Below are 57,671 nucleotides of genomic sequence, written 5' to 3' on the forward strand. Positions count from 1 at the left end.
CGGGGCGCCCGCCCACGGATCAAACTTCCTCGACGCTGCTCGGCTCACGCCGGGAGAGGTCGATGCCGAGTTCCTCGGCGGCGCGGAACACCTCGTCGTCCGTCTCGCGCATCTCGAGGGCCACGCCGTCGCTGGAGAGCACCTCGACGTTCAGGCACAGCGACTGCAGCTCCTTGAGGAGCACCTTGAAGGACTCCGGGATGCCCGGCTCCGGGATGTTCTCGCCCTTGACGATCGCCTCGTAGACCTTGACGCGTCCGAGGACGTCGTCGGACTTGATCGTCAGCAGCTCCTGCAGCGCGTAGGCGGCGCCGTAGGCCTGCATCGCCCAGCACTCCATCTCACCGAAGCGCTGACCACCGAACTGCGCCTTACCACCCAGCGGCTGCTGCGTGATCATCGAGTACGGGCCGGTGGAACGGGCGTGGATCTTGTCGTCCACCAGGTGGTTGAGCTTGAGGATGTAGATGTAGCCCACCGCGATCGGGTCCGGCAGCGGCTCACCGGAGCGGCCGTCGAACAGCCGCGCCTTGCCGCTGGCACCGATGAGCTGGTTGCCGTCCCGGTTGGGCAGCGTGCTGCTCATCAGGCCGGCGATCTCTTCCTCCTTGGCGCCGTCGAAGACCGGGGTCGCGACGTTGGTGTCCGGCTCGGACTCCCCCGCGTTGATGGCCTTCAGCGCCCGCTTCCACTCGGTGTCGTCACCGTCGATCTTCCAGCCTGTCTTGGCCACCCACCCCAGGTGGGTCTCCAGGACCTGGCCGATGTTCATCCGGCTCGGCACGCCGAGCGGGTTGAGCACGATGTCGACCGGGGTGCCGTCCTCGAGGAACGGCATGTCCTCGACCGGGAGGATCTTCGAGATGACGCCCTTGTTGCCGTGGCGGCCGGCGAGCTTGTCGCCGTCCTGGATCTTCCGCTTCTGAGCCACGTAGACGCGCACCAGCTCGTTGACGCCCGGGGACAGCTCGTCGCCGTCCTCCCGGCTGAACGTGCGCACGCCGATGACCGTGCCGGTCTCGCCGTGCGGCACCTTGAGGCTGGTGTCGCGCACCTCGCGGGCCTTCTCGCCGAAGATCGCGCGGAGCAGGCGCTCCTCCGGGGTCAGCTCGGTCTCACCCTTGGGGGTGACCTTGCCGACCAGGATGTCGCCGGTCACGACCTCGGCGCCGATCCGGATGATCCCCCGCTCGTCGAGGTCGGCGAGCATCTCCTCGCTGACGTTCGGGATGTCGCGGGTGATCTCCTCCGGCCCCAGCTTGGTGTCGCGCGCGTCGACCTCGTGCTCCTCGATGTGGATCGAGGTGAGGACGTCGTTCTGCACCAGCTTCTGGGACAGGATGATGGCGTCTTCGTAGTTGTGACCCTCCCAGGGCATGAACGCCACGAGCAGGTTGCGCCCGAGCGCCATCTCGCCCTCGTCGGTGCACGGACCGTCGGCGATGACCTGCCCCGCCTCGACCCGGTCGCCCTCGAAGATCACCGGCTTCTGGTTGACGCAGGAGCCGGAGTTGGAGCGGCGGAACTTGTGCAGCAGGTAGGTCCGGCGGTGGCCGTCGTCCTGGTGGATCGTGACGTAGTCGGCGCACATGTCCTCGACCACGCCGGCGACCTCGGCCACGACCACGTCACCGGCGTCGACGGCGGCACGGTACTCCATGCCGGTGCCGACGAGCGGGGCCTCGGCCTTGACCAGCGGCACCGCCTGGCGCTGCATGTTGGCGCCCATGAGTGCACGGTTGGCGTCGTCGTGCTCGAGGAACGGGATCATCGCGGTGGCGACCGAGGTCATCTGCCGCGGCGACACGTCCATGTAGTCGACCTGGTCGGCGGGGACGTTGTCGACCTCACCGCCCTTCCGGCGGACGAGGATGCGGTCCTCGGCGAAGTTGCCGTCGCTCTTGAGCGGAGCGTTGGCCTGCGCCTTGACGAACCGGTCCTCCTCGTCGGCGGTCAGGTAGTCGATCTGGTCGGTGACCCGGCCGTCGACGACCTTCCGGTACGGCGTCTCGACGAAGCCGAACGGGTTGACCCGCGCGAACGTCGAGAGCGCGCCGATGAGACCGATGTTGGGACCTTCAGGGGTCTCGATCGGGCACATGCGGCCGTAGTGCGACGGGTGCACGTCGCGGACCTCGAAGCCGGCCCGCTCACGCGACAGACCGCCCGGGCCGAGCGCGCTGAGGCGCCGGCGGTGGGTCAGGCCCGCGAGGGGGTTGGTCTGGTCCATGAACTGCGACAGCTGCGACGTGCCGAAGAACTCCTTGATCGCCGCCACGACGGGACGGATGTTGATCAGGGTCTGCGGCGTGATCGCCTCGACGTCCTGCGTCGTCATGCGCTCGCGGACGACGCGCTCCATCCGGGACAGGCCGACGCGGACCTGGTTCTGGATGAGCTCGCCGACCGTGCGCAGGCGCCGGTTGCCGAAGTGGTCGATGTCGTCGGCCTCGTAGCCCTCTTCGCCCGTGTGCAGGCGGCAGAGGTACTCGACCGTGGCGACGACGTCCTCTTCCGTCAGCACACCCTGGTTGATCGGGAGGTCCAACTCGAGCTTCTTGTTGAACTTGTATCGACCGACCTTGGCGACGTCGTATCGCTTCGGGTTGAAGAAGAGGTTGTCGAGGAGGGTCTGCGCGTTCTCACGCGTCGGCGGCTCGCCGGGGCGGAGCTTGCGGTAGATGTCTAGCAGGGCCTCGTCCTGGCCGGCGATGTGGTCCTTCTCGAGCGTCGTCATCATGAGCTCGGACCAGCCGAACTTCTCACGGATGCGCTCGGCGGACCAACCGATGGCCTTGAGCAGGACGGAGACGGCCTGCCGGCGCTTGCGGTCGATGCGGACACCGACGGTGTCGCGCTTGTCGATGTCGAACTCCAGCCAGGCACCCCGGCTCGGGATGACCTTGACGCTGGTGAGGTCGCGGTCGGAGGTCTTGTCCGGCTGCTTGTCGAAGTACACGCCCGGCGACCGGACGAGCTGGCTCACCACGACGCGCTCGGTGCCGTTGATGATGAAGGTGCCCTTGGGCGTCATCATCGGGAAGTCACCCATGAACACCGTCTGGCTCTTGATCTCGCCAGTGGTGTGGTTGGTGAACTCCGCCGTCACGAACAGCGGCGCGCAGTAGGTGAGGTCCTTCTCCTTGCACTCCTCCATGGGAGCCTTGACCTCGTCGAAGCGGGGCGCGGAGAACGACAGGGACATCGTGCCGGAGAAGTCCTCAATGGGACTGATTTCATCGAGGATCTCCGCCAGCCCGGAACGGGCGTGCGGATCACCGGCCGAGCGGCTCTGCCACTTCTCGTTGCCAACCAACCAGTCGAACGAGTCGGTTTGGATGGCAAGGAGGTTGGGAACCTCAAGGTGTTCGGTGATCCTGCCGAAGGAGACCCGGCGGGGAGCGTATGCGCTCGAACTGGTCTTCGCAGGGCGGGAAGCTGCCAAGATGCGTCCTTCCGAGGACCGGTGGTGCAGACAGGCCGTTTTGCGTGCAGCCTGACGACCCCCGATGCAAAGTGCCCACGAAGAGGCACTCCACGCCAGAGGTGAAGTCAGAAGACAGCGCAAACTAGCAGTGTAGCCGAAAGGCTAACCGCTGTCGAGCGGCCCCGTGCACGATGTTTCAACGATCTTTTTTGAAGATCGCTGTTCCACCGGCCGAGCCGCTCGCGTCGGTCGAGGCCTGGGGCTCATCGGTCGATGTGCGCTGAACCGGACCCAAGAAGGATCGGGGCACATCTGTCGGGCCACCGGCCGCCGCGTCCGCGGAAGGCAGTGCCTGATTAGCGTGCCTGCCACCAGGTCATCGCGTCAAGGGTTCCCACGCGCGTCGGGCCACCGTGACGGAAATCTCGCACTCCGATCACAAGGTGTTGTGGTGGCCACCCCTAGATCTTGGGTCCTTACACACAAAGGGGCGGCCGCCGGTTTCCCGGCGGCCGCCCCACTGTGGTGCAAGTTACTTGAGGGTAACCTTGGCGCCCTCGGCCTCGAGCTTGGCCTTGGCCTTGTCCGCGGTCTCCTTGTTGGCCTTCTCGAGGACGGCCTTCGGCGCGGCCTCGACGAGGTCCTTCGCCTCCTTCAGGCCCAGGCCGGTCAGCTCGCGCACGACCTTGATGACCTGGATCTTCTTGCCGCCGTCGCCCTCGAGGACGACGTCGAACTCCGACTGCTCTTCCTTCTCCTCGACCGGAGCGGCAGCGGCGCCGCCGCCACCCATCATGACCGGCGCGGCAGCGGTGACGTCGAACGTGGTCTCGAACTCCTTCACGAACTCGGAGAGCTCGATCAGGGTCATCTCCTTGAACGCGTCGAGGAGTTCGGCGGTGCTCAGCTTCGCCATGTTGGCGTTCCTTTCGAAAAAAGTGATGTGGAGCGCGCGGGCCTATTCGGCCGCGTCGCTGCCGGCTTCCTGCGCGCTGCCGGAGTCCTGCTTGTCGGCGAGAGCCTGGATGGTGCGGGCGGCCTTGGACAGCGGCGCCTGGAACAGCGACGCGGCCTTGGACAGGCTGCCCTTCATCGCGCCGGCCAGCTTGGCCAGCAGCACCTCACGGGACTCCAGGTCGGCCAGGCGACGGACCTCGTCCGCGCTGATGGCCTTGCCCTCGAAAACGCCGCCCTTGATGACGAGCAGCGGGTGGGCCTTCGCGAACTCACGAAGGCTCTTCGCCGCCTCGACCGGGTCGCCGGAGACGAAAGCGAGCGCGGTAGGACCGGAGAACAAATCGTCGAGCCCGCTGATGCCCGCGTCCGTCGCGGCACGCTTCGCGAGCGTGTTCTTCGCGACGGCGTACGTGGTCTCGCGGCCCAGGCTGCGGCGCAGGGTCTTGAGCTGCGCCACGGTCAGGCCGCGGTACTCGGTCAGCACGGTGGCCGTCGAGCCCCGGAAGCTCTCGGTGAGCTCCGCGACCGCGGTGGCCTTGTCGTCTCGAACCGGCTTGTCCGCCATGTCCCTCCTCTCTCTTGCTACGGTGCTGGCCACGCTCTCGGGCGCACTCGCGGCAACGAAAAACGCCCCGGGCGCAGGGGCGCACGGGGCGGAGCGACATGTGTCGGCAACGCTTGTCCGGCCCTGCGCGGGTCGCCTGCGTTGACACAGGGCCTTCGATGTCCACTCACGCGGACATGACCAGCGGTCTTCGGGTTTCGCTGGAAACTGTACTTGACTCGCCGTGCGCAACCAAATCGCGGCGCGTCTACGGCCTGGTCCGCCGCAGGTGGGCGTAGGCGGCGACGGCGAGCGCGGCCCACACGACGCCCCAGCCGGTGGTGACGGCGACAGCGGTCAGGTCGGCACCGCCGACGGTGTCGCGGGCGGTGGTCATCAGCGGCGGGGCCAGCCACGGCGCCGGCGAGCTCTTCAGGCCGAGCACGACCGCCATGACCACGCCGCCGACGAGGATCGCCAGGCCGCGGGCCGCCTGCCCGGACACCGCGCGGCTGGCCAGGGCGCCGAGGCCGACGGCGGGCAGGAGCAGCAGCAGGTGCGCCCACAGGCCGAGCGCGATGCCCTCCCCCAGCGGCGGGTCGCCGGCCTTCTGCGGTCCGGTGACGCCACCGACGAGCCACGGCAGGATCATCGCGACCAGGATCACCGGCAGGGCGGCGACCAGCGCCGCGGCGACCCCCGCGGCGGTCTCCCGGCCGGCGCCGAGCGCGACCCTGCCGATCCGCCGCTGCACGTCGGGCTCCACGTCGAGCAGGAGCTTCGTCTGCCAGGCCAGGACCCCGAACAGCACGGCCGCGGACACCCCGTAGGCCTCGCCGGCCTGGGACTGCCCGCCGCCGTACAGGATGGACAGCACGACCAGGGCGGCCAGCAGCGGCGCGGCGGCCCGGCCCGTCTGGACGAAGCCCGCGAGCCGCATCCTGACCAGGGCGGTCACCGCTCCTCCCGGACGCCGAGGACGTCGAACCCGTCGGCGCGCAGCCTCGCCACCGCCCGGTCCGCGTGCGTCGCCGCGACGGCGAGCTCGATGATGCGCCTGGCGGCGGGGCGCTCGCCCCGGGGGCCGGTCACGCCCTTCCGGCCCTCTTCGCCCACCCAGCCGTCTTCGCCGACCCGGCCATCTGCTTCGCTCACCCGGCCGTCGCGGACGTGCCAGCGGCGGGCCCCCGGCAGGCGGGCGACCTCGCCGAGGTGGTCGCTGATGAGCACCGACCCGCCGCGGGCCACGACGTCGGCGACGATCGCCGGCACCTGTTCACGGGTCGCGGCGTCGAGGCCCTCCCACGGCTCGTCGAGGACCAGCAGGCCCGGCGGGTCCAGCAGTGCCTGGACGAGGCCCACCTTCTGGGCGGAGCCCTTGGAGAGGCGGCTCAGGCGTACATCGAGAAACCCCACGAAATTGAGGCGCTCGGCCCATTCGTCGATGCCGGCGCTGTCGGCTCCGCGGATCGCCGCCATGTGCGTCAGGTAGGCGCGGGCGGTGAACGGCTGGTCGGCGGGGAACCGCTCCGGGACCCAGCCCACCACCGGCGGCCTTCCGGAGACCGTGCCCCGGCCGGGCCTCAGCACCCCGGCGGCGAGCTGGAGCAGAGTCGACTTGCCGGAACCGTTGGGGCCGAGCACGACCGCGGTCTCGCCGGGACCGAGCTCCAGGTCGACGTGCTGCAGGGTCCACGCCGCATTACGGGCGTACCGGAACCAGACGTCGTGGAACTGCACGCCCCCGAACATAGACGACGGCGGGCACCCTCGGATGCCCGCCGTCGTCGTGCCGCTGTGCTTACTCCGCGGACGCGTCGTCCTCGAGGAGGTTGCGCGTGCGGTTCGGGTCGACCGGGATGCCGGGGCCCATGGTGGTGGTGATGAAGATCTTCTTCAGGTACTTGCCCTTGGCCGCGCTCGGCTTGGCCCGGTTGACCTCGTCGAGGACCGCCGCGTAGTTCTCCACCAGCTGCTGCTCGGAGAAGCTCGCCTTGCCGATGATCAGGTGGAGGTTGGAGTGCTTGTCCACCCGGTAGGTGATCTTGCCGCCCTTGATCTCGTTGACCGCCTTGGTGACGTCCATCGTGACCGTGCCCGTCTTCGGGTTCGGCATCAGGCCGCGCGGGCCCAGGATCCGCGCGATCCGGCCGATCTTGGCCATCTGGTCGGGGGTGGCGATCGCCGCGTCGAAGTCCAGCCAGCCTTCCTGGATCCGGGCGACGAGGTCGTCGGTGCCCACCGCGTCGGCGCCGGCGGCCTCGGCCTCAGCGGCCTTCGGGCCCTGCGCGAAGACGATGACGCGGGCGGTCTTGCCGGTGCCGTGGGGCAGGTTGACCGTGCCACGGACCATCTGGTCGGCCTTGCGGGGGTCGACGCCCAGCCGCATGGCCACCTCGACGGTGGGGTCGAACTTGACGGTGGTGGTCTGCTTGGCCAGCTTCACCGCGGCGATGGGGCTGTACAGCGCGTTGCGGTCGACAAGGTCCGAGACCTTGCGGTAGTTCTTTCCGTGCTGCGACATGTCGCTTTTACTCCTGTGGTGATCGTGCGGGCGCTTTCCGCGCCCTCCCACTTGGTCTTTGGTTGTGCTTGCCGGCGGAGCTTGATCAGTCCTTGACGACGATGCCCATGGAGCGGGCGGTGCCGGCGATGATCTTCTCGGCCTGCTCGATGTCGTTGGCGTTGAGGTCGGCCATCTTCTTCTCGGCGACCTCACGCAGCTGGGCCTTGGTGATCGAGCCGACCTTGTCCTTCTGCGGCACGCCCGACCCCTTCGGCACGCCGGCGGCCTTGAGCAGCAGGCGGGCGGCGGGCGGGGTCTTGAGGATGAACGTGAACGTCCGGTCCTCGTAGACGCTGATCTGCGCGGGGATGATGTCGCCGCGCTGGGACTCCGTCTGGGCGTTGTACGCCTTGACGAACTCCATGATGTTCACACCGTGCTGACCGAGCGCGGGGCCGACCGGCGGCGCCGGAGTGGCCTGGCCGCCCGGCAACTGAAGCGTGAAGGTCTTGACGAGCTTCTTCTTCGGAGGCATGGCTGCTTTCGTCTTCCTGGGCTGGAGTTTCGTGCCTTGTTGTATGACGGCTCGCGGCCGTCTCCACGCACGACTGAGCGCCCGGCACTTGGCCGGACGCTCAAGCGTACCGCAGACGAATTAGATCTTCGTGACCTGGTTGAAGTTGAGCTCGACCGGGGTCTCCCGGCCGAAGATCGAGACCAGGACCTTGAGCTTCTGCTGATCGGCGTTGATCTCGCTGATCGTGGCCTGCAGCGAGGCGAACGCGCCGTCGGTGACGGTGACCGAGTCGCCGACCTCGAAGTCGAGGACCTTGACCTCGGGCTTGCCGGCCTTCTTGCCCTCCTGCTGCACCACCGGCGCGAGCCACTTGAGGACCTCGTCCAGCGACAGCGGCGCCGGCCGGTCGGCCCGGTCGGTCGCGCCGACGAAGCCGGTCACGCCGGGCGTGTTGCGCACGCACGAGTAGGACTCCGCCGTCAGCTCCATCCGGACGAGGATGTAGCCGGGGAAGACCTTGTTCTGCACCTGGGTGCGCTTGCCGTTCTTGATCTCGACCTCTTCACGAGTCGGGACCTCGACCTGGTAGATGAACTCTTCCATGTCGAGGCTCGTGATACGGGTCTCGAGATTCGTCTTGACCTTGTTCTCATACCCGGCGTAGGAGTGCACCACGAACCAGTCACCGGGCGCGAATCGCAGTGCGGCACGCAGCTCGGCGACGGGGTCCTCGGCGTCGGCCGCCGCCCCTGCCGGCTCGGGGGCCGTGCTGGGCGTGGCGGCCGTCATCACCGTCGACGTTTCCTCGTGCTGCTCGTCGTCGGTTGAGGCGGTCTCGTCGAATTCCTGCACGCTGCTCACTTCCGTCTGTCAAGTCTTCGCATCTGCGGCCGGTCCGCTGTGGACTACTCCGCTTTGTTGCCGAAGGCCCAGAGGACGCCCTTGGCGAGCAGGTAGTCGAGGCCACCCACGATCGTCAGCATCACGATCACGAACACGACGACAACCACCGTGTAAGTGGTCAGCTCTTTGCGGGTCGGCCAGATCACCTTACGCAGTTCGGCGACAACCTCGCGGACGAAGTTGATGAGCCGCGCGAAGATGTTGTTCGAGCTGCCCTCTTTGACCTTGGTCTTCTTCTTGTCCGTCTCTTTGACGTCCTTGGACTTGGCCTTCGCGTCCTTGGACTTCGTCAGGACCGTCTTGCCGTCCGCGTCGTCGTCATCGGCGTCCACGTCATCGTCAAGGTCGCCGTCGAGCTCGTCGAGCTCATCGGCGAACTCCTCCTCGATGGCCGCGTCCTCGGCGCTGAGCTCCTCGTCACGGCGATCGTCGGCGGGGTCGGTCCCGCGTCGCCTGCGTTCGGCCACTTTCGCCCTCTTCCGTGATCTCGCGAGTGCTCGGTCCGATGAGTGGCCCGCGGATCCGCCCGACCAGGGCCACCGGCGATGAGCCGGCGGCACTCGGCGGGACCAACCCGTGACCGCTGGAGGTCCGACCCGATCGGCGGATCGGGCACCCCAGACCCAGGTCAGGCCTTCGGCGCAGGGGCGACAGGACTTGAACCTGCAACCTGCGGTTTTGGAGACCGCTGCGCTGCCAATTGCGCCACACCCCTTCGTGGTGATCGCGCCTCCCGGACCCCTCTTCAGAGGGTGCCGAGAGGTTGCTCACCCCACGGGCGACCAGTGTACGGGTTCGGGTGGGATATCCCAACCACCCCCCTCCACCGAGTCGCTCCCTATGCCCTGACCAGGGCTTTTGCGGCACCAAGAATCTTGTCGCCGTTGCACGTGGCGGTGATGTCGATCTGCGCGACACCATCCTCCGCTACCCGCTTCACGACGCCGCTCACCACGATCTCGGTGCCTTTGTCGTCGTCCGGGACCACCACCGGGTTGGCGAACCGGGTGGAGTACTCGACGATCGATGCGGTGCCACCCACCCAGCAGGCAACCGCCTGTCCCGCCAGGGCCATCGTCAGCATGCCGTGCGCGATGACACCCGGCAGCCCGACCGAGGTCGCGACGCGGTCGCTCCAGTGGATCGGGTTGAAGTCGCCGGAGGCCCCCGCATACCGCACCAGATCGGCGCGGGTCACCTGGAACGTCTGCGGCGGGAAAACGGTGCCGACCTGCATCTCAGCCCTCCCCACGGACCACGAGCCGGGTCCAGATCGTCACGACGAGCTCGCCCTCGACGGTCGACACCTCGTGCCTGGTCGTCAGGAACGCGTGCCCGGCGCGGCTGCTGATCTCCTCCACCGCCATCACCGTCACCAGATGGTCGCCGGCGACGATCGGCCGCTCGTAGCGGAACGTCTGCCCGCCGTGCACCACCCGGCTGTAGTCCAACCCGAACGCCTGGTCCTCGACCAGCTGCTGCCCGGCGTTCTGACTCAGGATGATCGCGAACGTGGGCGGGGCGATCACGTCCTTGTAGCCCTTGGCGCGCGCCTCGGCGAGATCCCGGTGCACCGGGTCGCTGGCGCTCACCGCGTCGGCGAACTCCCGGATCTTCTCCCGGGCGACCTCGTATGGCGGGGTCGGCGGAAACACCCGCCCCATGTACGACTGATCCAACGGCATGGTGTGCAACTTACCGCTGGCACGAAAAAGCCCCGGCTGTGGGCCGGGGCTTTGTTCCTTGCGTTCCTGAGACTGGTTACCGCGTCTCGCGGTGCACGGTGTGCTTGCCGTCCCGGGGGCAGAACTTCTTCAGCTCGATGCGGTCCGGGTCGTTACGGCGGTTCTTCTTCGTGATGTAGTTCCGCTCTTTGCACTCCGTGCACGCCAGCGTGATCTTCGGACGAACGTCGGTCGCCTTGGCCATGGCGAAGTGCCTTCCTTCAGAGCGGGGTTCAGGTCCAGCGAACGAGCATAGCGGCTCACACTGGCAGTCGCCGAATCGGACGACCTCTGTGGTGCGTCTGTAGCGGTGGCCGGACTTGAACCGGCGACACAGCGATTATGAGCCGCTTGCTCTACCATCTGAGCTACACCGCCGCGGCGGACTCGATGACTCAAGCCCGGTCTCTCGAGCCCCCTTACGGAATCGAACCGTAGACCTTCTCCTTACCATGGAGACGCTCTGCCGACTGAGCTAAGGGGGCGCATCAAGTGCGATCCCGCACATGCGCTCGCTAAGCGTACACGGCCCTCGCCGTGGCACGAAATCGAGTTCCCCGAAGTGGTGTTTGCCCAGCTTGTGACCCCTGCCTCCGGCGTGTCTCCCCGCTTCGGCCGACCCTTCCCGCACTCGCCGAGTGGGCCACGTCACCACCTTCTCGCGGATGCGCCACCGTCCAGCATCACTGCCTGCCGCGCCGGCCTGAACGTCGCGCAGCCCCGGTCCAGGGCACTGCTTCGTGTGTCGCCGCGAACCCCTGCACCGGGGCACGCCGCCGGGTGACGATTCGGCCGGGAGGTCGGCGGACGACCGGGACCCTTGGTTCCCGCATGTCGCGGAACCGCTCGGGCCTCTCCGAGAGGCACAGGGGCCTCTAGAGGCAACGTCCGCCGGCACGCCCGGCACGTCCACGCCCGGTGACCACCGCGCCGGAGCCGCGTCCCTAGCCGCATCGCCGCGTCGCTCTGCCACATCACCCCGCCGCCCAGCCCAGCCCAGCCCAGCCCAGCCGCCCGTGTCGCCCCGCCGCATCGGTTGGCGGGCCTACGGCACAGCGCAGGGCACGGGACTCGGCGGCTGGAGTGGGGCTACGGCACGGCGCGGAGCCAGCGGACCTCGCCCGCGGGTGGGACGGTGGGGTCGGCGTCGGCCTGGATCTGGAGCCAGGACTCGAAGCGCTCGTAGGGCAGTGCGCGGCTGAACAGGAAGCCCTGACCCATGTCGCAGTGCATGTCCTCGAGCAGGCCGAGTGTGAGCTCGCTCTCAACGCCTTCGGCGACCACGGCGAGCCCGAAGTGGCGGGCCATGTCGACAACGGTCCGCACGATCGCGAGATCCGCGGTGTCGGTCGCCATGCCCTGCACGAACGCGCGGTCGATCTTGACCTCCTGCACCGGCAGGCGGCCGAGGTCCGCGAACGACGACCGGCCCGCGCCGAAGTCGTCGACGGACAGCAGCACGCCCAGCTCGCGCAGGCGCTTCAGGGCGGGAACGCTGCGGCCGCTGCCGAGCAGCTCCTGCTCGGAGAGCTCCAGGATGATCCGCTCGGCCGGCACGCCGTGCTTCTCGAGCAGCTCCGACACCTGTAACGGGAAGTCTGCGTCGCCCAGGGTGCGGACCGAGATGTTGACCGCCACGGTGAGCGAACGCCCGGCGTCGGCCCATTCACGGGCCCTGCGGATGCCTTCTTTGAGGACCACACTGTTGAGCCGGGCGAGCTGACCGGTGTGCTCCGCGACCGCGACGAAGTCCGGCGGCGCCACCTGACCGTGCACCGGATGCTCCCAGCGGGCCAGGCACTCCACCCCGACCAGCCGGCGGTCCTTGAGCGACACCTTGGGCTGGAAGTAGACCTCCAGCTCGCCGGTGTTGAGCGCGGCATCCAGGTCCGCGGCCAGCCCGACGCGCCGCACAGAGCGCGACTGCAGGCCGGCGTTGAACAGCTGGACGATCCCGCGCGACTTCGCCACCGATGTGGCCACCACGGCCCGCTGCAGCAGCGCCTCGGGCTCCGAGCCGTGGTCCGGGTAGATCGACACACCGACGTTGGTGTCGACGTCGATCGTGAGCGAGTCGATGACCATCCGGTCGCGCAGCCCCGCCCGCAGCGTGTCGGCAACCGCCGCGGCCGCCTCGGCACTGGCCGTGCGCAGCTCGACCGCGAACTCGTCGCCGCCGACCCGAGCCACCAGCGCACCCTGCGGCGCCAGCCCACGCAGCCGCTTCGCGACCTGGATCAGCACCTGGTCGCCGGCGTCATGCCCCAGCGACTCATTGACCTCGCGCAGCGCGACGACGTCGAACAGCAGCACGGCGACGACCTCGCGCGGTCCCCGGCCGGTCATCGCCTCGCCCAACGCGGTGAGCATCCGGCGCCGGTTGGCCAGGCCGGTGAGCGCGTCGTGGTTGGCGTCGAACTGGAGCCGGTCGACCAGGCGGCTGTTCTCGACCGCCGCGCCGACCTGCAGCGACACCGTTTCCAGCAGCTGCACGTCTTCTTTGCCGAAGAGCACCTTGTCGCCGAGCCGGCCGGCGACCTCCAGCGTGCCGATCGCGACGCCGCTGGAGCGCAGCGGCACGACGATGATGTCCTTGACCTGCGCCTCTTGCAGCGCGGACTGCAGCTCCGGCCCGCCGGCCCTGGGCCCGGCGACGACGGTCTGCCCGGTGCGCATCGCCAGCTGCCGGAACAGGTCCGGTGTCGGGGCGCTGTCCAGCAGCCCCTGGTAGTCGAACCTGGACGACAGCAGCATCTCGTGATGGCGCCCGTGCCGCGGCAGCCAGAGCGTCGCCGAGTCCGCGGTCAGCAGCGCCCGCACCCGGCCGAGCAGCACGTCCGGCAGCGTGCCGTCGTGGTTGGTCGCGGCGATCTCACGCGTCAACGCATAGATCTCGGTGAGGTTGCGGTGCTGCCGGAAGAACTGCGTGTAGGAGCGATACAGAATGAACAGCACGATCGCCAGTGCGACCAGCAGCAGCGCACCCCAGTCGCTGGCGACCAGGGCGAGCAGCATGACCAGGCCCAGGACGATGTTGACGCCCATCACGGCGAATCCGGGGACCGACGACTTCAGGAACTGCGGCAGCTGGCCGACGCCCTGCAGCAGCACCATGACGCCCGCGATGGCAGCCAGGGTGACCACGTTGCCCGCGAGGATGGCCATGCCGAGCACCAGCCACGTCAGCGGCGAGCCGCCGCCGTGCAGCCCGAACTGGAACACGATCAGGTTGGCCGTCGCGGTGCCGGCGAAGTGGCTGGCGGCGTTGAAGGCGACCTTGTGCCAGCTGAACCGCGCACCGAAGACGTTCCACACCAGCCCGGCCGTCACCCGCACCGCCAGGACGAGCCACGGCGAGAGGTAGTACAGCGCCAGGATGAGCGGGATCTCGTTCATCTTGGTGCTCAGGCCCTGCCGCCTGATGTCGAAGCGGAGCTCGAGCGGCGTGGCGAGGGTCGCGAGGGCCAGCAGCGCCAGCGCGTGACCGTAGTGGTGCCCGACGTGTGACGGCCGGTCGGAGAGCAGGATGGGGAGCGAGAGCAGGACCCCCAGGACGAACAGGGGAGCCGTGATCAGCCACGAGTGGACCTCAGAGCGGCTGATCGGAACCTTTGGAGCCGGCACCCATTCCCCTACCTTTCGGGCATGGAGCCTGGTGCATCACACCGTCCGCGACGCGGGCGGGCCGGCTAGCTCCAGTCCCAGCCTTCAGTGACAAAGATCGGCTCGACCACCGGCGGGGCAGTGTGCGGCTGGATGGCGCGCAGAACGCTCACCAGTCTCACCACAGATCCCTCACTGTCCGTGCTCGCATGCGCTGCACCGGCCGAGACACCGAGCGCAACCACGCCAGCGCCGATCATCACCGCGAACCGTGTCATCCAACGGCCAGGCGTCGTCTCTCGCATCTGTCGCTCCCATGCGATCGCAGTGACATCAGGGTCCCGTATGGATACCCACGATCCTGCCACAGCCAACGTCTGATCCAACAGTGCGAGGGCCAGGATGAAGCGCCGCCACGGAAGAATCGACCTTTCGGCCGATTCCGATAGTGGCGATCCGGCTACATCAGCCCGCCTGATCTAAATCCCTGGCAACTTTTTCGCGACGTCGGGAGTCAGACCTGCCCATCTTTCGTCCCCTGACGGACGGGAGACGGGGGGCCTCGTCGCGCACCTCACGCCAACCGGCTTCGGGATCGTCGTCGGCAAGGACCGCGGACTCGACCCAGCCGACCGCATCCCGCTCGGAGTCGAACGACCGGACCCGGAGCCGCCCGTCGGGGCCGCCGCGCCGGAGCTCCACCTGCCACCGGCCGCCGGCCGCGTTGCGCACGAAGACGTCCCGCCGCACGAGCCGGGACCACCGCCCGTTCCACCACTGCCGCTCATTCATGGGTACATCTTAGAACGCATGTACGACAATTTTCGGAGCTTCGGGAGCAGGCTCAACCGGTAGCTTGCCTACAGGTCCGGGGAGGGCCGCCGGAACGAGAACGGCCCCGGACCAGAGTCACCCCCGGTCCGGGGCCGTGCTGTCTTGCCAGTGGCGGGTAGAGGATTCGAACCTCTGTAGCTTTCGCGACGGATTTACAGTCCGCTCCCATTGGCCGCTCGGGCAACCCGCCTGGCGGAAGCAAGAATAGCGGTACGCCCCGGGGGCAATGCAAACGGGTACCCTCGGCACGCCCATACCGCCAATCGACCGCACCTCAGGAGCAGCTGCCATGGCTTCGGCACCCTCGTTCGACATCGTCAGCAAGGTCGACCGGCAGGAGGTCGACAACGCGCTCAACCAGGCCGACAAGGAGTTGGGGCAGCGGTTCGACTTCCGCGGCACCGGCGCTGAGATCAAGTGGGCCGGGGAGGAGACGGTCAGCCTCCAGGCGGAGACCGAGGAGCGCGTGGTCGCGGCGCTCGAGGTCTTCAAGGAGAAGCTGGTCAAGCGCAACATCTCGCTCAAGTCGCTGGACGCGGGCGAGCCGCGCGCGTCCGGCAAGACGTACAAGATCGACGCGAAGATCGTGCAGGGCATCGAGTCGGAGAAGGCGAAGGCGATCTCCAAGAAGATCCGCGACGAGGGGCCCAAGGGCATCCAGGCGCAGATCCAGGGCGATCAGCTGCGCGTGACCGGCAAGAAGAAGGACGACCTGCAGGCGGTCATCACGCTGCTCAAGGGCGAGGACTTCGGGATCGCGCTGCAGTTCACCAACTACCGGTGACGGCTCAGTCCTGGCGGGCCGGCGGGCGCCGCTCGGGGCGCTCCGCGGTCTCCTCGGCCCGGATCAGCACGAAACTGTCGGTGTCACAGATCTCGGTGTCGGCCTTCTCCCGATGATCGGGGTCTGCCAGCACGGCGTGGATCGGCAATGCCATGAGGCTGGACCATACACGGACGTGCTCCTGGCATCACTCATGTGAGTGACGTCTGCGTGGCGGCCCGCGCGATCGCGCCGCGCGGGTTGGCCGCCACCAGGGCGCCGAACGCGACAGCGGTGCCCGCCAGCAGAAACGCCCAGACGACGCCGCCGGGGCGGTCGACGACGAGTCCCATCGCGGCGACGCCGGCGGCGCTGGACGCCACGGAGACGGTCACCAGCCAGGTGTACGCCTCGTTCAGCATCGATCCGGGCACGATCTGCCCGACGAGCGAGTTCTGCACGGTGAGGGCCGGGGCGATGGTCGCGCCGCCGAGCACGAGTGCGATGCCGAGCGCCAGCGCGCTGGGCATCGCGGCCAGGATCAGGATGCTGGCGGAGACCCCGCCGAGCAGCCAGCCGAGGCGCCCCGGCGGGCGCGTGCCGAAGTAGAAGCCGCTCACGGCGCTGCCGATGCCCCACACCCCGAGCAGCAGCCCGCCAACGCCGGCCGGGTCGTGCTCGACGTACGCGGTGGCGTACGCCGGCACCGCGACCCCGACCCCGCCGAACGCGAACCCGAGGCCGAACGCGGTCACCAGCAGCGGCACGAAGCCGGGGACCCGCAGCGGGCCGAGGCCCTTGGCGTTGGTGTGGTCCGCGTGGCGGCGCCAGGACCGGATGGCCCGGCCCCGGGCGACGGTCAGTGTGCCGAGGAGCGTGACGCCGGCGGCGGCGCCGAGCGCGACCGCGGGCTGCCACAGCACGACGCACAACGCGACCAGCATCGGCCCGGCCACGAAGACGACCTCGAACAGCGCCGTCTCGGCCGCGAGCGCCGTCACCCGTACGTGTGGCAGGTCGGCGGTCAGCGCGTTCCACGTACCGCGCACCGCGGCCGTCAGCGGCGGGAACGTGGCGCCGGCCAGCACCGCTGTACCGACGACGAACGGCATCGGCGAATGCCGGAGCGCGACCACGATCAGCGCCGCGAGGGCGAGCGGGTGGGCGATGCCGGTGACGAGCAGGACCGGTCCGGGACCGACCCGGTCGGCGAGCCGTCCGGCGATCGGGCTGGCCGCGGCGCCCGCGAGGGCGTAGACGGCGCAGGCGGCGGCCGCCTGCGCGTACCGGCCGGTCGTCTGCTGCAGGAGCAGCAGCAGCGACAGCGAGACCATGCCGATGCCGAGCCTGGCGATCACGCCGACGACCAGGAGGACCGGTGCGCCGGGGAGCCGCCAAACCGCCGCGTACTGCCGCAACGCACTGCCTCATTTCCTGCCGGTAACGGGTGAAGAGCCTGCCGATCCTAACGGCAGGCTCCGGTCACCCGTTCAGGAATTTGCGTCAGCGGCGCGTGACACCCGCCATCTGCTCCAGCCTGGCGATCCGCTGCTCCATCGGCGGGTGGGTCGAGAACAGCGATGCGATGCCCCCGCTCCGCAGCGGGTTGTCGATCATCAGGTGGGCCTGGCTGGCGAGCTGACCGTCGGCCGGCAGCGGCAGGGCCTGCGTACCGCGATGGATCTTGCGCAGGGCGCTGGCCAGGGCGAGCGGGTCCGTGGTGAGCCGGGCGCCCGACTCGTCCGCCTGGTACTCACGGCTGCGGCTGATGGCGAGCTGGATCACGGTCGCGGCGAGCGGGCCGAGAATCAGCATCAGCAGCAGGCCGCCGATGCCCGGACCGTCGTCGTCGCTCGACGAGCCCCCGATCGGCAGGAAGATCGCCAGCTGCGCCAGCATGGTGATCATGCCGCCGAGCGCGCCGGCGACGCTGGAGATGAGGATGTCGCGGTTGTACACGTGTGACAGCTCATGTCCGATCACGCCGCGCAGCTCGCGCGGGGTGAGGATGCCGAGGATGCCCTGCGTGACGGCGACCGCCGCGTGCCGTGGGCTGCGCCCGGTGGCGAAGGCGTTCGGTTGCGCCGTCGGGCTGATGTACAGCCTGGGCATGGGCTGCCCGGCGGACGTCGCGAGCTCCCGGACGATGGCGTAGAGCTCGGGCGCCTGGGCCTCGGTGACAGGCTGGGCGTTCATCGCACGCAGGGACAGCTTGTCGGAGAAGAAGTAGCTGAACGCGTTCATGCCGAGCGACAGGAACACGGCGACGACCAGGCCGGTGCTGCCACCGAGCCAGTAGCCGACGAGCAGGATCAGCGAGGTCAGCAGCCCCAGGAGGGCCGCCGTCTTGAGACCGTTGAGATGCCTGTGCTGCATACCATCTACAACACCCCGGTCGGCCGTGCCCCTTCCCTACGCCGGCTGTGAGCTGGCTGAACGTCTCGTCCGAGCCTCATGCAGTGCCTCATGGGGTGAAGAACGCCGCCAGCTCGAGCACTCCCTGCGGCGCCAGCCCGACCAGCACCGCGAGCACGGCGGCGACCCCGACCGCCGCGGCGACCGGCCACCCGGCGCGCACCGGCGCCGCGCCTGGGGCCATGACCGCTGCGATGGCCGGCGCGGTCACCGTGGTCGTGGTTGTGGCGGGCGCCGGTGGCGTGGCCGGTGCGCCCGCAGTGGTCGCGGTCGTCGCGGCCGTGACGGCCGCTGGTTCCGCGGAACCAGAGAACAGGCTCGCGACGACCCGGATGTAGTACGCGAGGCCGATGACCGCGTTGATCGCGACGACGATCGCCAGCCACGCCGCGTCACCGCCGAGCAGGGATCGCACCACGGCGACCTTGGCGAACAGGCCGGCCAGGCCCGGCGGCAGCCCTGCGAGGCCCGTCAACGCGATCACGAGGACCGCCGTCAGCCACGGCGAGCGGCGGGCGAGCCCCCGGTAGTCGGCGATCTCACCACCGTCGGCACTGCCCCGGACCGCGACGACGGCGGCGAACGCCGAGAACTCGAGGATGACGTAGAAGAGGGCGTACGCGACGGTCGCGGCGACGGCGAGCGCGACCGCCTCGGTGGTGCGGCCGCCGGTCGCCAGGAGCGCGCCGAGCGGGGCCAGCACGTAGCCCGCCTGGGCCACCGACGACCAGGCGAGCAGCCGCACCATGCGCCGCTGCCGGAGGGCGACGAGGTTGCCGACCGTCATGCTGAGCACGGCGAGCACCGCGAGCGTCAGCCCCGACGTGGCGAGGACCGGACCGCCGGCCAGCACACCGACCAGCAGCAGCGCGACAACCCCACCGAGCTTCGAGGCGGTCGACAGGTATGCGGCGACCGGCAGCGGGGCGCCGTCGTACGTGGCCGGCGCCCAGGCGTGCGCGGGCACGGCGGCGACCTTGAACGCCAGCCCCGCCAGCAGCAGCACCATGCCGACCTTCAGCAGCGGGCGCAGCTCGGGCACGGCGAGGTCCGCCCGGGCGATGTCGGCGAGGTGCACGCCGCCGGTCGCCGTGTACACGAGGGCGGCCCCGAGCAGCGCCACCGCCGTCGACACGACGCTGACCACGAAGAACGTGACCGCCGCCGACGCCCCGGCGGTGGCGCCGCGCCTGATGCCGACCAGCAGGTACAGCGGCAGGGTGAGCGTCTCGAGCGCCACGATCAGCGTGATCAGGTCACGGGCGCCGCCGAGGACGACCGCGCCGGTCAGCGAGCAGGCGAGCAGGAAGCAGTACTCACCGACGGGCACCTCACCCGTCCGCAGCACCGGCAGCGACAGCGCCACCGCGCCGAGCGCCAGGATCGCGAACGCGGCACCGACGGCCGCGGCGGCCGGGTCCGCCACCAGCGAGCACTGGTCGGGCCCGACGCAGAACGCGGTCCGCCGGCCGGCGTCACCGAGCCCCAGCCCGACCCCGATGGCGGTGCCCGCGGTCGCCACCATCCCGAACGCCGTCGTCCCCACGACCGCGCCCAGCCTGCCCGGCGCGACCAGGTCGGCGAGCAGCACGAGGACCGCGGTGGCGGCGGCGACGTACGTCGGCAGGAGCGCGATCTGGTCGATCGTCATCGCCCGACCTCCCTGACAGGCTCACGGCCCACCGGCCCGGGCGCGAACCCGGACTCCGGGCCAGGCAGAACCCAGGCCGCCGAACCGGGCGCGTGGTCGGGGCGTGGGCCGGGTGGACGGGCGGCCACGGGTGCGGTGGCCCGGAGTGCGGCGCGGCGGGTGGAAGGCGTCATCGGGTGATCACGCCTGCCAGGGCGTCGGCGGCGCCGGCGGAGAAGAACAGGACGCCCATCGGGACCACGCCGATGGCGAGGGTGAGGACGATCAGCGGGGACCAGGCGACCAGTTCGCCCGGTCGGAGGCGGCCGGTCGCGGTCGTGGTGAGCGCGGTGACCGGTGGCGTCGCGGCGCCGTGGGTGACGCGGCGGAGCAGGCGCAGGAAGTACGCGGCGGCGAGGGCGGCGCCGATGGCCGCGACGACGCCGAGGGTGGTCCAGAGGGGGCCGCCGCGCTCGAAGGCGGCGACGACCGCGAACGCCTCACCCCAGAAGCCGGCGAGGCCGGGCAGCCCGAGGGACGCGATGGCGGCGAACGCGAGGACGCCGCTGAGCGCCGGCGCGGTCTCCCGCAGCCCGCCGAGCTGGGCGAGGTCGCCGGTGTGCGTGCGGTCCTTGATGCCTCCCGCCACGAAGAACAGCAGGCCGGTGATGACGCCGTGGGCGATGTTGCCGATGAGGGCGGCCTGGAAGCCGGTCGTGGTGAGGGTGGCGACGCCGAGGAGGACGAAGCCCATGTGGCCGACGGAGGAATACGCGATGAGGCGCTTGAGCTCCGTCTGGGCGAGGCACACGAGGCCCCCGACGATGATGGCGGCGGTCGCGAGGATCCCGAGGACCGGCGCGCTGCGGGCGGCGGCCTCCGGCGCGACGCCGACGGCGACGCGGAGCAGGCCGTAGGTGCCCATCTTCAGCAGGACGCCGGCGAGGATGACCGAGCCGACGGTCGGCGCCTCGGTGTGCGCGGCGGGCAGCCAGGTGTGCAGCGGCCAGAGCGGGCTCTTGACCGCGAACGCCACGGCGAGCAACACGAACGCGAGCAGCTGCACGCCGCCGCCCATCCGGGTGCTCGTCGGGTCGGACAGCGCGACGAGGTCACCGGTGCCGGCGGCCGACACGACGGTGAAGACGCCGACGAGCAGCAGCACCGAGCCGAACAGCGTGTACAGCACGAACTTGCGCGCGGCGCGGCGGCGGTCGGGGCCGCCCCAGACGGCGATGACCGCGTACATCGGCAGGAGGACGACCTCGAAGAACACGAAGAACAGCACCAGGTCGAGGGCGAGGAACACGCCGATGATGCCGACCTCGAGGACCAGCAGCAGCGCCACGAGGAGCCGACCGCGGCCGGGGTCGGGCACCCGCCAGAGGCAGTACGCGCAGCAGAGCATCGTCAGCCCGGCCGTGAGCGCCACGAGCGGATACGAGATGCCGTCGATGCCGAGATGGAACCGCAGGCTCAGGTCGGGCGCCCACGGCAGGTCGATCTCGGCCCACGGCGCGATGGGGTTGGCCTTGACGGGCGCGAACGTCGGGACCTCGCTCGCCGACGACGGCGGATCCCCGCCGGGCAGGAACGCGAGGACCACGCCGCAGTTCGCGGCGGCGAAGGCGGCGCCACCGATGCGGGCGACCCGGTCGAGCCTCGCCGGCATGCCCGCCGCGAAGAGCGCCCCGATCGCCGGGACGATCAGCAGCGCGAGGAGCAGACCCTGATCGGCGCTCACCAGGACACCCCCACGACAAGTGCGACGACAGCGGCTGTGCCCCCGGTGTGCTGGGGCCGTGCGAGCGCCCCGGCCGAGGAGCGGGCCGGACGGGCAACCGGTCCGGCGCCTGTTGGAGCATTCCGGCAAGCGGCGCGGGAAGCCGCCGGACCGGCAGCAGGCGGCACCGCGAAGGCGGGGCGGGCGACCGGTGCCGGGCTCCCGAAGACACCCCCGCGCCAATCACGGTGGGAAGCACGGCCGCCGGCGAGAACCGGACGGGACGGCGCGGCGGCGAACGGCGCGGGACGGCGCGGGACCGGCTCGATCGAACGATGAGCGAACACCTCGGCAGCACAGCGCGCGAGCGTCGGCCGGACCACCGATGCCGAACTCGTGAAGACACCCCCGCAGCAACCACGGCCGCCCGAGAGGCCCACACGAGGCGGCGCCGCGGCGGTGGCGGCGGTGCGGGCCACCTCGGCTGGGCGGCCCACCTCGGCCGGGCGGCGGGCAAACGGCTCGACGGGCCCACAGACCGACGACCGGACCGGATGCCGGACGCGCCGAGCGGCCAGGAAACGCGCAGGCCACCCGGCCCGGACGCGAACACACGGACCGGGCGGCGGCAGGACCGGGACCGGGACCGCAGACGAAGCCACCAGGACACCCCCACGACGACGGCGCGCCGTGCCGGCGCCGGACGGCGTCTCGACCGGGCGGCAGACAAGCGACTCCGCGGACCGGCAGACCGACGACCGGACCAGGTGCCGGACGCGAACACGCGGGCCGGGTGGCGGTGGGGTCGGGGCCGGGGTCACCAGGACACCCCCACGACGAGGGCGATGACCACGGTCAGCAGGGCGGCGCCGGTCAGGACGGTGGTGACGGCGCGGGGCAGGCCGGCGGTGTGGGCCCGGATGAGGAGGCCGCCGGTGGTCGTGGCGGCGGTGCCCGTGGCGTCGACGGCGCCGTCGACGGCGGACTCGTCGGTGCGGCGGGCGAGGCGGGCCAGGGCGGTGACTGGGCGGGTGACCAGGGCGTCCTGGACGGCGTCGAAGTAGAAGGCGTTGGCCAGCAGGCGGGTGACGGCGGTGTCGGGCAGGGCGGTGGCCGGGTCGCGCCGCCAGGCGAGGGCGGCCCCCGCGACCAGCAGGGCGAGCGGGATCAGCGCGAAGGCGCCCACCTCGGCGATGGGCCCGTCGCCGCCGAGGCGGGTGGCGAAGGCGGCCGACAGGCCGGCGAAGCCGAGCAGGACCGTCGGCACTGCCAGGACGAGGAGCGGGCCGCGCATCGCCCACGGGGGCTCGTGCGCGGTGCGGGCGGTGGCGGTGCGGGCGTCGCCGAAGAACGTGCGGCGCCAGAGGCGGACCACGTAGGCCGCGGTGAGCAGGACGGTGAGCGCGGCGGCGGCCAGCACGAGCCAGGCCGCCCATCGGGGCAGCGGGGATGAGGCGGTCTCGTCGTGGGCGGCGTGCCAGGCGGCCTCGATGATCGAGTCCTTGCTCCAGAAGCCGGCGAGGGGTGGGACACCGGCGAGGGCGGCAAGGCCGGCGGTCATGGTCCAGAAGGTCACCGGCATGCGGGGCCGCAGCCCGCCCATGGCGGCCATGAGGTTGGTGCCGACGGCGTGGATGACGGCGCCGGCCGCGAGGAAGAGCAGCGCCTTGAAGGCGGCGTGCGTGAGCAGGTGGAACAGGGCCGCGGCCGGGGCGCCGACGGCGAGGGCGCCGGTCATGTACCCCAGCTGGCTGACCGTCGACCAGGCCAGGACCCGCTTGATGTCGTCCTGCCCGAGGGCGGCGAGGGCGCCGAGCAGCATCGTGATCGACGCCATGACCGCGAGGACGGTGACGGCCGCGGCCGAGCGCTCGAACAGCGGGTGGAGCCGGGCGACGACATAGACGCCGGCGGCGACCATCGTCGCGGCGTGGATCAGGGCGGAGATCGGGGTCGGGCCGGCCATGGCGTCGGGCAGCCAGGTGTGCAGCGGGAACTGGGCGCTCTTGCCGGCGACGCCCGCGAGGAGCAGGACGCAGGCGGCGGTGAGGGTGCCGGCCGGCAGGTCCGCCGCGAAGATGTCGGCGATGCGGAAGCTGTGGGCCTGCAGCCCGAGCAGCACGATGCCGAGCAGGAAGCCGACGTCGCCGACGCGGGTGACGAGGAACGCCTTGACCGCGGCGCGGGGCGCCTCGGGGAGCCGGCGGTCGTGGCCGATCAGCAGGTAGGAGCAGATGCCCATGATCTCCCAGCCGACCAGCAGGGCGATCAGGTCGCCGGAGACGACGACGAGCAGCATCGCGCCGGTGAACAGGCTGACCTGCGCGGCATACGGCGCATAGCGCTCGTCGTCGTGCAGGTAGGCCACCGAGTAGAGCTGGACGCAGAGCGCGACGACGCCGACGGCGACCGCGACCAGGCCGGCCGGGCCGTCGAGCCAGGTGCCGAGCCGCACGGAGAACCGCCCGAACTCCGCGACGGTGAGCCCGGCGTCGGCCGGCCGCGGGCCCCGCACGGCGACGGCGACGGCGCAGGCCAGGGCGGCCGCGGCGGCGCCGGTGCCGAGCGCGGCCGCGACGCCGCGGCGCTGATACCGCAGGAGCAGCCCGAGCAGGCCGGCGGCGAGCGGGACGGCGGGCAGCGCGAGCCCGAGCAGGTCCGCCTTCACCGCGCCACCTCCGAGTCGGGTGCGGGGGCCTCGGTGAGCGGCAGGTCCTCGACGTCGACGGACCGGCGCAGCCGGTACAGCTGGAGAATCAGCGCGAGCCCCACGCCGATCTCGGCGGCGGCGAGCACGATGACGAACAGGGTGAAGGACTGGCCGCTGTGCGGCACGACCGACCGGATCGTCGCGTCGGCGGTGACGAACACCAGGTTGACGGCATTGAGCAGCAGCTCGACCGCCATCAGCAGCAGGACGGCATTGCGCCGGACGATCACGCCATAGACGCCGATGGCGAAGAGCAGCGCCGCGATCGTGAACGGCAGGACCGGATGCATCAGCGCCCCCGCGAGTCGGAGCGGGAGCGGGTGCTGATGTCGGGCCGGGACACCACGATCGCGCCGACCAGCGCCGCCAGCAGCAGCACCGACACCAGCTCGAAGGGCAGGACCCAGGTGCGGAACACCGCGCCGCCGATCGCCTCGGCGGTGCCGGGCGCGGGCAGCCCGACCCGGCTCCAGTGGAACGCGTCGGCGAACAGGACCACGAGCCCGGCGCCGGCGCCGGCGCCGACGAGCGCGCCGGGCCAGCGGGCCCGGTCGAGATCGTCGCTGGCGCCGATCGGCGCGCGGGTCAGCATCACCGCGAAGAGCAGCAGGACCACGACGGCGCCGACATAGAGCAGCACCTGCACCCAGGCGAGCAGCTCGGCCGACAGCACGAGATAGAGCCCGGCCACCGCGCCGAGCGTGACAACGAGCCAGAGCCCGGCGCGCACGACGTGGCGGGTGGTCACGACCAGCAGGCCGGCGCCCAGCGCGACGGCGCCGAGCGCGGCGAGCAGCACATCCGCCGCTGTCATCCCGATGCCACCCTCATGGCGGACATCCTGCCACCAGGGTGTGACAGGTTTCGACCGGCGGGCGGCAAAAGACGAGCAAAAAGCTACGCCCGGAAGCGCGACACCACCCGGCTCAGCTCCGCGGACATGCCCGCCAGCTCCGCCGCCGCCGTCTCCGTCTCCTGCACGCCGACGCTCGTGGACTGCGCCGCCTTCGCCACCCGGTCGATGCTGGCCGCGATCTCGGTGCTGCCGTTCGCCGCGTTCGCCGCGTTGCGCCCCATCTCGTTCGTCGTCGCGGTCTGCTCCTCGACCGCCGAGGCGATCGTCGTCTGGTAGCCGTTGACGCTCTCGATGACCTCGCTGATGCGGCTGATCGCGGCCACGGCGCTGGCCGCGTCGGCCTGGATCGCGGAGATCCGCTGGCTGATGTCCTCGGTGGCCTTCGCGGTCTCCTGGGCGAGGTCCTTGACCTCGTTGGCGACGACGGCGAAGCCCTTACCGGCCTCGCCGGCGCGGGCGGCCTCGATCGTCGCGTTCAGCGCGAGCAGGTTGGTCTGGGCCGCGATGCCGGTGATGACGTTGATGACGTTGCCGATCTCGGCGCTGGACTCGCCGAGCTTCGCCATGGTGCGGGTGGTCTCGTTGGCGGCCTCCATGGCCTCGTTGGCGACCCGGACCGCCTCGGTGGCGTTCTGCGCGATCTCGCGGATGCTCTCGTTCATCTCGTCGGTGCCGACGGCGACGGTCTGCACGTTGCGCGACACCTCGCCGGCCGCGCCGCTGACGGCGGTGGCCTGCTCGGCAGCGTCGTCGACGCCGGAGGCGATGGTGCGGGCGACGCCGGTGAGCCGGTTGGACGAGCCGGCCAGGGACGTCGCGGAGGTGCCGACGAGGCGGACCATCTCCGCGATGCGGTCGAGGCTGTCGTTCAGCGACCGGCCCATCTGGCCGACCTCGTCACCGCTGGTCACGTCCATGCGGGCGGTCAGGTCGCCGCCGGCGACCTCGTCCAGGACGGTCTTGGCACGGCGCACCGAGCGCACGATCGAGCGGGCGACGAGGCCCGCGAGGAGCATCGACAGCGCGATGCCGAGCACCAGCATGACGATCAGGCTGGTCCGGGCGGAGCTGTAGGTGTCGGTGGCCCGGTCGGAGATCTTCTTCGCGTTCGCCTGCTCGAGGTCGGCGATCTTGCTGCCGGTGTTCTGCTGCGCCTCCAGGATCGCGCCCATCTCCGGCTTGAAGAGCACCCCCATGGCGGCGGGCGTGTTGCCCTGCCGGGCGGCCGGCAGCAGCTGCTCGTCGCGGATCTTGCGGACCGTGGCCATCTGCCTGGCCAGCTCGTCGGCGAGCTGCCTGCCCTCGGCGGTGTGCCGGCTGGCGAGGTAGCCCGCGTACGCGGCGTCGAACTCGGCGTCGACCGGCTTGATGTAGCCGGTGACGATCTGCTCGAGGTTGGCCGCCGGGCTGATGGCCGCCGCGTACATGAGCAGCTGCGTCTCGGTCCAGTGGTTCTGCATCCGCTGGGCGTTGTACCCAGGGGCGCCGGCCGTCGCGTACACGTCGCCGGTGTGCTGGTTGAGCACCCGTAGCCGGGTGATCCCGTAGACGCCGACCACCACCGTCACCACCGAGACGAGCAGGAAGCCGATGAACAGTTTCTGCGAGATCCCCAGCCGGGACATGCCGCCACCTCCGCGCAGTCGGCCGCGGCGAAGGCGCGGCTCACCACGAGGATCGGTCAGACAGCGCCGCGACCTGAGCGTTTTGCGGCGGCGGTCTGCTCTTTGGCCGGTTCGCCGCGGGGGTCGTGGGCCGGCGGGGCGGGGACGGTCGCGACCCACTCCTCCAGGCGTTCCTTCTCGTGCAGCAGGTCCCGGATGTCGTGCTCGGCGTACTCGAACTCGGGCGTCCAGTGCAGCGCGTCGAAGGGGCACACCTCGATGCAGATCCCGCAGTACATGCAGAGGGAGAAGTCGATCGCGAACCGGTCGAGCACGTTGCGCTGCCGGGCCCGCGCCGCGCCCGGGACGACCACCTCCTCCTTGTGGGAGTCGATGTAGATGCACCAGTCGGGGCACTCCCGGGCGCACAGCATGCAGACCGTGCAGTTCTCCTCGATGAGCGCGATGACGCCGCGGCTGCGGGGCGGCAGGTCGGGCTCGACGTCCGGGTACTGGTGCGTGTGGGAGCGTTGGGTCAGCGTGCCGAGCGTGACGGCGAGACCCTTGACGAGGCCCTTGCCAGGAATGTCCACAGTCGGAGACCTTTCAGAGCGCGATCTTGACCGCGGCGGTGAGCACGAGCTGCAGCAACGCGAGGGGGACGAGGATCAGCCAGCAGAGGCGCTGCAGCTGGTCCTCGCGCAGCCGCGGATACGCCACCCGCAGCCAGATCACGACGAACGCGACGGCGAAGACCTTCAGGAGTGTCCACAGCCAGCCGAGCTGGTCGTCGAACGGCCCCTTCCAGCCGCCGAGGAACAGCACGGTGGTGAGGGCGGCGATGACGACGATGCCGACATACTCGGCCAGCAGGAAGAACGCGAAGCGCAGGCCCGTGTATTCGGTCATGTAGCCGAAGACCAGCTCGGAGTCGGCGATCGGCATGTCGAAGGGTGGGCGGCGGATCTCGGCGAGCCCGGCGATGAAGAAGATCAGCATCGCGGGGAGCTGCCACAGCAGCCACCAGGGGCGCCACGCCTCGACGATGCCGGACAGCGACAGCGTGCCGGCGGCCATCGCGACCGACGCCGCCGAGAGCACGAAGGGCAGCTCGTAACCGAGCAGCTGCGCGGCCGCCCGCAGCCCGCCGAGCAGCGAGTACTTGTTGGCGGAGGACCAGGCCGCCATGAGCACGGCGATGACGCCGATGCCGACGACCGCGAGGACGAAGAACAGCCCGACGTCGAGCGGCTGGGCGACGAGGCCGTGCGGGCCGAGGGGGATGACGAGCAGGACGGCCAGGTAGGGCAGCAGCGCGACGACCGGCGCGAGCCGGAACACCGGCCGGTCGGCGGCGCGCGGGGTGATGTCCTCCTTCTGCACGAACTTGACGCCGTCGGCGACCAGCTGGGCCCAGCCGTGGAAGGCGCCGGCATACATGGGGCCGAGGCGGCCCTGCATGTGCGCCATCACCTTGTGCTCGGCCTGGCCGACGATGAGCGGCAGGGTGAGGAACGCGCCGACGACGACCAGCACGCGCAGCGCCAGCTCCAACCAGATCGGCATCAGGTCCGGCCTCCCGGCCACTCGCTGGGGTCCGGGACGCCCGGTGGACGCATCGGGGCACGCTTGCTGACGGTGTGCTCGCTCTCCCCGGGCTCCTTCGCGCCGGGCCACGGCTTGGCGACCCGGGACGCGAGGACGAACTCCTTGCGCAGCGGGTGCCCCTCGAACTCCGGCGGCAGCAGCAGCGGCGTGAGCGCGTCGTTGCCGGCGAAGTCGATGTCGAACATCTCGTGGGTCTCGCGCTCGTGCCAGGCCGCGCCCGGATAGACACCGACGGCGGTGGGCACCGACGGCGCGAGCCGCGGCAGCACCGCGCGCAGCAGCACGCCGGACAGGCGCGACGTCGAATAGACGTGCGCCACCACGGCGAAGCCACCCGGCAGCTCGTCGACGGCGGACAGCCAGTCGAAGAAGTCACAGGCCAGCTCGTCGCGCGCGATGCGGAGCGCCTCCGCCCAGCGCTCCGGCGGCACGTCGACCGTCGGCCGGGCGAAGCGACCGCCGCCGGCGGACTCGGTCACGGACGCACCGTCGCCGAACAGCTCGCCGATCTCGTCCGAATCCATGCCCGCGATCCTAAGGCTTGTGTACCGGAGGGGCGGTCAGCGCTTTGACGTCGGTCCGGTTGACGCCGCCGAGCCCCGACCGCTCCCCCGCGATCTTGTCCTGGAGCTTCATGATGCCGTGCAGCAGCGCCTCGGGGCGGGGCGGGCAGCCGGGGATGTAGACGTCGACGGGGATGATCTGGTCGACGCCCTTGGTGACGGAGTAGGAGTCCCAGTAGGGCCCGCCGCAGTTGCTGCACGCGCCGAAGCTGATCACGTACTTCGGCTCCGGCATCTGGTCATAGAGCCGCTTGATCGCGGGCGCCATCTTGTCGGTGACGGTGCCGGAGACGACCATGAGGTCGGCCTGGCGCGGCCCGTGCGCGAACGGGATGACGCCGAGGCGCATGAAGTCGTGCCGCCCCATCGAGGTGGCGATGAACTCGATCGCGCAGCAGGCGAGACCGAAGTTGAACACCCACAGCGAATAGCGGCGGCCCCAGTTGAGCACGAACTTGATCGGGTCGCCCAGGACACTCGACATGTCTTTCAGCCTACGCTCGTCGGCCGCTGCAGCAGACTGAGGAATGCGACCAGTAACTGCTCGCGCACGGCCGGTGGCGCCGCGTTCAACAACGTGTTGATCACGGCCATCCGATCGGGCAGCACCGACGGACCGGAGCCGACACCGAGGGCGGCCGCGACCGCTTCGACGGACCCCAGGAGATCGAAAATCCCGTCAGGAAGCGCGACCGGCCCGAGTGCGCGGGCGGCGTCGACCGAGGCGGCGAGATCCGCCGCGAACTCCGACACCCGGGGCGCCACCGCCGCGGTCACCGTCAGGTGTACCGACGGCGCGATGTCCCCGTGCTGGAACTGCGGCTGCGTGTGCCACCCCCGCGCCGCCAGCTCGTCCGCGAGCACGAAGAGATCCACCGAGGTGGACTGGAACGCGACCACCGTCGACTCGACCGGCAGCAGGACGAGCCCGTCCACGGCGGAGACGGCGGCGGCCAGCCCGCGCACCGCCTCAAGGGTGGTGGCGGCCAGCGCCAGGTAGCCGTCGTCGCCGAAGTGCCGCAGCGTCGCCCAGGCGGCCGCGATCGGCCCGCCGGAGCGGGTCGAGGAGATGACCGGGTTGACCATCGTGTACCCCGGCCAGTCGGCGTAGCCGAAGTACTGCGGCAGCCGCAGCTGCTCGTCGCGGTGCAGCAGGACCGAGACGCCCTTCGGCGCGTACGCGTACTTGTGCAGGTCGACGGAGATGCTGGTGACGCCCGGGACGGACAGGTCGAACGGCGGGACCGGCTCGCCGAGGCGGCGCAGGAACGGCAGCGTCCACCCGCCGAAGCAGGCGTCGACGTGGCAGCGGACCCCGGCCGCGGCGGCGGCGGCCGCGATCGGCTCGACCGGGTCGATGAGCCCGTGCGCGTAGGACGGCGCCGAGCACGCCACGAGCACCGTGGAGGGCCCGATGGCCGCCGCGACCGCCGCCGGGTCGACCCGGAGGTCGGCGCCGACCGGGACGACATCCAACGCCACCCGGAGGTAGGCGGCGGCCTTCGCGAGCGCGGCGTGCGCCGTCACCGGCATCACCAGGCGCGGCTCGGCGATGTGCGGCGCGGCGTCCCGGGCGGCCTTCACCGCGAGGATGAGCGACTCGGTGCCGCCGCTGGTGACGCTGCCAACCGTCGCCGGGCCGCCGCCGAGGACCGCCGCGGCCATGCCGACGAGGTCGTTCTCCATCCGCAGCAGCGACGGGAACGCGGTCGGGTCCAGCCCGTTGACGTGCGCGGACGACGCGTACGCGGCGGCGGCCAGCTCGTCGAGCCCGGGCACCGCCGGGTCGTAGACGTAGGCGAACAGCCGCCCGCCGTGCGTCGGCAGGTCAGCCTTGCGCAGCTCGGCGAGCTCCGCGAGCACCTGCTCGGCCGGGACACCCTTCACGAGACCTCCTCGGTGAGCCGTCGTTCGGTCAGGTCGTAGCCTCGCAGACCGATGAGCGCCGATGCCACGACGATGGCCGGCACGACGGTGAATCCGAGCAAAACCCCGAGTTTCGCGGTGTCCGACTGTACGGCCGCCTCCCCCGACGAGCTGGAGACGTATCCGAAGATCGCCAGCAGGACGGCGAAGACGCCGGGGCCGAGCGCCATGCCGAACGTCTCCCCCGCGGTCCACAGGCCGGTGAACACGCCGGCCTGGCGCCGCCCGGTCCGCCGCGCGTCGAAGGCGATGCAGTCCGGCAGCATGGCCATGCCGAAGACCTGCTGCCCCGCGTATCCACTGCCGACGAGCCCGGTGAGGACGTACACGGCGACGGCGGGCAGCAACGGGGCGAACGCCAGCAACGCCGCGGCGGCCGCGAACACCAGCGACGCGACCGTGTAGGAGCGCAGTTTCCCGAGCCGCGCGCCGACCCGGGTCCAGACCGGCATCACGAGCAGCGCCGGGCCGACGAAGCAGGCGAAGAGCAGCGTCGCGCCGGTGTCCGGGGACTCGAGGATCTGCGTGGCGAAGTAGCTGACCCCGGCGAGCATCGTGGCGATGCCGGCGGCCTGCACGACGAAGCAGATCAGCAGCAGCCGGAACGGCCGGTTGCCCCGCACGACCTTCAGCTGCGCGGCGAACGACGGCTCGCTCGGCAGCACCTTGCCGACCGGGGCGCTCCTGGTGCCGAAGAAGGAGCCGAAGGTGCCGATGAGGATCAACGCCGCGACGAACACCCCCATCGCCCGGTGACCGGGGACGCCGCCCCCGAACTGCTTCGTCACCATCGGCGACAGCGCGCCGGAGACCAGGATCGCGACCGCGAGGATCGCGACCCGCCAGCTCATCAGCCGGGTCCGCTCGGCGTAGTCGTCGGTCATCTCGGCCGGCATCGCGACGTAGGGCACCTGGTAGAACGCGAACGCGGTCGCCGCGAGCAGGAACATCACGGCCGCGTAGGCGGCCGATCCGCCACCGAACGGCGCGGCGAAGATCCCGGCGAACAGCACCGCGAGCGCGAGGCCGCCGAAGAGCAGAAATGGCCGCCTGGCACCCATCGAGGTGCGAGTACGATCGGAAATCCTCCCGGCAACCGGGTTGATCAGCACGTCCCACGCCTTCGGCGCCAGCACCAGCAGCCCGGCCACCCCGGCAGCGACGCCGAGGGTGTCCGTCAGGTATGGCAGTAGGAGAAGTCCCGGCACGGTGCCGAACGCGCCGGTGACCAGTGAGCCGAGCGCGTAGCCCGCCCGCACACGTCCCGGCAGGACCTCGGTTCGCACGTCTGGGGCCATGGTCCACGGATGCTAGCCATCGCCTCGCAGGAAGGGAACCTCCGCTGTCCACCGCGCTGCTGCAGCCCCAGTCACGCCCCAGGTCGTCGGTGCCGGCCGGGGTCGCCGCCGGGCATCCGGCCACGACCGAGGTCGGGCTGCGGGTCCTCGCCGCCGGCGGGTCCGCGGCCGACGCCGCCGTCGCCGCGATGCTGGCGGGATGCGCCGCGGAGAGCGTCCTGACCGGGCTGGCCGGCGGTGGGTTCGCGACCTACTTCGACGCGTCCACCGGCGAGGTCACCTGCCTCGACTTCTTCTGCTCGGTGCCCGGCCTGGGCAGCACCACCCCCGCGGCCCCGATGGTGCCGATCAAGATCTCCTTCGGCGGTGTGCCGCAGCGGTACGAGATCGGCGCGTCGAGCGTCGGCGTGCCCGGCATCCCGGCCGGGGCCGGCGAGATCCACCGGCGCTGGGGCCGCCTCCCCTGGCAGCGGATCGTTGCGCCGGCGCAGAACCTGGCCCGCAGCGGCGTGCTCCTGCCGGGTGCGCACGCCCGGACGCTCGTGTCGCTCGCGCCGGCGATGCTGCCGGGTCTCGGTGCCGCGGTGTACGCGCCGGACGGGCGGCTCCTGGAGGGCGGCGAGCTGCTGCACCACCCCGGGCTCGACACGACGTTCGGGATCCTGGCGGAGGAGGGCCCGGCCGCCTTCTACACCGGGCGGATCGGCGCCGCGATGGTGTCGGAGGTGGCCGCCGGCGGTGGCGTGCTCAGTCCGCTGGATCTGTCGTCGTACCGCGTGATGCAGGCACCGGTCTCATCGGCCTCGTTCGGTCCCTGTCGGGTGCTGGCCCGCGCCGACCTGAACGAGACGATCAGGACCATCGCCGCGCTGCCGCCCCTGTTCTCGCCGCTCGATCTCGCGTCGGCGCTGCTGGCGTACGGGTCGCAGCGCCTCGGCGACACCACCAACATCTCGGTCGTCGACAGCGCGGGCAACGCCTGCGTGATCACCATGACGCTCGGGATCGGGGCCGGGGTGTGGCTGCCCGGCCTGGGCGTCCACCTCAACTCGATGCTCGGCGAGGGCGAGCTGATCCGCCCCGGCACGCTGCCCGGCGAGCGGATGGCGTCGTGCATGTGCCCGGCCGTGGTCCTGGACCCCGCCGGCGCGCTGGTCATGGCGATCGGCTCGGCCGGCGCGACCCGCATCCGCACCGCGATCATCCAGACGCTCACCAACGTCCTCGTCCACGGCGACGACATGACGACCGCGATCCGCCGGCCGCGCTTCCACCCCGTGTCGGTGGACGGGTCGCGGCTCGTCCACCTGGAGCCCGGCTGCGACCCGTCGCACTTCACCGGCTTCAAGGTGCAGCACTGGGACCGGCTCGACCACTACTTCGGCGGCGTCAGCGCCGTCGGTCTCGCGGGGGCCGCCGGTGACCCCCGCCGCGGCGGCGTGGGCCGCACGCTGTAGGCGCTCTAGAGCAGGACCAGGTCGTCGCGGTGGACGACCTCGCGCTCGTACGCCGGGCCCAGCGCGGCGGCGAGCTCCCCCGTCGACCGGCCGAGCAGCGGCGGCAGCTCGGCCGCGTCGTAGTTGACCAGGCCGCGGGCCACCGGCACGCCGCCCACGTCGACCAGGTCCACCGGGTCCCCCGCGGCGAACCGGCCGTCGACCGCGGTGATCCCGGCGGGCAGCAGCGACGCGTGCCGCTGCCGCACGGCCTGCACGGCGCCGGGGTCCAGGTGCAGCCGGCCGCGGGGGCTGGTGGCGTGCGCGAGCCAGAACAGCCGCGCCTGCGGCCGCTCCCGCAGCCGGTGGAACAGCGTCCCGACCGGCTCCCCGTCGAGCACCGCCTTGGCGTTGGGCGCGGAGGCCAGCACCACCGGGATGCCGCTCGTCGTCGCGATCCTCGCCGCCTCGACCTTCGTCACCATGCCGCCGGTGCCGACCCCGGCCTTCCCGGGCCGCTTCACGTCGATGTCCAGCAGGTCGTCCGGCGTTCGCACGTCGGTGATCTTCTTGGAGGTCGGGAGCGACGGGTCGCCGGTGTACAGGCTGTCCACGTCCGACAGCAGCACCAGCAGATCCGCGTGGACGAGGGACGCGACCAGCGCGGCGAGCCGATCGTTGTCCCCGAACCGGATCTCCTCCGTGGCGACCGTGTCGTTCTCGTTGACGACCGGGACCGCCCGCAGGTCGAGCAGGCGGCGCAGGGTCCGGTACGCGTTGCGGTAGTGCGCCCGGCGGGTCACGTCGTCGACCGTCAGCAGCACCTGCCCGACGACCCTGCCGTGCCTGGCGAACGCGTCGTTGTAGGCCCGCATCAGCAGCCCCTGCCCGACGCTTGCCGCCGCCTGCTGCGTCGCGAGGTCCTTCGGCCGCTTCAGCAGCCCCAGCGGCGCCAGCCCGGCCGCGATCGCCCCCGACGACACCAGCACCACCTCCGCGGGGCTCCCCGCCAGGGCGTCGACGAGCGCATCGACCCGCTTGCCGTCGAGCCCGCCGGCCGCGGTGGTCAGCGACGACGACCCGACCTTGACCACGATCCGTCGAGCCTCGGTGACCTGGGTGCGCACGCCGCCTATCTTGCCGGGTCGCCGCCGTCGATCCACGGTAGGTTCCCATATCGTGGCCGACGACGACTTCACAGAACTGGTCCTCACCGTGGTGGAACGCATCCCGCCCGGCCGCGTCATGTCCTACGGCGCCATCGCCGAGTACCTGGGTCGCGGCGGCCCGCGCCAGGTCGGCGCCGTCATGTCCCACTACGGCGGCGGCGTCCCCTGGCACCGCGTCGTCGCCGCCAACGGCCGCCTCGTCCCGGGCCACGAGCAGGAGGCCCTCCGCCGCCACCGCGAGGAAGGCACCCCGCTCAGGTCGGACAAAATCGACATGCGCCGAGCCGCCTGGTGGCCCGACGACACCCCCTGACGCTGCTCCCGCCCCGGCCTCATGATCCCGAACGAATCTGGTAGCCAGAACAGCCACAACCGTTCGGGATCATGCGAATGGGCGGGAGGGGTCAGGCGGAGACGGCGAGGGCGAAGGGCAGGACCGCCGGAGCGCCGGCGCGCAGCAGGAGGCGGCCGGCGATGGCCATCGTCCAGCCGGTGTCGACCAGGTCGTCGACGAGGAGGACCGGGCCGTCGAGGGTCCCCAGCCGGGCGGCCAGCTCCGACGGGACCGTGAAGGCGGTGTGCAGGGCGCGGACCCGCTGGGCGCTGTTGGTGCGGGAGGCGGCGTCGGCCGCGTGGGCCGGCTGGACCGTGCCGAGCAGCGGCATCCGGCCGACCTCGGCGATGCGGGCGCCCAGCGACTCCAGCAGGACGGGGGTGCTCTGGGAGCCGAGGACCACGACGCCGACGGGGCGGGCGGGCCAGCGCTCGTCGCCCTTCGCCCACTCGGTCAGGGTGGCGACGACGCCGGCGAAGATGTCGTCGGGGAGCGGGGCGTCGGGGGCGGCGAGCAGCCTGCGCAGCTTGTCGCCCCAGCCGAGGTCGCTGAGCCGGCCGATCGCCCGGCCGGGGAGGGTCTGCTCGGCGGGCGGGATCTTGCCGGTGAGGGAGACGCCGACGGCGGAGAGGCCCGTCGGCCACAGCTTGCGCGGGGCGATCTCGACGCCGGTGCGGCCGAGGTGGGCGCGGGCCGAGGCGAGGGCGTCGTCGGAGACCTCCGCCGGATACCAGGTGCCCGCGCAGGTGTCGCAGCGGCCGCAGGGGACGGCGCCCGGGTCGTCGAGGGTCCGGCGCAGGAACTCCAGGCGGCACGTGGTCAGGGCGGCATACTCGCGCATCGCGTCCTGCTCGGCGGCGCGGGCGGCGTCGATGCGGTCATAGCGCTCACTGTCGTGGCGCCAGGGCGCGCCGGTGGACTCCCAGCCGCCGCGGACGCGACGGACGGCACCGTCGACGTCGAGGACCTTGAGCATCAGCTCGAGCCGCCCGCGGCGCAGCTCGACCTGCGGCTCGATGGCGGCGGTGGACATCGGCCGGCCCGCCGCGCCGAGGACGGACAGCACGCCGCGGACCTGCGCCTCGGGCGGGAAGGCGAGGGACGCGAAATACCGCCAGATCGCCTGGTCCTCGGTGCCGGGCAGGAGCAGGACGTCGGCCTTGTCGACGGCGCGGCCGGCCCGGCCGACCTGCTGGTAGTAGGCGATCGGCGACGACGGGGCGCCGAGGTGCACGACGAAGCCGAGGTCGGGCTTGTCGAAGCCCATGCCGAGCGCGGACGTGGCGACGAGGGCCTTGATCCGGTTGTTGAGCAGGTCCTCCTCGGCGGCGAGGCGGTCCGCATTCTCCGTCTGGCCGGTGTAGGCGGCGACCTCGTAGCCACAGCCGCGCAGATAGGCGGCGGTCTCGTGGGCGGCGGCGACGGTCAGCGTGTAGATGATCCCGGAGCCGGTGAACGCGCCGAGGTGCTCGCCGAGCCAGGCGAGCCGGTGCGGCGCGGACGGCAGCGTCAGCGAGCCGAGGCGCAGCGACTCGCGGTCGAGCGAGCCGCGCAGCACGAGCGCGTCGCCGAGCTGCTCGGCGACGTCGGCGGTGACGCGGGCATTGGCGGTGGCGGTGGTGGCCAGGACCGGCGTGCCGGGGGCGAGGTCGGCCAGCAGGGTGGCCAGCCGCCGGTAGTCGGGGCGGAAGTCGTGGCCCCAGTCGGAGACGCAGTGCGCCTCGTCGACGACGAGCAGGCCGGTGCTCGCGGCGAGCTTGGGCAGCACGTTGTCGCGGAAGTCGGGGTTGTTGAGCCGCTCGGGCGAGACGAGCAGGACGTCGACGGTGCCGGCGGCGATCTCGCCGGTGATCTGGTCCCACTCCTCCAGGTTGGCCGAGTTGATCGCGCGGGCGGCGATCCCGGCGCGGGCGGCGGCGTCGACCTGGTTGCGCATGAGGGCGATCAGCGGCGAGACGATCACCGTCGGGCCGGCGCCACGGGCCCGCAGCAGGGCGGTGGCGATGAAGTACACCGCGGACTTGCCCCACCCGGTGCGCTGCACGCAGAGGACGCGGCGGCGCTCCGCCACCAGGGCGGAGATGGCGGCCCACTGGTCCTCCCGCAGTTCGGCGGAAGGACCAGCGAGCTTCTTCAGAAGTACCGATGCCTCAGATCGCACCCCACGAACTTAGCCGCCGGGTACGACAGAAACCCGCTAAGGCGTGAACCGGACCGCCGTCCCCGACACCAGCAACGGCTGGTTGAACAGGTACTGCGCGGCCGTGGTGCCGGCGGCGTTCTCGACGCCGACGGTGGCGCCGCCGCCCTTCTCGATGTCGTTGTCCAGGCTGGAGTAGTGCAGCGTGATCACCCCGTCGGGGGCGAACACGACGGAGAACGTCACCCGGTTGTGGACGCCGTTGCCGTAGATGTACGGGTTGCGCCACTCGATCACGACCGAACCGTTGACGAGCGCGGTGCGCACCGACGCCGAGCCGTCGACGACGAGGTCGTCCCAGAAGGCGTAGACGGTCGCGTTCGGGGCGGCGGTCGACGGCAGCGCGGAGTGCTCCACGTAGGCGCCGCCCGGGTTGACGAACGAGACCTTGCCGTTGGTGTCGATCCACGCCGTGGTGTAGGTGACGCCGTACAACGTGACCGGCGCCGGCAGCGTGACCTGCTGGATGTTGTCGTCACCGGTGAGCGTGAGCACCGTGGCGTCGGCCGGGACGAACGGGGTGGCCACCGTGGTGATCCCGTAGTTCCCGGTCGGCGGCGGCGGGGCCGGCAGCGTCAGGTTGAGCGTCTCCGTGGCGGCGTCGACGGTGAGTGCCGCCGACGTCGACTGCCCGTTGGCGGTGGCGCTCACGGTGTACGAGCCGTACGCGACGCTCGAGAAGCTGTACTTGCCCGAGGCGTCGGTGGTCGTCGTCGTGCCGGCCGTGAGGGTCACGGTCGCCCCGGCGACGGGCCCACCGCCCGCGACGCTCACGGTGCCGCTGACCGTCCCGGTGGACGGCGGCGGCGGGGGCGGCGGGGTCGTGCCGCCCGGCGCGGTGAAGATGACCGCGCGGCCGGACTGGAGCTTCGGGGTGTTGACGGAGTATGCGAGGCCCACGGTGCCGTCGGCGTTCTCGATGCCGACCGTCGCCGCGTTGCCCTTCTCGATGTCGTTGTCGAGGCTCGCGTAGTTGGTGACCACGTCACCGTTCTCCGAGAGGATCGCCTCGAACGTGACGCGTCGGCTGGTGTTGCCGTAGATGTACGGGTTGCGCCACTCGACGACGAACTGGCGGTTGGGCGCGGTGCCGAGGGTCGTGGTCCGCACCGACGCGTTGGCGTCGACCACGAGGTCGTCCCAGAAGGCGTAGACCGCCGCGTTGGGCAGGGCCGCGCTCGGCACCGCGGTGTTGTCCCACTTCGGCCCGTTCGGGTTGACCAGGCTGACGACGCCGTTGGTGTCGACCCACGCGGTCGAATACGAAGCGCCGTACAACTTGACCGGGAACGGCAGGGAGATCTGCTGCAGCGCCTCGTCGCCGGTCAGGCTCAGCACCGTCGTGTCGGCGTTGACGAACGCCTTGGTCGCGGTGGTGCACACGTAGCCGAAGCTGTCGGAGCACGTGCCGCCGCCGGTCGCCGCGTAGGTCGCGGTGTAGGTCGTCGCCGTGGTCGGCGCGGTGATCACCTGCGTGGCCGCGCCGCCCTGGCTCCAGGAGCCGAAGGTGTACTGGGTGCTGTTGAGCGTCTGCGGCGTCGGCGCCGACACGGTCTGCGTCGACTTCTGGATGACCGTCGCGGTGAACGGCGTGACGCCGGTGACCGAGCCGACGGTGATGTTGAGGCCGCTCGGCACGGTGTTGAACGTCATGTTCGCGGTCTTCGGGTCCAGCCGGCGGCTGACCGTGGTGCTGAGCCCGCTGCTGTCGGTCGCCGTGAGCCGCAGCTCCACATAGGACGGGTACTCGTGGTCGGGCCCGATGAACGAGCCGGACGCGCCGTCGCTCTCGCTGATGTAGTGCTGGTGGCAGTTGTCGGCCGAGGCGCAGTGCTGCAGGATCAGCTGCCAGTGCAGGTTGGCCGCGGGGACGTTGCCGTCCTGGACGTCGGTGGCGTGTCCGGTGAAGTTGACTGTGTCGTTGGTCGCCCACGTGAAGCCGGCCGCGGGTGTGTCGATCACCGGTACGGGCGCGTCGGAGCCGACGAGGATCTGCAGGTACTTGGTGTCCGACAGCCCGCCCGCGTCGGTGACCCGCAGCTTGGCCGTGTAGTTGCCGGCGGTCGTGTAGGTGAAGCTCGCGGTCGGGCCGGTCGCGTCGTAGCTGCCGTTGTTGGTGAAGTCCCACTGGTACGTGAGGACGTCGCCGCTGTTGGGGTCGCTGGTGCCGGCGGAGTTGAACTGGACGGCCAGGGGCGGCGCGCCGGAGGTCTTGTCCGCGCCGATGACCGCGGTCGGCGGCTGGTTGCCGGCGCTGTAGTTGATCCGGCGGACCGTGCCGCCGTCGACGTCGACGTAGTACAGGTCGCCGCCGGGGCCGATCTCCAGGTCGACGGGGCCGGCCGCGCCGGGCGCGAACGTCTCGATCTTGCTCGGGTCTGGGGTGCCGTTGGTCGGCAGCATCGCGTAGACGCAGCGGCGGGCGTAGTCACCCCAGAAGAGCGCGCCCTGGTACTTGGCCGGGTAGGCGCCGCCGGACGTCGGGTAGAACGCGACGCCGGTCGGGCTGGACCCGCCGGTCGGGCAGCCGTCGTTGTCGTTGACCTGCTGGTGGTGCCCGTAGGTGTAGACCGGACCGGTCGCCGTGTTCTGGTTGTACAGCGAGGTGCACAGGCTCAGGTTCGCGTCGCGGTAGCCGGGCTGCTGCGAGTTGCCCTCGAAGCACGGCCAGCCGAAGTTGGTGACGGGCGTGGCGAGCGGGTTGGGCAGCCGGTTGATCTCCTCCCAGGTCCGCCAGCCGACGTCGCCGATCCAGATCTCGCTGCTGCCGGGCTTGAACGTCCACCGGAAGGGGTTACGCAGGCCGTACGCCACGATCCGCCGCGCGTTGGGGTCGGTGGTCGCGTTGTAGAGCGGATTGTCGGTCTTCGCGGCGCCGGTGACCGGGTCGATGCGGATGATGGTGCCGCTCAGGCCGGTCGGGTCGCCGAGGGTCCGCACGTCCTGGGAGCGCAGGGCGCCGCCCTCGGAGGTGGGCGGGCTGAGCGCCGCGCCGACGCCGCCGGGCGGGTCGCCGCACGGGTTGACCGGGTTGCCCTGCTGGCCCCAGTCGGTGAAGACGGGGCTGGCGCCCTCGCCGCCGCTGACGTAGAGCGCGCCGTCGGGGCCGAAGCGCACGTCGCCCACCGAGTGGGTCTCGAACTGCTGGCACCAGTCGTTGATGAGCACCTGCTCGGTGCCGGTCCACGTGTTGCCGCTCGCGGTGAGCTTCGACAGCCGCCCGCTGACGATGCAGCCGGTGCCGGGTGTCGGGCAGGTGTCGCCGAGGTCGAGTCCGCCGCCGATGGGCTGCGTCGCGGTGTACGTGACGTACACCGACGGGTTGGACGGGAAGTTCGGCGGCAGCGCCAGGCCGAGCAGGCCCTTGTCCTCGTTGTCGTGCACGCGGGCGCTCAGGTCGGCGAACAGGGTCGGCGTCGGGTCCGACAGGCTGTCGTAGACCTGGATCGTGCCGCCCTTCTCCGCGACGAACACCCGTCCGTCAGGAGAGAACACCAGCTTCGTCGGGTGGTTGAGCCCGGACAGCACGACCTGCTCGGAGAACCCGCTCGGCAGCGTAGTCACGGCGCCCGCCGCCTCGGGTGCGGTGAGCGCCGCCGAGGCCGGGACGCAGAGCGCGAGCACTAGGCCCAGGGATAAACGGGAGCGGCGGCGACGCCTCATGAGGGCACTCCTGGATGCGGACGCGCAGGGGGAGACAGCCAGTAGATGTCCACTGTCAGGAAGATGCTGTCGCCAAGCCGACTGGCGCGCCTCGTCCGTTAGGACACAAACAGGCCCGTCGTAGCTGGTCCGCAGGGAGTTGATCAGCGCATCGTGGTGGCTCGATCGCGATGCGCTGATCTTCTATTGGTAGTCCGGCCGTCCGTAGCCCACGATCGGGGCGTAGTCGAGCAGCCGCATCGAGATCCGCTCGCCCTCGCGCGGCGCCTCGATCACCCTGCCGTCGCCGATGTACATGCCGACGTGACTGACGTCCTTGTAATAGAAGACGAGATCGCCGGGGCGCAGCTCCTCGCGCCTGATCGGCGTGACGGTCTTCTTCTGCCTCGCCGCGTTGTGCGGCAGAACCACGCCGGCCGCTTTCCACGCGGCCATCGTCAGGCCCGAGCAGTCGAACGTGTCCGGGCCGTCGGCGCCCCACCGGTACACCTTGCCCAGCTGCAAGTAGGCGTACCTGACCGCGCGCCCGGCCGGGTCGTCGGTGAAGCGCGGCACGTAGCCGTCGCGCAGCGCCCCGGACGGCGTCCTGGCGGTGCGTGCGGCCCGGGCCCCGCCGAGCCGCCGGACCTGCGCCTCGATCGTCGCCTTGCGCTGGCCCAGCTCCTGCTCCTGGGTGCGCTGGCGGACCTGGAGGTCGCCGAGGTCGGCCTGCTCCTTCTTGAGCGCGGCCTTGTCGGCCTTCAGGCGGCGCAGCGCGTCGGTACGCCGGCGCTGCAGGTGGTCCAGGGTCGCCAGCTGGTCCATGAACGACTCCGGCGACGGCGCGCTGACGAGCACGGCCGTGCTGGTGACGGCGCCGCTGCGGTACAGCCTGGCGGCGAGCTCGTCCGCGTCGCGCTGGGCGGCGTCGACGCTCGCCTGCAGCGGGCCGGTGCGGGCGTTCACCCGCTCGAGCTGCGCCTCGGTGGCGCGCAGGTCGTCGCGTACGGCGTTGAACCGCTCGATGACGCCTTCCAGCTCCTGCCAGGCGGTGGCGAGCTGCCGCTGCCGGTCGGTGACCGGGTCGGCGAACCCGATGCCGGGCACGATCAACGCAGCGACCATGCCCGCGGCCGCGGTCCACATCTTGCCGATTGACCCCACGTGTCACTAACACCACGATTTGGACAAACGTCACTAAAAGTCCCCCGGTGGAGTGGTGGCGACGGCCTGCCGCTACGGTCTTGGGCATGAAGGGGCCGGTCGTCGCGGGTGGACTCGTGTTGGCGCTGCTGCTTGGCTTCGTGATCGCCAGGTCCACCGCATCACCGCCGGCCGCCGCCCCCGCCCCGACGGCCATCCCCTCGCACTCCCACGGCGGCGCGACCGCGGGTGACCTGGGCGGCCTGTCACTCAGCGCCGCCGGCTTCACGCTGTCGCCGACGACCACGACGTTCGCCGCGGGCGCCACCCAGCCGTTCGCGTTCCGGATCCTCGGCCCGGACGGCAAGCCGGTCACCCGCTTCGTGGTCAACCACGAGAAGCTCATGCACCTGGTGGTGGCCCGGCACGACCTGTCCGGGTTTCAACACCTGCACCCGGAGATGGCCCCCGACGGCACCTGGTCGATCCCGCTGGCCCTGCCGTCGCCGGGCATCTGGCGGATCTACACGGACTTCGTCACCTTCGACGCGACCGGCGCCCAGGCCCCGGTCACGCTCGCCGTGGACGCCACCGTCGCCGGCGATTACCAGCCGGTGGCCCTTCCCGCACCCGCCCGGACCGCGGAGGTCGCCGGAATGACGGTGGCGATGGAGGGCACCCCGGCGGTCAACGCCACCCAACCGTTGTCGCTGCGGGTGCTGGCCTCGGGCACCCCCGTCACCGACCTGCAGCGCTATCTCGGCACGTACGGCCACCTCGTCGTCCTCCGCGACGGCGACCTCGGCTACCTGCACGTGCACCCCGAGACCGAACTGGTCGGCGGCGCGGTGAAGTTCTGGCTGTCGGCCCCGAGCAGCGGCCGCTACCGCCTCTACTTCGAGTTCCAGCGCGCCGGCCAGGTCCACCGCGTCGAGTTCACCGTCGTCGTCCCCTGACCACCCGGCGACGGGTGCCGGCGCCAGGACGGCGAACAGCGCGGCCGGCTGGGTGCCTGCCGCACTGTTCGGATCGTCGGGATGAAGTCGGCCGCGGACGGCCGGAAGGGTCAGGCCTCGGGGCTGTCGCCGGCCTCGGTGGCGGGGCCTTCGCCGCCCTTGCCGCGGCCGCCGCGACGGCGGCGGCGGGTGCGGGCGCGGGCGGTGCGGGGCTCGCCGTCCTCGGTGGCCTCGGCGGTGGCGACGGGGCCGGTGTCCGTGGTGTCCGAGCCCTCGACCACCTGGCGGCGGCGGGTGCGGGTGCGGGCCGGACGGGGCTCCGACTGCTCGCCGGCGTCCGCGGAGGCGCCGGTGGCCTCGGCGGTGTCGGTGACGGGCAGCTCGGCGGGGTCGACCTCGCCGCGCCGCCTGCGGCGGCGGGGACGGCGGGGCTCGCCGGTCGGGTCCGCGGCGGGGGCGGAGCCGGACGGGTCGCTGCCGCGGCCCCGGCCACGGGTGCGGCCCCGGCCGCGGGGCTTGCCCTCGATGTCCTCGAGCTGCTCGGCGGCGAGGCCGGCGCGCTTGCGGTCCGCGGTCGGCAGGGAGCCGGTGACGCCCTCGGGGATGCCGATGTCGGTCAGCAGGTGGGCCGAGGTGTGGTAGGTCTCCGGCGGCTCCGCCAGGTCCATGCCCAGCGTCTTGTCGATGATCCGCCAGCGGGGCATGTCCTCCCAGTCGACGAACGTCACGGCGACGCCCGTCGCACCCGCGCGGCCGGTGCGGCCGATGCGGTGGGTGTAGGTGTCCGGGTCCTCGGGGCAGTCGTAGTTGATGACGTGGGTGACGCCGGAGACGTCGAGGCCGCGGGCGGCGACGTCGGTGGCGACCAGCACGTCGATCTTGCCGGCGCGGAAGGCGCGCAGGGCGCGCTCGCGGGCGCCCTGGCCGAGGTCGCCGTGGACGGCGGCGGCGGCGAAGCCGCGGAAGTCCAGGTCCTCGGCGACGCGGTCGGCGGCGCGCTTGGTGCGCGTGAAGATCATGGTCAGGCCGCGGTCCTCCGCCTGCAGGACCCGCGCCACGATCTCGATCTTGTTCATCGGGTGGGTGCGGTAGATGAACTGCTTGGTCAGCGGCGACGGCCCGGTGCTGGCGTCGTGGTGCGCGTGGATCGTCATCGGGTGGCGCAGGAACCGCCGGGCGAGGGTGACGATCGGGTCGGGCATCGTGGCGGAGAACAGCATCGTCTGCCGGTCCTCCGGCAGCAGGGTCAGGATCCGCTCGACGTCGTCGAGGAAGCCCAGGTCGAGCATGCGGTCGGCCTCGTCGAGCACGAGCGCCCGCACGGCGTGCAGCCGCAGGTGCTTGCTCTTGGCCAGGTCGAGCAGGCGGCCGGGGGTGCCGACGACGATCTCGACGCCCTTCTGCAGCGCGTCGACCTGCGGCTCGTAGGCGACGCCGCCATACAGCGGGAGCACGCGGACGCCGCGGGTCTTGCCGGCGGCGGCGATGTCGCGGGCCACCTGCAGGCCCAGCTCGCGGGTCGGGACCACGACGAGCGCCTGCGGCAGGCCGTCGGCGCCCTCGGTGGGGGCGGTGACCCGGTCCAGCAGCGGGACGCCGAAGCCGAGCGTCTTGCCGGTGCCGGTCGGCGCCTGGCCGATGAGGTCGGTGCCGCGCAGCGCGATCGGCACGGCGTATTCCTGGATGGCGAACGCGTGGATGATGCCGACGGCTTCGAGGGCGGCCACGGTCTCCGGCCGTGCCCCCAGATCGGCGAACGTGGGTGCGTCTGGGCGCACGGGTGCGCGCGGGGCCACTGCTTCGGCGGCCTCAGTGTTGTCGATCGTCATGTTGTGCTCAGGGTGTCTCTCTCGCGGGAGCGCCCCTGGTGAAGCTGGGTGCGCTCAAATGGGTAGGGCGCGGGCCACACGCGACCGAAATGATCAAGGTCGCGGGCTACAAGCGCCGGGCGCCAGGACTAGGGTCCGTCCACGGCTATCGGAGTCATTGTACCGGCTTGTGAGCGGTTCCGCTCAGTGGCTTCAGTCGGGCTTCGGCCGGGCTTCGGCCGGGCTTCGGTCGGGCTTCGGTCGGGCATCGGGGCGCGCCCGGTGATCCGGCGAGGTAGTGTGCCGTCGTGTCCGATCTCACTCCGCCCGCCACGGCTGTGGTCGACCTGCTGGGCATGCTGGCCTTCGGCGAGCTGGTCGCGTTCGACCGGATGGCGGCCGACGCGCGGCTCGCGCCCGACCTCCGCCGCCGGGCGGTGCTCAGCGAGATGGCCGCCCGCGAGATCACCAACTACCGCCGGCTGTCCGACCGCCTGGCCGAGCTCGGCGCCGACACCGAGGACGCCATGCGGCCCTACGTGCAGGCGGTGTCGGAGTACCACCAGCAGACCGAGCCGGCCGACTGGCTGGAGGGGCTGGCCAAGGCGTACGTCGGCGACGGCATCGCGGACGACTTCACCCGCGAGGTCGCGGCGGTGCTCGCCGGCCCCGACCGGGACCTGATCCTGGACGTCCTGCACGACTCCCGGCACGCCGACTTCGCCGCCGACGAGCTGCGGGCCGCGATCGCCGCCGACCCGAAGGTGGCCAACCGGCTGTCGATGTGGGCGCGCCGCCTGGTCGGCGAGGGCATCTCGCAGGCGCTGCGGGTCGCGGCCGAGCGGCCGTCGCTCGCCGAGCTGCTGGCCATCGGCGGCGCCGACTTCCAGGCCCTGCTCAGGCGCCTGACCTCGGCGCACACCGCCCGCATGGGCGCCGTCGGGCTCAACAACTGAAGGCTCAACAGCTGAGCGCTCAACAACCGAGGGATCGAACAGCTCGGGGCACGAAGGCTGACGACGCCCAGGCCCTGGCACCCGTACGGGGCAGGGCCTGAGCGCTATCTGTCAACGCGCGGAAGAGAACCCAACCGGCCGCGGCGACGACTCGGCGATCTCCACGTAGGCGATCTTGCCGACCGGGACGATCACCCGGCGGCCCTTCTCGTCGACGAGAGAAAGCACACCCTTGTCGCCACCGTCGATCGCGTCGGTGACCGCAGCTTCGACCTCGGCGGGTGACTGGTTGCTCTCCAGCACCAACTCCCGAGGCGCATACTGCACGCCGATCTTGACCTCCACGTCTTCCTCCTTGATCGGGCTGCGGCGCGGCCGTGCCTCGGCGCGCACACCCAGTGTGGTTGAAGACTAACGCGATCAGGCGTGTTCGCCGTGCAGGGGGAAGCTCGCGATGCCGCGCCACGACAGCGCGGTCAGCAGCGCCTCCGCTTCGGGCTTCGCGACCTGGCGGCCACCGGCGACCCAGAACCGGGCCGCGACCTCGGCGGCGCCCACGAGCCCCGACGCGAGCAGCTCGGCGCGCTCCTGGCTCAGGTCGGTGTCGGCCATGATCGTGTCGGTGATCGCGGCGATGCAGCCGCTCTCCACCCGGTCGACCCGCTCGCGGACCGCGGGGTCGTTGCGCAGGTCCGACTCGAAGACGAGGCGGAAGGCCTCGCTCTCGTGGTCGATGAAGTCGAAATACGCCTGGATGGCGCCGCGGACCCGCTCCTTGTTGTCGGTGGTCGCCTCCATCGCGGCGCGCATCCGCGAGACCATCGCGTCGCAGTGCGTGTCGAGCAGCGCCAGATAGAGCTCGAGCTTGCCGGGGAAGTGCTGGTAGAGCACAGGCTTGGAGACACCCGCCCGCTCGGCGATGTCGTCCATCGCGGCGGCGTGGTAACCCTGCGCCACGAAAACCTGCTGCGCCGCGGCGAGCAGTTGCTTGCGGCGGGCCGACCGGGGCAGCCGCACCGGCCGTCCGGCCGCCTGGGTGCCGCTCATCGCCGAGGTCATGTTCACCATCCGGATTTGGGTCGGGATTGCAACTTACCCCCTTTCCGCCCACACGGTAGCCTCACCTAGGGGCGACGGAGGAGCGCGCGGTGGACGAAACGGGGCAAGCCGGAAGCCCACAAGGGTCAGGCGCATATCGCGGAGGAGGACACACGGATCCGCACAGGTCACCGGACGGCACCCATGGTGACGGGTCGACGCCGAGCGATGACGCGCTCGAGGCGATCGTCTCCGCATGGCGTGAGCCGGCAACAGGAGCCATCGCTGGGCGCGCGTCGGTCAACGGCTCGATCAGCGGTTCGATCAGCGGTTCGATCAATGGCGGCGGCCCGCGTGGCCGCGCCGAGGTCCGCGGCTCCTACTCCGACATGCTCGCCCCGATGAGCCCCCCGGTCTCCGCCCCGCCGCCGGTGCACCCCACCACGTCGCTGCACTACGGGCACTACGGACCCGACGGCCAGGGCTGGCCGAGCTCCGTCGGCCAGCCGGAGACCAGCGGGTCGCTCCCCGCCTCCGGGTCGCCGGCGCAGGCCCAGCCGCCGCACGAGACCGGCCACACCGGCCCGCTGCCCGCCGTCAGCTCCGGCACCGTCTACGGCGCCGCCCCGGTCGCCGACGCGCGCGAGGAGGCGGTCCGGCCGACCTCCGGGGGCTACGGTCCGCCGCCCGCGCCGACGTCCGGCGGGTATGGCGCGGCACCGTCGGCCCTGGACCGGCTCAGCGGCCTGCCCGGCCCGGTCGACCCCCGCGCCCGGGTGCACGGCGACAACGGCATGCCGCCGTATGGCTCCTACCCGAACCAAGCCCCCGCCTACCAGGACCAGACCTCCGCCTACCCGGACCAGAGCGCCGCTTACCAGGACCAGGCCCCCGCCTACCAGGACCAGAGCGCCGCCTACCAGGACCAGGCCCCCGCCTACCAGGACCAGACCCCGGCCCGCCCGGAACAGGCCGCCGCCTATCCGGACCAGGCCAGTGCCTACCCGGACCGGCCCGCCGCCTATCCGGACCAGGCCAGTGCCTACCCGGACCGGCCCGCCGCCTATCCGGACCAGGCCTGGGGCTACGAGACCAGGGACATCCGCCCGCACAACGGCGCGTTCCATCAGGAGACGCCCGCCGCCAACGGCGCGACCCACCACGACCCGCAGGCCGGCGGCCACCAGGAGCCCTACCAGGCACAGGAGCAGTACCAGGGCCAGGATCAGCGGGAGCAGTACCCGTACCAGGGCCAGCAGTACCCCGCGCAGTACCCGCAGCAGCAATACCCCCAACAGCAGTACCCGTCGCAGGAGTACCCGCAGCAGCAGCCGCCACCCCCGAACGGCTTCCAGGCGTACGAGCAGCCCGGCCCCGAGTTCGACTGGGCCGCGCCGTCGCAGGAGCCGGTGGTCCCGGCGCCGGCCCTGCACCCTGTGCCGCAGCCCGCCCTGCACCCCGTGCCACTGCCCGCGCTGCACCCGGTGCCGCCGCTGCCCACGCAGCGGATGCCGGAGGACGACCCGCTCGTCGGCCCGCTGCCGCCCGAGCTGCTCGGCAACGCCACGCCCCTGTCCGCGGCGGAGCCGACGATGCCGGCGTTCGCGTCGGAGCCGCCGTACGCCGCCCAGCAGCCCGCCGGGATCGCCGACGCGGACTGGGGCAACGCCCCCGAGCTGCCGCAGCGCGTCCCGTCGCACCCTGACGTGCCGCAGGTGCCGGAGGTCGAGGTCGAGCCCCTCGTGGCGGAGGCCACCCCTGCCGGCGGTGCGGAGCTGGCGAGGATCGCCACGTTCCTGCGCGAGGAGCGCGAGGACGAGGACGACGAGCCCAGCCTGGACGACCGCCCCGACGGGTTCGACATCCCGGCGGTCCTCCGCGCCGTGCAGGGTGTCTCCGGTGTACGCGAGGCGACGCTGCGCAAGAACGCCGACGGCCTGCACACGCTCCGGCTGGAGCTGCTCGACGAGGCCGACCCGGGCCGGGTCAGCCGGGCCGTCGCGCGCCTGCTCAACGAGCGGATGGGCCTGGCCGCCGAGCCCAACCCGCCGGAGCCCGCCGCGTTCTCGGGCCGCCCGGCGATCCGGGGCAACGCGCCGCACAGCGCCCTGCCCGGCTACGGCCGCGAGGCCCGCCGGCGGCGCCCGGTCAGCGGCGTGCGCCGCCCGGCCGAGGCCCCCCGCCCCGAGGTCGAGGAGCTCCCGCAGCAGTTCCGTGCGGAGGTGCCGAACGCCGAGGTCGACGAGCCGCGCCGGCCGCCGCAGCCGCCGGGTCTCGTCGCGTCCGGCCTGCAGCAGCCTGTACAGGCGCCGAAAACGCCGGGAGAGCACGCGCCGGTCCCGGTGAACCGGGACGCGCCCCCGGCGCTGGTGCCGCAGTCCAGCACGATCGTGTCGCCGCGGGTGATCATCGACCAGGTCGAGGTCAGCACGCAGGGCGTCGACGCGGTGGTCGAGGTGCGCCTGATCGCGGACGGTCACCCGGCGGTCGGGGTCGCCAGCGGCCCGGCGGTCGACGGCTACATCCTGCGGCTGTCCGCGGCGGCCGCCGCCTCGGCCGTGGACCAGCTGCTGGTCGACGTCGACGCGACGTCCCGCGCCAGGTGTTACATCGAGCACGCCGCGGTGGTGCAGCTCGGCGGCTGCGAGGTCGCCGTCGTCGTGCTGTTGCTGCTGTACGACGGCTGGGTCGAGCAGCTGACGGGCTCCGCCGTGAACTCGGGCGATCCGCGGCAGGCTGTGGTCCGCGCCACACTCGCGGCCGTGAACCGGCGCCTGGAGGCCCTGCTGCCATAGCCCTTTCGGGCAGCCGGGTAAGCATTTTGGAAGCACGGCTGCCGTAGACCCCTTGGGGCACACTGGTAAGCATGAAGAGAGCTGCCCTTGTCCCGGAGTTCACCGTCCCGTCACCTGAGCGGCTGCCGGACATGTGGCCCGGGCGCGAGGTGGAGCTCGATGGCCTGAAGGCGTACGTGCGGGACACGCCGGCCGCCGCGCCGGGCGCCGAGCCGGCGGTCTACGTGCACGGCCTCGGCGGTTCCTCGACCAACTGGACCGACCTGGCCGGCGTGCTCGCCGGGCGGCTCGACGGCCAGGCGATCGACCTGCCCGGGTTCGGGTACAGCGACCCGGCCCGCAGCTACTCGCTGGCGGCGATGGCCTCGCACATCGTCCGGTGGGTCGAGCACAGCGGCCGCGGCCCGGTCCACCTGTTCGGCAACTCGATGGGCGGCGCGGCCGTGGTCGTGGCCGCCGCGCTGCGCCCCGACCTGGTGCGCAGCCTGACGCTGATCTCGCCGGCGATGCCGTTCCTCGACCCGCGCCGGTCGCTGCAGGGGCCGATCGTGCCGCTGCTCCTGCTGCCCAACGCGGCGAAGCTGGCGGCCCGGCGGATGTCGTCGATGGAGCCGGAGGCCCTCGCCTCGATGGTCATCGAGTCCTGCTACGCCGACCCGACCCGCTACCCGGAGCAGCGGCGGCTGGAGGCGATCGAGGAGGCCCGGCGGCGGCACCTGGTGCCGTGGTACGCCGAGGCGTACGTGGGCAGCCTCCGCGGCCTGGTGAGCAGCTTCCTGCGCGCGTACCTGCCGGGCGAGGGCTCCATGTGGAAGATGGCCGCGCGGATCAAGGCGCCGACGCTGGTGATCGCCGGACGGCAGGACCGGCTCGTCGACATCCGCACCGCGCCGCAGGTCGCCCGCCTCATCCCGGACAGCCGGCTGATGATGCTGGAGGGCGTCGGCCACGTGGCGCAGATGGAGGTGCCGCGCACGGTCGCGCGCGCCGTGTTCGGCATGCTCGACGAGCTGCAGGAGGACAAGGCCGGCCGGGCCGCCACCCAGCAGGTTGCAACTCAGGTGCGGGATGGGGTGCGGCAGCGCGCGCCGCGGGTGCGCATGGCAAGCTGACCAATCGATGGCGAGCCGGCTGAGCAGCGACCGCCGGGGCCTGTCACACCATGCCGACAGCTCCCGGGATCCGTCACGCACTTCCGGCAGCTCGCCGGAGATGTCACGCCCGGTCGGCAGCTCCCAGGAGCTGTCACACCCTGCTGGCAGCCCCCAGGAGCCCCCTTCCGGCGGCTCCCGGCTGCCGGTGCCGCTGCCGAGCGACCCGCGGCAGGCCCGTGAGGTCGTCCGCGCCGAGCAGCGCCGGCGGCGTGAGCAGGTCCGCCGGCGGCGGCGCTACGTCGTCGCGGGCGTGATGGCCGCCGCGTTCCTGATCGCCGCGGCCGGCCTGGGCCGCCTGCTGTTCTTCGGCGGCGCCGACAAGGAGGCGCCGGTGACGGTCGCCGCGACCCGTGGGCCGGCGCCGATGCTCGACCCGCCGAGCCGCCCCGCGAGCCAGCCGCCGGAGGCCGGCCCGTCCAGCGCCGCCGGCACGTTCGCGTACGCGACCAGCGCCGGACCGGTCGCCGGCAGTGCGGGGACGGTGCGGAAGTACCGGGTCGCGGTGGAGAACGGCAGCGGCCAGGACGCGGACGCGTTCGCCGCCTCGGTCGAGCGGGTGTTCGCCGACCCGCGCGGCTGGCCCGCCGCCGGCCAGGTGCGGCTGCAGCGGGTCGCCGGCCAGGGCACCGCCGACTTCACGATCTTCCTGGCCACGCCGGTCACGTCGGAGCAGATCTGCGCGACCGCCGGGCTGCACACCGCCGGGTACAGCTCCTGCCGGATCACCGGGAAGGTCGTCATCAACCTGGCCCGCTGGCTGACCGGGGTGCCGGACTACGGCGCGCCGGTCGAGGACTACCAGCACTACGTGATCAACCACGAGGTCGGCCACGAGCTCGGCAACGGCCACGAGGCCTGCCCCGGCCCCGGCCGTCCGGCACCGGTGATGCAGCAGCAGACGTACGGGCTGAAGGGCTGCGTCGCCAACGCGTGGCCGTTCGTCGATGGCCAGCGGTACAGCGGCGCCAAAGTGCCGTAGGTCACGTGGGTTTGCGGTGCTGGCGCGGCAGAATGAGAACCATGTCGTTGCCTCCACTGGTCGAGCCCGCCGCCGACCTCTCCGTTGACGAGGTCCGTCGCTACTCCCGGCACCTGATCATCCCCGACGTGGGTGTCGCCGGGCAGAAGCGCCTGAAGAACGCGCGCGTGCTCTGTGTGGGCGCGGGCGGTCTCGGCTCGCCGGCACTGATGTATCTCGCCGCGGCCGGGGTCGGCACGCTCGGCATCGTCGAGTTCGACACCGTCGACGAGTCCAACCTGCAGCGCCAGATCATCCACGGCCAGTCGGACATCGGCCGGCCGAAGGCCGAGTCGGCGCGCGACTCGGTGCTCGAGATCAACCCGTATGTCAACGTCGTGGTGCACAACGAGGCGCTCGACAACGACAACGTGATGGACATCTTCCGGCAGTACGACCTGATCGTCGACGGCACGGACAACTTCGCCACCCGGTACATGGTCAACGACGCGGCGGTGCTGCTCGGCAAGCCGTACATCTGGGGCTCGATCTACCGGTTCGACGGCCAGGCTTCCGTCTTCTGGGCCGAGCACGGCCCGTGCTACCGCTGCCTCTACCCGGAGCCGCCGCCGCCGGGGATGGTCCCGTCCTGCGCCGAGGGCGGCGTCCTGGGCGTGCTGTGCGCCTCGATCGGCGCGATCCAGGTCACCGAGGCGATCAAGCTCCTGACGGGTGTCGGCGACTCGCTGCTCGGCAGCCTCATGGTGTACGACGCGCTCGAGATGACCTACCGCAAGATCCGGCTCCGCAAGGACCCGGGCTGCGCGATCTGCGGTGAGAACCCGACGGTCACCGAGCTCATCGACTACGACGACTTCTGCGGCGCCGTGTCCGACGAGGCGCAGGCCGCCGCGCAGGGCTCGACGATCACCGCCACCGAGCTCAAGGACTGGCAGGACTCGGGCAAGCCGATCGAGCTGATCGACGTGCGCGAGCCGGCCGAGTGGGAGATCGTGCGGGTGCCGGGGGCGCGGCTCGTGCCGAAGGGCGAGATCCTCAACGGCTCCGCCCTCGCCGATCTGCCGCAGGACCGCCAGATCGTCCTGTACTGCAAGAGCGGCGTCCGCTCGGCGGAGGCCCTCGCGGCGGTCAAGGCGGCGGGCTTCAAGGACGCGGTCCACGTGCAGGGCGGGGTGGTCTCCTGGGTGAAGACCGTCGATCCGTCACTGCCGGTGTATTAGGTCACGACGCGCGGGCAGCGGGCGGGCGGTAGCGTACGGCCCATGGTCGACCTTGATGCCGCGATCGGCTACGTCGTCGCACACGGCGACGCCGTCGATCGCGCCCGCCTCGCCTGGCTGCGCACCGGCCAGTCCCCACCGGCCGACGTGCTGGAGCAGGCCGAGATCGGCCAGTCGCCCGACGGCGGCTGGCCGGCGCTGTGGGGCGCCGACGTCGCGTCCGTGGACGCCACCTGTTTCCGGCTCGGCGAGCTCGACGACCTCGGCGCCATCGACCGCCCCGCGGCCCGCCGGGCCCTGGGGTGGCTCGGCCGCAGCCAGCGGCCGGACGGCATGTGGGAAGAGGACGCGTCCCTGGCGGGCATCGCCCCGCCGTGGGCCCAGCCCGGCGACGACGAGGCGAAGCTGTACCTGACCACCAACGCCGCCTACTGGCTGGTGGTCGGCGGCCCGAACAACGGCGACGACCAGCACGCGACCCGGGTCGCCCGCGCCGCCGAGGCGTTCCGGGCGTCGCTGCGGCCCGACGGCAGCTGGCCGTCGTTCCTGGTCGCGGGCTGGCTCGGCTGCGCCGTGCTCTTCCACCTCGGCTGGTTCTACGAGTCGGCGCAGATCCAGGTGGCGCTCGCCGACCGGGTGCCGGAGATGACCCCCGCCGACACGGCGTCGCTCTACGCGGCGCTGCGGCGGGTCCGCATGTCACCGGAGGACTGGCTGCTCAGCGCGGCCCGCAAGCGCCTCAGCGAGACGCAGCGCAGCGACGGCGGCTGGGAGAGCGACGACGGCGCGCAGTTCAACGTGCACACCACCCTGACGGCGATCCGGGCGCTGCGCTGAGCCGGTGGCTCAGCCCGCGATCGTGAACTCCCAGTCGGACTTGCCGTAGGTCCTGGTCGTGATCTCGAACTGGGTGTTGGACTCGTAGGATTCCGAGCCCTGCCGGATCTGGATCACGACCTTGCCGCCCTCGTCGAGGTTGAGGTATCCGGCGTGGACGGCGGCGGTGCAGACGGACGAGGCGGTGGTGTAGGGGCCGTTGCCCCAGACCTTGCCGGCCTTGCCGCCCTTGGGGCAGGTGTACCGGATGAGCTTGCCCTCGTTGCCGTTGTACTCCTCGGCGTTGGTGTTCCAGTCGCTGTCGTCCTTCTCGGCGTTGACCTCGGTGGTGCTGTCGGTGCCGCCGCCATCGCCGCTGTCGCCGCTGCCGTCGCCGGGGGTCTCTGTCTGGCTCGCCGACTGGTCGCCCTTGCCACCGTTGTCGTCGTCGCCGCCGAGCTTGGTGAAGCCGTAGATGCCGAGGCCGACCACCAGGAGCACGACCACGGCGGCCGCGGCGAGCATCCCGGTCCGGCGCTGCCCGCCGGGCGCCGCCGCGGGTGCCTGCTGCGGCGGCTGCGGCGGGGCCGGCGTCCGTGGCGGGGTCTGCGGAGGGGTCTGTGGAGGGGTCTGCGGAGGGGTCTGCGGCGCCGGCTGTGGCGGCGTTCCGTAGGTGGCGGGCACGGCGGCCCGGCCGGGCTGCGGGCCCGCCGGCGAGTGCTGGGCCGGACCGGGCTGCGGGGCGGCCGGGGAGTGCTGCGCGGGCCCGGGCTGGGCGGCGGCGTAGCCGGACGGCGGGGTGTACCCGGAGTCCTGCCCGAACTGCGACGACGGCTGGCCGGAGGTCGGCTCGGCGGCGAACCCCGGCGACACCGGCACCGCCGACATCGGCACCCCTGACATCGGCGCTCCCGACACCGGCACGGCGGCGGAGCCGGACACCGGACCGGAGACCGGTGACGACGCGGGCGGCGCCGAGGTCGGGAACCCGGCGGACGGCGCCGGCGGGGACGCGGCCGGTGCGGACGCCGCCGCTGCCTGGAACGCGGCCGGCGGGGACGAGGTCGGGAACGTGACGGGTGGGGACGAGGTCGGGAAGGCGGCACCGGAGACCGGGGCGGAGGCCGGCTGGCCGGCCGGGCCGGGCTGGGCCGGGGCGCCGAGGCTGCCCTGCGCCACCACCATCTCGGGCTGCTCGACGGCGGTCGGGGCCGTGCCGAGGGCCTGGTGCAGCAGTGTCGCGACGAGCGGGATCCGGCTGCCGCCACCGACGAGGAAGACGCCGGCGATGTCGGCCGGGGTGAGCCCGGCGGCGGCGATGGCGGCCCGGGTCGCGGTGACCGTGGCGGCGAGGATCGGGCGGGCGAGCTGCTCGAACTGGTCGCGGCCGAGGGGGACGTCCTCGTCGTACATCGGGATATGGATCATCGTCGAGGACGTGCGCGACAGCATCTCCTTGGCGGCCCGGACGTCGTCCCAGAGCAGCCGGTTCGCGCGGCGTTCGGCGCTGGTCGTGGGGTGCACGAGCCGGCTCCAGGCGGCGGGGTCGCGGGAGGACTGGCTGGCGCCCAGGTAGCCGACGATCGCGGCGTCGATGTCGAGGCCGCCGCTGGTGCTGAGCCCCTCCGCGGCGAGGACCTCGAACGTGCCTGGGCCGTGCCGGACGACGGACGCGTCGAACGTGCCGGCGCCCAGGTCGTAGACGACGAACGCGGTGCCGGGGCGCACGTCGGTGCCTTCGAGGGTGCGGAACACCTCGGCCGCGGCGACCGGCTCCGGCACGAGCGTCACGGTGCCGAGGCCGGCGCGTTCGGCGGCGGCGAGCAGCACACCGCGGCGGGTGTGCGCCCAGGCGGCGGGGCAGGTGATGGTGACCTGGCCGATCGGGCCGCCGGCGACCCGCCGCGCCTCGCCGCCGACGCGGGCGAGCACGGCAGCGAACAGGTCGGCGGTCGGCACCTCGTGGTCGCCGAGCAGGACGGCGGGCTCGTCGATGCGCCGCTTCGGGTTGGGCTCGAAGCGCTCGGGGCTGACCCGGGCGGCGTGCACCGCGTCGCGCCCGACAAGCAGGCCCGACTGCGGGTCGGCGTACACCGCCGAGGGCAGGCTCGGCGAACCGTCGAAGAGCAGCGGCCGCACGTGCCCGTCGGGCCAGGCCAGCACCGCCGCCGTGTTCGAGGTGCCGAAGTCGATGCCCAGCCGGTAGCCTCGCGAGTCCACAGCGCCAATATACGGACCTCACACCATCGCGAGATCCTCTCAACGGTTCTGTCAACCGGCGCCGGTCAGAAAATAGTTCGGCCGAAGGTGCAACCGATCGTCGATGCCCGCGTCTGACTGATGCGCTCCGCACCCCGCGGGGCACATCACGAGGGGAATCCATGAGTCTGCATCGACTGCGACGCCTGGCCGCCACCGCGGCGGCGGTCCTGGTGGCGCCCGCCGTGGCCGGCGCCGTCCTGGCCGCCGAGCCCGCGTCCGCGGCGGGAGTGCTGGCACCGACCGTCACGGCGCTCACGACCGCGCCGGTGGTCGGCGCCACCGCCAGGTTCCGGTTCGGCACGCCCGCCGGCAGCGTGCCGGTCACCCAGTTCGTGTTCTCGCTCAGCAGCGGCCCGGGTGGCCACGTCACGGCGACCAACGGGCGGGCCACCGCCTCGGTGGTCGTCGAGCGGGCCACCAACGTCCTGTCGGTCTACGCCGTGGCCGCCGACGGCTCGGTCAGCGGCTCGACCGTCACCATCTTCAACGCGGCGTTCCCACCACCGGCCGCCGACCAGGACCTCGACAGCGACGGCAAGCCGGACCTGCTCGCCGTCGGCGGCACCCCGGGGCTCGCTCCCGGCCTGTGGCAGGCCACCGGGCGCGGGCTGCGCGGTCAGGTGCGCACCCCGGCGGTGGACATCGGCGTCAACGGCAACGGTGTCGGCACCCCCTTCACCGGCGCGCAGGTCTTCACCGGCAAGTTCAGGGGCGGGCCGTTCGAGGACGTCTTCGTGTACTACCCGGGCGGGATCAACCCGGGCAGCGGCATGATCATCGACGGCCTCGGCCGTGGTGAGCCGCTGCGCGCCGACCGGGGCTACGAGGCGACGCTGTCCGCGGGCCTGTTCGCCGACATCAACAACGACAACCCGCTGCAGCTCGTCAACGCCTACGACAGCAGCGGCAACCACCTGACCTACCCGGACCTGCTGGGCATCGTGGGCAGCCCGGCCAACGGGTACACGCTGCAGTACTACGCCTCGCAGAACGGCACCGCCAACTTCGCGTTCCCCACGCAGCTCGGGACGGCGACCCCGACCGGCGGCGGCGACTGGGAGCACTGGCGCCTCGCCTCGAAGCTGCTGCCCAGCGGCACCGCCGTCGCGCTGTGGAACCAGTCGACCGGGGCCCTGTACCTGTGGCAGGGCGTCACCTACGACCAGGAGACCGGGGCGCTCGCCTTCACGCAGTTCCGCCTGGCCGGCGCCTGGCTGCCGGGCGCGCAGCTGTCCGAGCTGCAGCTCACCGACGTGAACGCCGACGGTGTGCCCGACCTGTGGGCGGTCACCCCTGACGGGACCGTGACGGCCTACGTGATCACGAACCTCTCGGCGACCGGTCCGGCGAAACTGACCGCGAAGACCCCGCAGCACCTCGCCTGAGCCCACCTCAGCAGTCCGCCGCCGCGGGCCGGGTCAGCACGCCCCGGCCCCGCGGCGGCGGGATGTCATCCCCATCTCGACACGCGGAGCCCATCGTGACCGACCTCAACTTCGCGGACTTCTACGCCGCGACGTTCGGGCCGCTGACGGCGCAGCTCCACGCGTTCATCGGGGATCACGGCGAGGCGCAGGACGTGGTGCAGGAGGCGTTCTGCCGTGCGTACGCCCGATGGCCCGCCGTCTCGCGCTACGACAACCCGGTCAGCT

Annotated in this window: 49 protein-coding genes, 4 tRNA genes and 1 pseudogene (1 of these 54 cut by a window edge); 12 read left to right on the forward strand and 42 right to left on the reverse strand. The window is 71.7% G+C overall.

Going from position 1 to position 57,671, the window contains the following annotated elements; translation table 11 throughout:
• Window positions 1-19: 19 nt before the first annotated feature.
• The 19 genes from rpoB to ABD332_RS11930 form a co-directional block, all read right to left on the reverse strand.
• Window positions 20-3,445: a DNA-directed RNA polymerase subunit beta gene (gene rpoB / locus ABD332_RS11840; RefSeq protein ID WP_344501842.1), complete on the reverse strand. Its 3,426-nt coding sequence runs from the start codon at window positions 3,443-3,445 to the stop codon at window positions 20-22.
• A gap of 514 nt (window positions 3,446-3,959) precedes the next feature.
• A complete protein-coding gene (rplL, locus tag ABD332_RS11845) occupies window positions 3,960-4,343 on the reverse strand; it encodes a 50S ribosomal protein L7/L12 (RefSeq protein WP_344501843.1) in 384 nt (127 codons plus the stop codon).
• A gap of 42 nt (window positions 4,344-4,385) precedes the next feature.
• On the reverse strand, window positions 4,386-4,949 hold the full coding sequence (rplJ, locus tag ABD332_RS11850) for a 50S ribosomal protein L10 (protein ID WP_344501844.1): 564 nt from the start codon (window positions 4,947-4,949) through the stop codon (window positions 4,386-4,388).
• 247 nt (window positions 4,950-5,196) lie between these two features.
• Window positions 5,197-5,886: a hypothetical protein gene (locus tag ABD332_RS11855; RefSeq protein ID WP_344501845.1), complete on the reverse strand. Its 690-nt coding sequence runs from the start codon at window positions 5,884-5,886 to the stop codon at window positions 5,197-5,199.
• Window positions 5,883-6,668 (reverse strand): ATP-binding cassette domain-containing protein, encoded by a 786-nt coding sequence (locus ABD332_RS11860; RefSeq protein ID WP_344501846.1) that lies wholly within the window; start codon window positions 6,666-6,668, stop codon window positions 5,883-5,885. The genes ABD332_RS11855 and ABD332_RS11860 overlap by 4 nt, the downstream gene beginning before the upstream one ends.
• Window positions 6,669-6,729: 61 nt before the next feature.
• Complete coding sequence (gene rplA, locus ABD332_RS11865; protein WP_344501847.1) at window positions 6,730-7,452, reverse strand: 50S ribosomal protein L1; 723 nt, start codon at window positions 7,450-7,452, stop codon at window positions 6,730-6,732.
• 85 nt (window positions 7,453-7,537) lie between these two features.
• A complete protein-coding gene (gene rplK / locus ABD332_RS11870) occupies window positions 7,538-7,969 on the reverse strand; it encodes a 50S ribosomal protein L11 (RefSeq protein WP_033357679.1) in 432 nt (143 codons plus the stop codon).
• Window positions 7,970-8,089: 120 nt separating this feature from the next.
• Entirely contained in the window at window positions 8,090-8,803 is a 714-nt protein-coding gene (nusG, locus tag ABD332_RS11875) for a transcription termination/antitermination protein NusG (RefSeq protein WP_344501848.1), read from the reverse strand.
• Window positions 8,804-8,856: 53 nt separating this feature from the next.
• Window positions 8,857-9,321: a preprotein translocase subunit SecE gene (gene secE / locus ABD332_RS11880; protein WP_344501849.1), complete on the reverse strand. Its 465-nt coding sequence runs from the start codon at window positions 9,319-9,321 to the stop codon at window positions 8,857-8,859.
• Window positions 9,322-9,496: 175 nt separating this feature from the next.
• Window positions 9,497-9,569, reverse strand: a tRNA-Trp gene (locus tag ABD332_RS11885).
• Between the two features lie 123 nt (window positions 9,570-9,692).
• Window positions 9,693-10,091, reverse strand: coding sequence for a MaoC family dehydratase (locus tag ABD332_RS11890; protein WP_344501850.1), 399 nt, complete (start codon window positions 10,089-10,091; stop codon window positions 9,693-9,695).
• A 1-nt stretch (window position 10,092) separates the two neighbouring features.
• Window positions 10,093-10,539, reverse strand: a complete 447-nt coding sequence (locus tag ABD332_RS11895) for an FAS1-like dehydratase domain-containing protein (protein ID WP_344501851.1) — start codon at window positions 10,537-10,539, stop codon at window positions 10,093-10,095.
• Between the two features lie 76 nt (window positions 10,540-10,615).
• A complete protein-coding gene (gene rpmG, locus ABD332_RS11900; RefSeq protein WP_033357682.1) occupies window positions 10,616-10,783 on the reverse strand; it encodes a 50S ribosomal protein L33 in 168 nt (55 codons plus the stop codon).
• Between the two features lie 100 nt (window positions 10,784-10,883).
• Window positions 10,884-10,956, reverse strand: a tRNA-Met gene (locus ABD332_RS11905).
• Window positions 10,957-10,990: 34 nt separating this feature from the next.
• A tRNA-Thr gene (locus tag ABD332_RS11910) sits at window positions 10,991-11,063 on the reverse strand.
• 604 nt (window positions 11,064-11,667) lie between these two features.
• Complete coding sequence (locus ABD332_RS11915) at window positions 11,668-14,202, reverse strand: putative bifunctional diguanylate cyclase/phosphodiesterase (RefSeq protein WP_344501852.1); 2,535 nt, start codon at window positions 14,200-14,202, stop codon at window positions 11,668-11,670.
• Between the two features lie 65 nt (window positions 14,203-14,267).
• The gene (locus ABD332_RS11920) at window positions 14,268-14,486 is read right to left on the reverse strand and encodes a hypothetical protein (protein WP_344501853.1); all 219 of its coding nucleotides are present in this window, start codon (window positions 14,484-14,486) and stop codon (window positions 14,268-14,270) included.
• Between the two features lie 160 nt (window positions 14,487-14,646).
• Complete coding sequence (locus ABD332_RS11925; protein WP_344501854.1) at window positions 14,647-14,973, reverse strand: hypothetical protein; 327 nt, start codon at window positions 14,971-14,973, stop codon at window positions 14,647-14,649.
• 151 nt (window positions 14,974-15,124) lie between these two features.
• Window positions 15,125-15,205 (reverse strand) — tRNA-Tyr (locus ABD332_RS11930).
• A gap of 99 nt (window positions 15,206-15,304) precedes the next feature.
• Between ABD332_RS11930 and ABD332_RS11935 the strand changes: the two genes are divergently transcribed.
• Window positions 15,305-15,799, forward strand: coding sequence for a YajQ family cyclic di-GMP-binding protein (locus tag ABD332_RS11935; RefSeq protein ID WP_344501855.1), 495 nt, complete (start codon window positions 15,305-15,307; stop codon window positions 15,797-15,799).
• Between the two features lie 4 nt (window positions 15,800-15,803).
• On the opposite strand, the gene ABD332_RS11940 is transcribed toward ABD332_RS11935, so the two are convergent.
• The 15 genes and pseudogenes from ABD332_RS11940 to ABD332_RS12010 all read right to left on the reverse strand — a co-directional run bounded on the left by ABD332_RS11940 (window position 15,804) and on the right by ABD332_RS12010 (window position 32,099).
• Window positions 15,804-15,953, reverse strand: a complete 150-nt coding sequence (locus ABD332_RS11940) for a hypothetical protein (RefSeq protein WP_344501856.1) — start codon at window positions 15,951-15,953, stop codon at window positions 15,804-15,806.
• Window positions 15,954-15,990: 37 nt separating this feature from the next.
• Complete coding sequence (locus ABD332_RS11945; RefSeq protein WP_344501857.1) at window positions 15,991-17,196, reverse strand: MFS transporter; 1,206 nt, start codon at window positions 17,194-17,196, stop codon at window positions 15,991-15,993.
• An 85-nt stretch (window positions 17,197-17,281) separates the two neighbouring features.
• Complete coding sequence (gene htpX / locus ABD332_RS11950; RefSeq protein ID WP_344501858.1) at window positions 17,282-18,154, reverse strand: zinc metalloprotease HtpX; 873 nt, start codon at window positions 18,152-18,154, stop codon at window positions 17,282-17,284.
• 88 nt (window positions 18,155-18,242) lie between these two features.
• Window positions 18,243-19,844: an NADH-quinone oxidoreductase subunit N gene (locus tag ABD332_RS11955; protein WP_344501859.1), complete on the reverse strand. Its 1,602-nt coding sequence runs from the start codon at window positions 19,842-19,844 to the stop codon at window positions 18,243-18,245.
• 169 nt (window positions 19,845-20,013) lie between these two features.
• Window positions 20,014-21,567, reverse strand: coding sequence for a complex I subunit 4 family protein (locus ABD332_RS11960; RefSeq protein ID WP_344501860.1), 1,554 nt, complete (start codon window positions 21,565-21,567; stop codon window positions 20,014-20,016).
• Between the two features lie 796 nt (window positions 21,568-22,363).
• A complete protein-coding gene (locus tag ABD332_RS11965) occupies window positions 22,364-24,214 on the reverse strand; it encodes an NADH-quinone oxidoreductase subunit 5 family protein (RefSeq protein WP_344501861.1) in 1,851 nt (616 codons plus the stop codon).
• A complete protein-coding gene (gene nuoK / locus ABD332_RS11970) occupies window positions 24,211-24,546 on the reverse strand; it encodes an NADH-quinone oxidoreductase subunit NuoK (RefSeq protein WP_344501862.1) in 336 nt (111 codons plus the stop codon). The genes ABD332_RS11965 and nuoK overlap by 4 nt, the downstream gene beginning before the upstream one ends.
• On the reverse strand, window positions 24,546-25,070 hold the full coding sequence (locus ABD332_RS11975) for an NADH-quinone oxidoreductase subunit J family protein (protein WP_344501863.1): 525 nt from the start codon (window positions 25,068-25,070) through the stop codon (window positions 24,546-24,548). Before ABD332_RS11975 ends, nuoK begins: the two co-directional genes overlap by 1 nt.
• Window positions 25,071-25,153: 83 nt before the next feature.
• Window positions 25,154-26,737: a methyl-accepting chemotaxis protein gene (locus ABD332_RS11980; protein ID WP_344501864.1), complete on the reverse strand. Its 1,584-nt coding sequence runs from the start codon at window positions 26,735-26,737 to the stop codon at window positions 25,154-25,156.
• Window positions 26,738-26,811: 74 nt separating this feature from the next.
• Window positions 26,812-27,309 (reverse strand): annotated as a pseudogene (locus ABD332_RS11985) (NuoI/complex I 23 kDa subunit family protein); the annotation flags it as partial.
• Between the two features lie 13 nt (window positions 27,310-27,322).
• Window positions 27,323-28,282: an NADH-quinone oxidoreductase subunit NuoH gene (nuoH, locus tag ABD332_RS11990; RefSeq protein WP_344501865.1), complete on the reverse strand. Its 960-nt coding sequence runs from the start codon at window positions 28,280-28,282 to the stop codon at window positions 27,323-27,325.
• A complete protein-coding gene (locus tag ABD332_RS11995) occupies window positions 28,282-28,848 on the reverse strand; it encodes an NADH-quinone oxidoreductase subunit C (protein ID WP_344501866.1) in 567 nt (188 codons plus the stop codon). The genes nuoH and ABD332_RS11995 overlap by 1 nt, the downstream gene beginning before the upstream one ends.
• A 10-nt stretch (window positions 28,849-28,858) precedes the next feature.
• Window positions 28,859-29,371: an NADH-quinone oxidoreductase subunit B gene (locus ABD332_RS12000; protein WP_344501867.1), complete on the reverse strand. Its 513-nt coding sequence runs from the start codon at window positions 29,369-29,371 to the stop codon at window positions 28,859-28,861.
• Between the two features lie 5 nt (window positions 29,372-29,376).
• Window positions 29,377-30,774, reverse strand: a complete 1,398-nt coding sequence (locus ABD332_RS12005) for a pyridoxal phosphate-dependent decarboxylase family protein (RefSeq protein WP_344501868.1) — start codon at window positions 30,772-30,774, stop codon at window positions 29,377-29,379.
• Window positions 30,771-32,099 carry an MFS transporter gene (locus tag ABD332_RS12010; protein WP_344501869.1) on the reverse strand — a complete coding sequence of 443 codons (1,329 nt, stop codon included), beginning with the start codon at window positions 32,097-32,099 and terminating at the stop codon, window positions 30,771-30,773. The genes ABD332_RS12005 and ABD332_RS12010 overlap by 4 nt, the downstream gene beginning before the upstream one ends.
• A gap of 101 nt (window positions 32,100-32,200) precedes the next feature.
• Here ABD332_RS12010 and ABD332_RS12015 point away from each other — a divergent pair, with 101 nt between their 5' ends.
• Complete coding sequence (locus ABD332_RS12015; RefSeq protein ID WP_344501870.1) at window positions 32,201-33,568, forward strand: gamma-glutamyltransferase; 1,368 nt, start codon at window positions 32,201-32,203, stop codon at window positions 33,566-33,568.
• A 5-nt stretch (window positions 33,569-33,573) separates the two neighbouring features.
• Here ABD332_RS12015 and proB read toward each other — a convergent pair whose 3' ends face one another.
• The gene (proB, locus tag ABD332_RS12020; RefSeq protein ID WP_344501871.1) at window positions 33,574-34,674 is read right to left on the reverse strand and encodes a glutamate 5-kinase; all 1,101 of its coding nucleotides are present in this window, start codon (window positions 34,672-34,674) and stop codon (window positions 33,574-33,576) included.
• Between the two features lie 52 nt (window positions 34,675-34,726).
• Here proB and ABD332_RS12025 point away from each other — a divergent pair, with 52 nt between their 5' ends.
• Window positions 34,727-35,029: an MGMT family protein gene (locus ABD332_RS12025; RefSeq protein WP_344501872.1), complete on the forward strand. Its 303-nt coding sequence runs from the start codon at window positions 34,727-34,729 to the stop codon at window positions 35,027-35,029.
• A gap of 91 nt (window positions 35,030-35,120) precedes the next feature.
• Here ABD332_RS12025 and ABD332_RS12030 read toward each other — a convergent pair whose 3' ends face one another.
• From ABD332_RS12030 to ABD332_RS12040, 3 genes are all read right to left on the reverse strand, one after another.
• Window positions 35,121-37,211, reverse strand: a complete 2,091-nt coding sequence (locus ABD332_RS12030; protein WP_344501873.1) for a RecQ family ATP-dependent DNA helicase — start codon at window positions 37,209-37,211, stop codon at window positions 35,121-35,123.
• Between the two features lie 36 nt (window positions 37,212-37,247).
• Window positions 37,248-40,913, reverse strand: coding sequence for a PQQ-dependent sugar dehydrogenase (locus tag ABD332_RS12035; RefSeq protein ID WP_344501874.1), 3,666 nt, complete (start codon window positions 40,911-40,913; stop codon window positions 37,248-37,250).
• Between the two features lie 183 nt (window positions 40,914-41,096).
• Window positions 41,097-42,038, reverse strand: a complete 942-nt coding sequence (locus ABD332_RS12040; RefSeq protein WP_344501875.1) for a C40 family peptidase — start codon at window positions 42,036-42,038, stop codon at window positions 41,097-41,099.
• Window positions 42,039-42,142: 104 nt separating this feature from the next.
• On the opposite strand from ABD332_RS12040, the gene ABD332_RS12045 reads away from it, so the two are divergent.
• The gene (locus tag ABD332_RS12045) at window positions 42,143-42,991 is read left to right on the forward strand and encodes a hypothetical protein (protein WP_344501876.1); all 849 of its coding nucleotides are present in this window, start codon (window positions 42,143-42,145) and stop codon (window positions 42,989-42,991) included.
• Window positions 42,992-43,101: 110 nt separating this feature from the next.
• Here ABD332_RS12045 and ABD332_RS12050 read toward each other — a convergent pair whose 3' ends face one another.
• A complete protein-coding gene (locus ABD332_RS12050) occupies window positions 43,102-44,820 on the reverse strand; it encodes a DEAD/DEAH box helicase (RefSeq protein WP_344501877.1) in 1,719 nt (572 codons plus the stop codon).
• Window positions 44,821-45,107: 287 nt separating this feature from the next.
• Between ABD332_RS12050 and ABD332_RS12055 the strand changes: the two genes are divergently transcribed.
• Window positions 45,108-45,755 carry a ferritin-like fold-containing protein gene (locus tag ABD332_RS12055; protein ID WP_344501878.1) on the forward strand — a complete coding sequence of 216 codons (648 nt, stop codon included), beginning with the start codon at window positions 45,108-45,110 and terminating at the stop codon, window positions 45,753-45,755.
• Between the two features lie 111 nt (window positions 45,756-45,866).
• Here ABD332_RS12055 and ABD332_RS12060 read toward each other — a convergent pair whose 3' ends face one another.
• On the reverse strand, window positions 45,867-46,100 hold the full coding sequence (locus tag ABD332_RS12060) for a DUF3107 domain-containing protein (protein WP_344501879.1): 234 nt from the start codon (window positions 46,098-46,100) through the stop codon (window positions 45,867-45,869).
• Between the two features lie 75 nt (window positions 46,101-46,175).
• A complete protein-coding gene (locus ABD332_RS12065) occupies window positions 46,176-46,814 on the reverse strand; it encodes a TetR/AcrR family transcriptional regulator (protein WP_344501880.1) in 639 nt (212 codons plus the stop codon).
• 380 nt (window positions 46,815-47,194) lie between these two features.
• Between ABD332_RS12065 and ABD332_RS12070 the strand changes: the two genes are divergently transcribed.
• The 5 genes from ABD332_RS12070 (at window position 47,195) to ABD332_RS12090 (ending at window position 53,778) form a co-directional block, all read left to right on the forward strand.
• Entirely contained in the window at window positions 47,195-49,588 is a 2,394-nt protein-coding gene (locus tag ABD332_RS12070; RefSeq protein WP_344501881.1) for a hypothetical protein, read from the forward strand.
• A 71-nt stretch (window positions 49,589-49,659) separates the two neighbouring features.
• On the forward strand, window positions 49,660-50,700 hold the full coding sequence (locus ABD332_RS12075; RefSeq protein ID WP_344501882.1) for an alpha/beta fold hydrolase: 1,041 nt from the start codon (window positions 49,660-49,662) through the stop codon (window positions 50,698-50,700).
• A 100-nt stretch (window positions 50,701-50,800) separates the two neighbouring features.
• Window positions 50,801-51,721: a DUF3152 domain-containing protein gene (locus ABD332_RS12080; RefSeq protein ID WP_344501883.1), complete on the forward strand. Its 921-nt coding sequence runs from the start codon at window positions 50,801-50,803 to the stop codon at window positions 51,719-51,721.
• A gap of 41 nt (window positions 51,722-51,762) precedes the next feature.
• Entirely contained in the window at window positions 51,763-52,941 is a 1,179-nt protein-coding gene (gene moeZ, locus ABD332_RS12085; RefSeq protein WP_344501884.1) for an adenylyltransferase/sulfurtransferase MoeZ, read from the forward strand.
• A 42-nt stretch (window positions 52,942-52,983) separates the two neighbouring features.
• On the forward strand, window positions 52,984-53,778 hold the full coding sequence (locus ABD332_RS12090; RefSeq protein ID WP_344501885.1) for a prenyltransferase/squalene oxidase repeat-containing protein: 795 nt from the start codon (window positions 52,984-52,986) through the stop codon (window positions 53,776-53,778).
• 9 nt (window positions 53,779-53,787) lie between these two features.
• On the opposite strand, the gene ABD332_RS12095 is transcribed toward ABD332_RS12090, so the two are convergent.
• On the reverse strand, window positions 53,788-55,977 hold the full coding sequence (locus ABD332_RS12095; RefSeq protein WP_344501886.1) for an Hsp70 family protein: 2,190 nt from the start codon (window positions 55,975-55,977) through the stop codon (window positions 53,788-53,790).
• 161 nt (window positions 55,978-56,138) lie between these two features.
• Here ABD332_RS12095 and ABD332_RS12100 point away from each other — a divergent pair, with 161 nt between their 5' ends.
• Both ABD332_RS12100 and ABD332_RS12105 read left to right on the forward strand, forming a co-directional pair.
• Window positions 56,139-57,404 carry a hypothetical protein gene (locus tag ABD332_RS12100; protein WP_344501887.1) on the forward strand — a complete coding sequence of 422 codons (1,266 nt, stop codon included), beginning with the start codon at window positions 56,139-56,141 and terminating at the stop codon, window positions 57,402-57,404.
• Window positions 57,405-57,499: 95 nt separating this feature from the next.
• Window positions 57,500-57,671, forward strand: partial view of a SigE family RNA polymerase sigma factor gene (locus tag ABD332_RS12105; protein ID WP_344501888.1) — the start only. It continues 320 nt past the right edge of the window; 172 of the gene's 492 nt are visible here — the first part of the coding sequence; it begins with the start codon at window positions 57,500-57,502; the stop codon falls past the right edge of the window.

It is taken from the genome of Dactylosporangium maewongense (assembly GCF_039531485.1).
In the GTDB taxonomy this organism is placed as follows: domain Bacteria; phylum Actinomycetota; class Actinomycetes; order Mycobacteriales; family Micromonosporaceae; genus Dactylosporangium; species Dactylosporangium maewongense.

Excerpts from the sequence above, each read along its gene's own strand:
- rplL (WP_344501843.1), bottom strand. The coding sequence starts at position 4,343 with ATGGCGAAGCTGAGCACCGCCGAACTCCTCGACGCGTTCAAGGAGATG.
- rplJ (WP_344501844.1), bottom strand. The coding sequence starts at position 4,949 with ATGGCGGACAAGCCGGTTCGAGACGACAAGGCCACCGCGGTCGCGGAG.
- rplA (WP_344501847.1), bottom strand. The coding sequence starts at position 7,452 with ATGTCGCAGCACGGAAAGAACTACCGCAAGGTCTCGGACCTTGTCGAC.
- rplK (WP_033357679.1), bottom strand. The coding sequence starts at position 7,969 with ATGCCTCCGAAGAAGAAGCTCGTCAAGACCTTCACGCTTCAGTTGCCG.
- ABD332_RS11890 (WP_344501850.1), bottom strand. The coding sequence starts at position 10,091 with ATGCAGGTCGGCACCGTTTTCCCGCCGCAGACGTTCCAGGTGACCCGC.
- ABD332_RS11895 (WP_344501851.1), bottom strand. The coding sequence starts at position 10,539 with ATGCCGTTGGATCAGTCGTACATGGGGCGGGTGTTTCCGCCGACCCCG.
- rpmG (WP_033357682.1), bottom strand. The coding sequence starts at position 10,783 with ATGGCCAAGGCGACCGACGTTCGTCCGAAGATCACGCTGGCGTGCACG.
- ABD332_RS11920 (WP_344501853.1), bottom strand. The coding sequence starts at position 14,486 with ATGCGAGAGACGACGCCTGGCCGTTGGATGACACGGTTCGCGGTGATG.
- ABD332_RS11925 (WP_344501854.1), bottom strand. The coding sequence starts at position 14,973 with ATGAATGAGCGGCAGTGGTGGAACGGGCGGTGGTCCCGGCTCGTGCGG.
- ABD332_RS11935 (WP_344501855.1), top strand. The coding sequence starts at position 15,305 with ATGGCTTCGGCACCCTCGTTCGACATCGTCAGCAAGGTCGACCGGCAG.
- ABD332_RS11940 (WP_344501856.1), bottom strand. The coding sequence starts at position 15,953 with ATGGCATTGCCGATCCACGCCGTGCTGGCAGACCCCGATCATCGGGAG.
- htpX (WP_344501858.1), bottom strand. The coding sequence starts at position 18,154 with ATGCAGCACAGGCATCTCAACGGTCTCAAGACGGCGGCCCTCCTGGGG.
- ABD332_RS11955 (WP_344501859.1), bottom strand. The coding sequence starts at position 19,844 with ATGACGATCGACCAGATCGCGCTCCTGCCGACGTACGTCGCCGCCGCC.
- nuoK (WP_344501862.1), bottom strand. The coding sequence starts at position 24,546 with ATGCATCCGGTCCTGCCGTTCACGATCGCGGCGCTGCTCTTCGCCATC.
- ABD332_RS11975 (WP_344501863.1), bottom strand. The coding sequence starts at position 25,070 with ATGACAGCGGCGGATGTGCTGCTCGCCGCGCTCGGCGCCGTCGCGCTG.
- ABD332_RS11980 (WP_344501864.1), bottom strand. The coding sequence starts at position 26,737 with ATGTCCCGGCTGGGGATCTCGCAGAAACTGTTCATCGGCTTCCTGCTC.
- nuoH (WP_344501865.1), bottom strand. The coding sequence starts at position 28,282 with ATGCCGATCTGGTTGGAGCTGGCGCTGCGCGTGCTGGTCGTCGTCGGC.
- ABD332_RS11995 (WP_344501866.1), bottom strand. The coding sequence starts at position 28,848 with ATGGATTCGGACGAGATCGGCGAGCTGTTCGGCGACGGTGCGTCCGTG.
- ABD332_RS12000 (WP_344501867.1), bottom strand. The coding sequence starts at position 29,371 with ATGTCGAGTGTCCTGGGCGACCCGATCAAGTTCGTGCTCAACTGGGGC.
- ABD332_RS12035 (WP_344501874.1), bottom strand. The coding sequence starts at position 40,913 with ATGAGGCGTCGCCGCCGCTCCCGTTTATCCCTGGGCCTAGTGCTCGCG.
- ABD332_RS12040 (WP_344501875.1), bottom strand. The coding sequence starts at position 42,038 with ATGTGGACCGCGGCCGCGGGCATGGTCGCTGCGTTGATCGTGCCCGGC.
- ABD332_RS12045 (WP_344501876.1), top strand. The coding sequence starts at position 42,143 with ATGAAGGGGCCGGTCGTCGCGGGTGGACTCGTGTTGGCGCTGCTGCTT.
- ABD332_RS12050 (WP_344501877.1), bottom strand. The coding sequence starts at position 44,820 with ATGACGATCGACAACACTGAGGCCGCCGAAGCAGTGGCCCCGCGCGCA.
- ABD332_RS12065 (WP_344501880.1), bottom strand. The coding sequence starts at position 46,814 with ATGACCTCGGCGATGAGCGGCACCCAGGCGGCCGGACGGCCGGTGCGG.
- ABD332_RS12070 (WP_344501881.1), top strand. The coding sequence starts at position 47,195 with ATGAGCCCCCCGGTCTCCGCCCCGCCGCCGGTGCACCCCACCACGTCG.
- ABD332_RS12075 (WP_344501882.1), top strand. The coding sequence starts at position 49,660 with ATGAAGAGAGCTGCCCTTGTCCCGGAGTTCACCGTCCCGTCACCTGAG.
- ABD332_RS12080 (WP_344501883.1), top strand. The coding sequence starts at position 50,801 with ATGTCACGCCCGGTCGGCAGCTCCCAGGAGCTGTCACACCCTGCTGGC.
- moeZ (WP_344501884.1), top strand. The coding sequence starts at position 51,763 with ATGTCGTTGCCTCCACTGGTCGAGCCCGCCGCCGACCTCTCCGTTGAC.
- ABD332_RS12090 (WP_344501885.1), top strand. The coding sequence starts at position 52,984 with ATGGTCGACCTTGATGCCGCGATCGGCTACGTCGTCGCACACGGCGAC.
- ABD332_RS12100 (WP_344501887.1), top strand. The coding sequence starts at position 56,139 with ATGAGTCTGCATCGACTGCGACGCCTGGCCGCCACCGCGGCGGCGGTC.